This window comes from Ruegeria arenilitoris, assembly GCF_013035425.1.
Lineage (GTDB): Bacteria > Pseudomonadota > Alphaproteobacteria > Rhodobacterales > Rhodobacteraceae > Ruegeria > Ruegeria arenilitoris_A.
In genome coordinates this window covers 286,753-344,423 of the sequence record NZ_WQHX01000001.1, presented here as the reverse complement: position 1 = coordinate 344,423, position 57,671 = coordinate 286,753, and the positions used below count along the sequence as shown (strand labels likewise).

Sequence of the window (57,671 nt, the reverse complement as noted above, 5' to 3'; positions counted from 1 at the left end):
ACAAGAATCTTCAAAAACTGAGCAAGACCTTTCAAGAACGCTGACTTCTGTTGAGATATTTCTCAATTCATCGGGAAAACCCCACAAAGATGAAAAGCAGGAGAAAATGCCATGAAGATGTTCGCAACAACAACGGCAGCGGCGTTGATGGCCTCAACATCTGCCATTGCACAGATTGAAACCCGCAGTGTGACGTTCACTAATGAGGGCCAGACGCTTACCGGAACTCTGTATCTTCCGGAAGGGTATGAAGGTTCATCGTTACCCATGGTCGTTGTCACCGGCGCATGGACATCGGTCGAGGAACAAATGCCTCGTGTGTATGCCAAAGAAATGGTAGAGCGCGGCTTTGCCGCCTTTACCTTTGATTTTCGGGGCTGGGGTAAATCGGGTGATCTTCCTAATAATGTCCGATTTGTCGAAAACCCATCGGCCAAGTCCTCAGATATTCGGGCTGCTTTTGAATTTGTTGCGTCCTTACCGGAAGTAGACGCCACCCGAATAAACGGCCTGGGTATCTGCGCGTCTGCGGGTTACATGGTTGATGCGGTCTCCGGCAATGATTTGGTACAACGCATCGGTCTTGTCGCACCGTGGCTTCAGAACAAAGAAATCGTAGAAGCTGTCTATGGCGGTGCCGCAGGTGTCGCTGGATTGATAGAAGTAAGCCGTGCTGCTGACTCCGCTGGGGGTCAGATTATACCGGCAGCCGGGCCTGAAGGCGCGGAAGGCGTTTTAATGCCTATTGGTGGTTACTACTATGAAGAAGATCGTGGTGCGATCCCTGCCTATGACAATAAGTGGAACAATTCGGGCTGGGAAGATTGGTTGACATATTATCCCGCCGATCACGCAACCGGTTTGACTCAACCTCTTGCAGTCGTTCACTCGGAAGCCGCAGCGATCCCTCAAGGAGTACAGACTTTCCTGCAGTCGTATTTAGGCGACGCGACCCTGGAAATGTTGGAGAACGTCACCCAGTTCGACTTTTATGATAATCCGGAGGACGTCACTCGCGCTGCAGACGTGATGGCCGAACATTTCAATATCACAGACAATAACGACAGATAAGCAAGTAGGATCCGGCGTTGTCGCGCCGGACGCCCTTTCGCAATCATTTTCCTAAGGAAAGAAAAAATGAAACGCATGCTGACCAACGCTGCTATTGCCACGACAATGTCCTTATCCGCCGCGCAAGCAGAACAAGATCCCGCTGGAAAGGTCGACCCTGATACGGCTCAAATTATCACTTTGGTTTCGTCCATTCCACTGGCTGTAGACAGAGCCGCATACGAATTAGCCGAAGCTGCATTCGCACCTTTGGTCACTATCGATTACACCAGTCTGTGGGGCGGTGAACCGGCAAAGATGACGCCGAAGGATCTCATGGCCGCGTGGCGCGGCATTGTTCCTGGATTTGACGCCACATGGCATGAGCTTGGCCAGGTGACTGTCGAAATCTCCGGCACATCTGCGACTGCGACTGCATCAGTTGATGGTCGACACTGGATAGGGAATGAGATTTGGCGACCAATCGGACAATATCACTGGGATGTAGAAGAACTAGAAGGAGAATGGCGGGTAACGCGAATGGTTTTTGAAATGACCGAGGAACTCGGGGACAGAAATCTAGCTGCAAGAGCAATGGAGAAAGCCGCGGCTTCGAACTGATTCAATCTTGAGCTAAAGTGTCTAGTCACGGCTTAATCATCCGTCAGCCATGTTGAACAATAACGGATTCGATCTTCTGTTAGTTTTTTAACTTGCATTAGCCCTTACAGGTCGAGACCAGGCCTACTTCGGGTTTAGTGGGAACATTCGACTAACTTATTAAGATGGCTGTATTGACCCCAAAGCGGATTTTCTGCGGATTGTCCGAATGACCGGTTTAAGGCTACGCAGCCAATAAATCCGAGATACTTTCGTCAAGCATTCTTTGGAAATAGGCGTCGTTGCCTGGGTTGGCGGCACAATGCCCGAAGTCCGATGTCACGGGCCGTAGATCTGCACGCGGGATCAGCTCGGCCTCGATCGCGTTGTCCTCCGGTGGGAAATAAAGGTCCTGGTTACATGGCATCAATATCGTGCGCGCACGGATCGAACCAAGCGCTGCCTTTAAGTCGCCCTTGAATTCTGGTCCGGCGCTGACGTCACCAAACTGCCACGTCGCGAGTTTGCAAAGAAGGTCGTTTGCGTCCCAGTTCGTTGCATGGTCTTCCGCCCAATCGTCCAGCAATTTACCTATGCTTTCGTAGCCGATATCTCGGTAGAGTCCGTTGCGATAAAAAGCTTGGGAAAATGCCCAACCTGCGTAGACGCGCCCAAAAGCCTTTAAACCTTCAGTAGGTTGTTCCGTATAACGCCCCTTGTTCCAAACCGGATCAGCGCAAAGCGCCGCCTTGACGCCTTCGAGAAACACAAAATTATGAGGCGAAGTTTTTGCAGAAGCACAGAAGGGCAAAATCGCGCGCACCATGTCCGGATACTGCACTGCCCAGTGGTAAGCTTGGCATCCCGCCATGGACCACCCTAGGACCAAAGCGATCTGCTTTATGCCCAATTCCTGCGTCAGCAAGATATGCTGAGCACGGATGTTGTCCTGAAACGAGACTGCCGGGAAAGCTGCGCCTTGCTGTGCGGACGAATTGCTGGGCGATGTTGATAGTCCCCCGCCGAACAGATTGATAGAGATAATATAATGTCGCGCTGGGTCTAGTGCGCGCTCTGCACCGAAGAAACCTTCGTTGCGCTTGTGGGAACCGGTGTAGAAGGTCGGCATTACAATCACGTTGTCGCCTTTGGGCGAAAGCTCACCATACGTTTGATAGGCAAGCTGAGCATCACGCAGAGTGCCACTTCCCGTCAGTGGCAGGTCGCCCAAATGGAACGTCTTGTGACCCATTTTAGTAAAGGCGCAGGTATTCCTGCACCTCCCAATCCGTCACGGCCTGATGATATCTCTCCCATTCGTCGTTTTTATACTCGATGTAAGATTTTCGCATGACTGGACCCATAACTCGCTCAGCGATCTTATCTGTCTTGAGTGCCTCAATCGCATTGAACAGCGTGCGTGGCAGACGTCGAATGCCAAGGTCGGCGAGTTCAGATTCCGTTTTGTCATAGAGATCGAAATCGGTAGGGGCCCCTGGATCGATTTTTCCTTTGATCCCCTCGACTGCACAAGACAACGTCATCGCCATTGCCAAGTAAACGTTCATTGTCATGTCAGCGGCGCGGTTCTCAATGCAGTGGCGGCTTTGTGGCAGGCGGAATTGGGCAGAGCGATTGTTATAGCCGTAAGTAATGTTCGTAGGTGCCCAGGTTACGGTGCCACCTTCGAAACCACCAACCCGCGGCACCAGTCCATTATAGGAATTGACAGTTGGACAGGTGATCGCTGTTAGCGCCTCGGCGTGGGCCATTAGCCCCCCGACGGCCCAGCGGCTTTCGTTGGTCCAGTCGCTGCCGTCTTCGGTCTCGAAAATGTTCTGACCCGGGCGGCTTTCGTGTTGCATGGACATATTGATATGTGCACCTGAGCGCCAATCGCCCACGGTGGGCTTCGGCATGAAGGTAACAAACATTCCGTGCTGCTTGGCGATCTCCTTTAATACAATACGCAAGAAGACGAGCCTGTCGGACATCTCGAGCATGTTAGTGTAGTGGAAATCAAGTTCGAATTGGGAGTACGCACCCTCAGCCACGACGTCGTGCAGGTTCCATCCGAGGCCTTCGATGATATCGATCATCTCTTTGAGAAATGGCATTGAATCGATGGAATACTCGACATCATAGCCAAACGCTTGTCGGCGTGGTCGAACGCCGACGGCCGGATCGTCGTCGAAAGCTTTCACCGGTCGCCCCTCTTCGTCATAGGCCATGACGATGAATTCAGGTTCAACACCGGCAAATCCTGAGTACCCTTCTGTCGCGGCTTCTTGCATCGCGCGTTTCAGCGCTTGACGGGGACAGACATTATAGGGCGCGTCTTCCCAGTACAAATCGGCAAATATGATTGCGGTTTCTTTGTCCCATGGGCAGATATACACGGCATCGAGATCGGGCACGACGACCTGGTCACTGTCTGCCGGGCTAAGTTCGGGAACGTAAGAAATCGAATGCACCGCGAATTGCGGCCCCTTGCCGAGGCAGAGTGGTTCGAAATCGCTCATCGGCACAGGCTTGGTCTTCGGAATGCCGTGCAGGTCGATCCATGCGGCCATCACGTATTTGACGCCTGCGTTTTCTAGTTCTTGCTTTACCTCGGCAATGCGCGGTCGATTGCGGTCCACTGCCTCGGCGAAACTTTCAAAATAGATCTTGCCCATATTTTCTTTCCCTTTGCTGAATCAGCCCGGCACGAAGTCATCGGGGTCAATACCCGGGACATGGGTGAGGCCCGCCAGTTGTTTCCAGTTGTGAGGATAGGCGGCATAGAAAATCACGCAGCGGTCATCAGCCTCGTAGGAGATGTGGTTGTCTTTCGGAACGAAGAGTACATCGCCTCGGTTGCAGATGTACTCCTCGCCACCGCAGACCAGGCGAAAAGTACCTTCGAGGCAGTAGATAATCTCATCGCAGGTCAGATCCCACGGCACTTTGATATTCTTCAGGACATTGATGCCGCCACACATGCTTTTGGAAAACGCGCTTGTGACCATTGGCTTAATGTAGGTGTCACTTTCCTTGTCGCCGATTTGGTTGTAGCGGTCTTCGACCATATCCCATTTCATCAACTGTGGTTTGTCGCCCATCAAGTTACCTCCGCAGCCAGATGTTTTGTAATGCTTTCATTGAGTTCAACCTTGTAACCATCAGGATCTTCACAGAATGCAATGACTCGAGTGCCGTTCTTCATCGGCCCTGGTGGACGAGTGATCTTTACCCCTGCCGCCGCAAGGTCATCGCAAGCCTTGTAGACGTCTGGTGTCTCAATGCAGATGTGGCCCCAGCCGTTGCCCTTTTCGTAAGGCTCGATCTGGTCCCAATTGCAGGTGAGTTCCAAACAGGGAAACTCTGCTTCCGGACCATATCCGATGAAGGTATTGGTGAACTTTCCCTCGAGGTAATCGGTGCGTCGTTGCACCTTCATACCCAGTATGCCGCAGTAGAACTCAAGCGATTTATCGGTATTCATGACCCGCAGCATTGTATGTGCAAGACGAAAGCCGCTAGTGATTCCGGTCAATTGTCACGCTCCTTTTGATTTCGTGACATCGGCCACGATCATTTCTTGAAACGCGCGAACGCTGTCTTCCCAGACCGGCGATAGAACTCCACCGTCAGCAGCAAAATCCGAAGCGCGTCCGCGCCACATGCGCTCAACCATTTCGTGATCTTCTTTGTGAACATCCCACCAGAGGTTTTTCAGGCTATCTACTTCATCCTCCGACAGGTTTTGCCCCTCGGTTGTATACAGGTACCGTTTTTGCATCATCTGATTGGGTCCAATGGGGATGTTCAGATAGACGCCCATTTGGTCAGGGAAGTAACGACCAAGAATGAAGTTGGGATAAAGTGTTAGGTAGCGCGAACTGACGCCAAGCGATCCTGAAGTGCCCGATTCCTCTGCCAAGTCTACCGCGCTGCCAAGGCAATTGCCGTCTACGATAGTGTAGTGATCTTTCAACGGCTGATCGGTGGTCGAGGAATGGACGAACTGCACATGGTAGGGCTCAATAAAGTTCTCCATGATCAGTTTCCAATTGGTGTCGATCACTCCGAAATCGAGGGTGCCAATATGCGTGAGTTTACAGAAATCAATTCCTTCCAGCCGTGCTATCAGGGACGCAGCGTAATCTTCAAAGTCTGGTGCATCGCCGCTGAGATTCACGAAAACCCAATCCTGCCAAACCCGCGTTCGTACTGGAACGAGACCATTTTGCGATTTGTCGAAACCATTGGTTTCGTGGGTGTCTGTGCCACCGAAATGGGGTGACGCTTTTAGGCGCCCGTCCAGATCATAGGCCCACGCATGGTATGGGCAGCGGATCAGCTTGCCTACATTCTGCGGCTTTTCGACAAGCATCATGCAACGGTGGCGGCATACGTTATGGAAAGCGGCGATTTCGTTCTGTCGGTTTCGCACCAAAATCAAAGGTTGCTCGGCCAGTACAACAGGTACCACGTCTCCTGGAAACTTGAGCTCGTGTGCGGCCGCGACGCAAACCCAGTTTCTAAATAGGACGGTTTTGCGCTCCTTCTTCCAGAAAGCCTTGCTGCGATAGGCAGAAGGCGGCAACCCATGTGCGGGACGCGAACCGTCCTGAAAATATGCCAGCGTCTTGTTTAGCTTACCCATTTTCAGGCCTCCAGTCCCGTTTGAGCAAGAATTGATTTTTGAAGTTTTTCATCCCCATCATCACCTCAACATGGGAGATATCTGAAGCCGAATGGATTTCGTCCTCCAGAAATCGCTGCAGGGCGTCCGCATCGTCGCTGACGATTTCCAAGATCAGATCAAAACTGCCTGCGACCCAGAGCGCAAATACGACACGCTGGTCGTGCTGAAAGCGATCGGCGACCTGAGCCGGAGCAACCCCGGGCGCAACCTTCAATCCAAGGATCGCGTCGGTCCTATATTCGCGCGCGACCGGGTCAGCGATGGCAACAATGCGCAGCATGTTTGCATCGCGTAGCGCGCTGACACGGTTGCGAATGGTACCTTCAGAGACCCCTAGCGTATGCGCGATTTCAGAAAATGGCGTGCGTCCGTCTTCTTCAAGGATCGCGATGATTTTGCTGTTCAGTGTGTCAGAAGGCGAGCGAATGCCGCCATTTTCTGCCATCAATTCAAACTTGGTCTCACCCACTGACTTCTCCGAATCGCAAGTTTTTTAGGAGTTAACTGCGTATTTCGCATTTCATGCAAGGAAAACTTAAAACTATCTGAGAATTTCGAAGAAAATTAAATCGAAATACGTACTCCCCAACCAAGCCTGCGATCTCGTGGAGTTCAAGCGTAAAGAAGAACACAGGTGACACTTGGGGCGCCTTGAGATGCGACAGGGAATTCCGCCCCGAGGTTTAAAAAATCCGAAAAATGAGACGTTCAAAATATCGAACAACTAGTCCGCTTGGTCCTCATAGTGGTTGTTAGGCTCTCTCTTGGGCAATTTCCGTTGTCACCAGAAGCAGCCATTCAAAAAATGTTGAACGTCCCGTCTGTGGGGCTAACCGCTGCTCGATAAATCTCCAGCGACAGAATTGCAGGTGCGTGATAGCTAATACGCATGACCACTAGATCGATGCAAACACCCTCATCCATTCCTTATACGCTGGCGATTTTTGGCGTTCTTTTTGCATCAATCTGTTTCGGATTGGTTCCATACTTTAGCAGGGGGCTGACCGAACAGGGTGTCGCTCCCTATGCAGTCGCATTTTATCGCTACGTTGTAGCAGCAACGCTGCTTCTGCCCGCACTCATTTCGCAAAAAGAATCTTGGCGAGAGATTGCTTGGGGCCTTTCGGCTGGAGCGGTAATGGGACTTGGTTGGATTGGTTATGTGAAGGCGCTGGAGACATTGCCCGCTTCGACCGTGGGAGTCCTCTATATGACATATCCGGTTTTCACGCTGGCCATTGCATGGGCATTGTTTGCTGATGCGCCCACGCGGCGCTCGCTGCTAGCCTCCAGTTTGATTGTGTTGGCAGCGGTCATAGCTGGTTCGCCTGCGTCTATTCCCATTCAGCATTTACCCACACTGTTGATCGCCCTAGCGGCTCCGTTGGGCTTCGGCTTTGGGATTTGCGTGTTGGTGCATAGATTATCCCGTATCACGCCGCTTGCGCGTATGGCTGCAGTTTCCCTTGGGGCCGTTCTCGGTCTTGCACCGCTGGTTTTGACTGCAGACGCAGCTGAATTACTCCCGCAGGATCGCTCTGACTGGCTTTTGATCGTAGGAATTGGCCTTGTAACGGCACTAGTTCCTCAGCTCATCTACACGGTTTGCGCGCCGGTGATCGGTGCTTCTCAATCTGCAGTGGTTGGTAGTATTGAGTTACCAACCATGTTTGCCGTTGGCTTTCTCGCTTTTGGCGAGGCAATCACAGCCCCGCAGGCCATTGCCTGCGCTATTGTCATGGGCGCGATTGCGATCAATAGAAGTCGCAAAACTCGCAATGTCCCAACCGTGCTAGCGAAAAGTCCGGAACGATAGGTCAGGTCAAATAACACGCATACAGTATTCAGTTGGAGATTAGCGACAAAGGCGAGCGTTCAGAGCATTCCGCCTGATTACGAAAAACAGGACCTTTGTTACCGGTCGCTGCCAGAACCAACACCGCCGGCCAACATGGCCGCTTCGCGCAAGCGCCGAAATTCCTCAGGTGTTACGGTCCCGTCACTGACATTTATCCCGCTGGGAATACGTGTTCTTTTGTACCCCACAGCCCGAACACTACCAGCTGGATTTATTTCCAGGCAGCCAGAGTTGTAGCAGGTCAACCCACTGGTGTTGATTTGGATAACAGTTTGACCGTCTGCGTCAGTGACTAAAGGAGCCTGCGGAGCAGTGCCGCAAGCTGAAACCAACACTGCAACACCAAAATACGCCCATTTCTTCATTGGCTATTCCTTCGGATCATATCGCTTTCTAGCTCCGCAGTGTAGGTTTTTAGTTCAGTGAAATTGTTCCCGCGTTACCAAGTTCTTGGTTTAAATTAATCAGGAAGTGGCTGAGAGAATTTGGTCTTCAAATTACTGTTTGTGATCTTCTGCCTACTATAGGACATCTGGATGCTTGTTTGAACAGCGCATGCAAAAATTCTGTTAGTTGTAAAGTTTGAGAACGTTACGGGCCGAACTCACGCAATGATAAAGAAAGTACGCAGTATTCGGTTCTATCCGATTTAATCGGGTGAGTTGCAGTTAGTGTCGACCTTGCAAACTGGACCCGTCCTTCGATGATTTTCCAAGCCATTGGTTTTGAGTTCGAGTAATCATCAATTCATTGAAGGTCCCACCGCAATCCAAAAATAAGCCTCTCTTCTTTCACGTAGTCGCATTTCTATAATCTAGTGAGGGGACACAATTATTCGATCTCCAGAATTATTGTCGGAGGTAGATTGGATGTCGTCGCCCAGCCTATGCGTTCCACTCTGGTGTTGTTGCCTCCTGTACGTTCTAAAGGAACCAAACGACCATAGCTTTCGTCCAAAGGCGAGGCTTCAAGCACCCGCTCCGGCTGCTCTGGCGCCCAATTCGTATACTCCAACTCGCGCCCCGACCGCCAAAGCCAATTTCCTTGCTTTTGCTGCAAACCAATTGCGGGTCCTTTGTTGTTACGGATCGAGGTCGTGCCCCAAAGTTTCTGGTCGAATCTAACCAATTCGCGAATGAATTCTTCTTCCTCGCGGCTATCAATTTCTATCAGGGATCCTTCTGTTTTCTCTTCCAAAACCCTCAAATCAGATGACCCTATCGTTGTTCCAAGATTTGTTGCGACATACAGCCGACCTTGGAAATAGCCATAAATAATCTCTCGACCCGGAAACACTGACAAAACTCGGTCCAACCGGTGGTCTTGCTCTAGCAGGGCAACTGCTTGGGGGTCCAAAACTCGCGCCAACGGTCCGGATGTAGGAAAAATCGACGCATCATACTCAAGTCGACCGCTTGACCCCCATCCACCGGTTTGCGTCAACGCATAAAGGGTTGCCCGGGTGGGTAGTCCGCTTACCGGAAGCGATCTGCGTTCTTGAAATTTCTCTATTCCATTGCGCGTTTTCGGCCCGTATTTTCCGTCAATACCAACAAAGCCAATTCTTCCATATGTCAGCGCATTTTGTATGCGCGTTACTTGCCCTTCATCTAAATCGATCATTTCCATCGCGGTTTGGCGCATTTCTTGGGTTAAGGCATTACCGCCATTTAAATTGCGATAGCGACCCCAAACCCGGTCCCGCAGGGCATTCAAAAAACTCACATTCTCTTGAAGTTTTGCACTCTTGGCCATGGCGCCATTAGGATAACGATCAAAGTAGAGTGCCCACGCACGAGGGAAGTCCAGGCTTTCGGCGGCAGCAAACAACGTCAACTCGTCAGTTAAGGCATTCGGGCGGCGATTGTCGTTGGTATTACGCGCATCAAGTTGGGAAAGCGCCGCTTGCCGAAGCTTCCCGAGCTCATAAAGCGGATGATCATGTTCGTTGGCAAAACGTTCCAGAAAGATGTTCCAATCCGCCAGTGATTGAGAGCGATCTGCTTTTGCGAAAGCCTCCGCCAAAAGATCAGCGTTTTGTTTCGAGGCAATCGCAGGAACAAGAAAAATGTCTTCGCTTGGCAGAGACCCATAGGTGAACGGTTCCTGGTAACCTTCTGTAAGTTCGAAAACCGTATCTCGAACCTTTCGAAACATTTTACCAAGTTCCAGCCCCGGCTCTTCAATGTGTTGAAGTAAAGCTTCCGCATAAGGGCTATTTCTACCCTCTCCATCTAAAGCCAAGGTTCCGCCCTTAGCGGCGTAACTGACCAGAACTCCACTCGGATCAATGCGCCCCAATCCGCTGCCGATCGAACGCGTGCTGTTTGTTCTGGTCATAGTGCTCAAGAATGGATTGTTACGGCATGCGTCTACCAACACGATCTTGAGGCCCTCAGATGAGGAAAGCGAAGTGACTACGGTGTCCAATCGAATTGCTTCAAAACTAACATCCTTGTCGCTTTGCAGCTCTGCATTCACAGGGATTATGAAGTTTACACCGTCTATTTCTATTCCGTGCCCGGCAAAATAAATCAGCGCAATGTCAGCGTTTTCAGCTCTTTTCGCAAAGTCTCTGAGGGCAACCCGCATTCCTCGGAAATCTAGGTCAAGGCTATAATCAACGTCGAAACCAATCCTAGAGAGAGCAGAAGAGATGTCGCTCGCATCGTTTTGTGCATTGGGTAAATTCGCTACGTGGTTATAATTTCCATTGCCAATGACAAGCGCGACTCGTTCAGGCTCCGATCTTGCGGAATTTGCAATAATGAACCAGAGCGCGATTGTAGCAAATATTAATGTTGTGCGGCGAAACCTGATAAAGGTCATTACAACGTCTAACCAAACACTTTCATGTTATTCGTGGTGCAGTGTAACACAATCAACAAAGAAAAGCGTAACTGGACTATTAGGTGCCTCAGATTCTTAAACTAGCTCACGCGATGTTCAAATAAGCCAGACCCGTGGGATCTCCGGTTTGTTTTCAATACAGACGCTTGCAAGAATTTGTTGAATGACAGCCTCGCGCGCAAAGCGGACCCTCTTGCAGGTCCAAAATGTTTCAGCCGCACTGTCTGGACCAAATAGTTGGTCAAGGCGATCGCGGCTAACCTTCTGAGTTGCGCCATCTTGGTATCAAACAGAATGAAGTTTCTCAGGGAAACCCATACGCTACGTGACGGTCTGCAATAATTGCTGACAACGTAGTGGCGACCTCTTCGCAATAGGCGGCACAGGGTGGGCTGTCCGTGCTAGGAAGCGGCGGGAATGCCGTGGATGCGTGGCTTGACACCGCGATTACTTTAACCCTTTTCGAGCCGACAGAAAATGGTAATGGATCGATGCTTTAACCATCATTTGAGACGAAAAAAAGCTCAATAGACTCAAAGCTTCGGGAAAATTTCGTTCTGCCTGGGAACTGTTGTGCGGGTTGCTTTGCGGATGTTCAAGCGCGATGCAGTTGCTTTGAAAGCTTTGAATGCTCGAAGATGACGGATGTTCCTCATACGGTGTTTGTTTATCCAATACCTATGTGCTGCATAGCTTTTCATGGCATCATACAACCCCCATATCTTGGTAAATATTAGGCTGAAATATTATAGCGGAGACAATCAAATGGCTGATCTCAGAGTGGCCCTGATGACCGGAACTGGCCAGGGCATTGGAAAAGGGTGCGCCATCGAGATGGCAAAAGCGGGCTACAAGGTCTCGCTGATGTCCCCGTCGACGCGATCCAAGGAATTGGCGAAGGAATTGGGCAGGATTGGACACCAAGGTTCGGTCCTCGACACCGCCGATTTACAAGCAATGGTAGACGCCACACTCAAGGAGTACGGGAGGATAGATGCAGTCGTTAGCAATATGGGCCATGGTGGCAGCGTACCAGAAGCCATCAAAACGGTCGGCTATGATCCGGATTTTGATGGACCATTGTTGGAGTTGCCGGATGAGCTATGGCACGAAAGCCTCGACATGTATGTTCTAAACGTCGTCAAGCTGGCACGTATCGTGACCCCGATCATGATTGAGCAAGGCGGTGGTTCATTTGTGAACATCTCGTCCATGAACACAGTTGAGCCGCGCGCGCCCTATCCGATGAGCATGCTTCGAGGCGCTCTGCACAGTTTTGCCAAGCTATTCGGCGATCGATACGCCCGCCACAACATCAATATGAACAACCTGATGCCAGGCTTTTGCGAGAACGTGAATTTGTCGGACCTGGCAAGACGATCTATCCCTGCTCAACGCCCGGCAACGTTCGCCGAGATTGGCCAAGCTTGCGTCTTCCTTGCTTAGGAAGGAGCGCGGTATATTAACGGGCAGAACATCCTGTCAGATGGAGGCATGAATCGTGCGGTTCGGTGACTTAAAAAAGGTAAATGCATGATCGTAAGATCTCTTGAGGATGTCGTTGGTACAGAGCGGGACGTCGCTGGCCCGGGATGGAAAAGCAGACGGCTATTGCTGGCGTCTGACGGCCTGGGATTTTCGATGACTGACACAATTATCGAAAAAGATGCCGTACTTGAACTTGAATACATCCATCACTTGGAAGCTTGTTACTGCATCCAAGGCAGGGGCCAAATTAGGCGGTTTGACGAAGAGAAATGGTACTCGCTGGAGCGCTTCACACTATACGCATTGGATCAAAACGACAGACATTTGGTACAAGCCTTAGACGCAGACCTTAGGCTAATCTGCGTTTTCAATCCGCCCCTCACAGGCAGAGAGGTTCACCGCAAAGACGGTAGTTACGCTCCAGACGAGACCTGATTGATGTGGCGGCCTATTTGCGGAACTCGTTGACATCTAGAGAACGTCCGCCTTGGGCTGAATGCGGTTACACGCCAAAACATCTTGGTTGAGCGCTCTACGGGCTTTCCAACCATTGGCGGTCAGGAAAGGTTGTAGATCTGGAAGAGACACGAAATGCGAAACAATGCAGCCTTCAGCCGGACACGGATTTGGTTTAACCGCGAGCGTCCTCCCCACATTTCGGATCCTACACTTGAAATCTGTTAGTTGCGATTTGAATATACCGTATATTGCGTTACTCTACACTTGAAAAGCAATATATAGGTGACGTCGTAGGAGGTGATGGTGGGATACATTTGTTCTGTGGCCGCAAGTGCGCTAACCGCGATACTGATTTTGTGTCCCAGCTTTAGTTCTGCGGACCAAGTTTCCGAACAGATTGCAGCGCTTCTAGGAAAGGGTTTGGATTCAAGTGACACGCTGCCAGACAGCAAAAGCTTGGATGCCGCGGTTCTTGTGCCGCGTTTCTATGAAGAAAGGGACTTTACCCCTGCGTGGACACGCGACGAATTGGTAGACGAACTCTTTACCGAGCTGGACGGAGCGGTGGACCAGGGCTTCAGACCAGATGACTTTGAACTCGAAGAGCTTCGAGTCGCATTTAAAGCCACCAAAGGTGGCGACGCCTACGATCAAGCTGTATTCGACATTATCGCAACAGATGCTGCTGTTAAACTTGTCCATCATTTGGTGTTCGGAAAAGTCGACCCAAACGCATTGGACGATGATTGGAACTTTTCCAAACCGGTTATCCAAAAAGATCCGGCCGTCGTTTTGAGTCAATTCCTTCAAGGGGATGGATTTAGCGCCCTAATCGAACGCATAGACATCGACAACGCGCAGTATGAAATGCTTGTTGAGGCACTAAGCAAATACAAAGCAATAGCAATGCAGGGCGGTTGGGCGATTGTTCCCGATGAAAAAGTTTTGAAGCCAGGAATGGTGGACCCAGCTGTTGCAAAATTGCGCGAAAGACTACGGGCAGAGGGTTACGACGGAGCAAACGAGGTTTCGAAACTTAGCCAAGGTAGCTCAAACCCGGCATGGGTTTACGACGATAACCTGCTGCAACAGGTCAGAACATTTCAAAACCGACACGGGTTGGAAGCAGATGGGGTTATTGGCGGCAAAACATTTACCTCCCTCAACAAACCTGTGGAAGATCGCATTAACAAGCTGCGCCTGAGCCTTGAGAGAGGTCGTTGGCTTATGCGGGAGCTCAACGATGATTTCGTTCTGGTTAATATTGCGGGGGCCCGTACTTACTTAGTCAAGTCTGATGGGACGCTTTGGACCACCAGATCAATCACAGGGTCAGCGTACCGAAAGACACCGGTATTCCGAGATGAAATTGAATACATGGAGTTCAATCCGACCTGGACCGTTCCCGCCTCGATATTTCGGAAAGATAAACTTTCTCGCATTCGCAAGGATCCAGCGTATCTGGCACGCAACAACTATGTGGTTCGAAACAAGGACGGGCAAACAATTCCAGTCAACGCAGTAAACTGGGCGGCGAAAAACCCCAGCGTCACACTTGTCCAACAACCGGGCCCAAACAATGCGTTGGGTTTGGTAAAGTTCATGTTTCCCAACAAATACGCGGTGTACTTACATGATACGAACGACCGTAGTCTGTTTGACCGAAACGAAAGGAACCTCAGTTCCGGCTGCGTTCGCTTGGAGTATCCCTTCGAATTCGCTAGCCTTCTGATGGAGGGAGAACCCGGCTGGAACCGAAAAAAGATGCAATCCATTTTGGATAGTGGAAAGACGACGCGCGTTAACCTCCCAAAACCAATGCCAGTTCTTTTGACATATTGGACCGCTTGGGTCGAAGACGGGGTTGTTCATTTTCGCGAGGACCCATACGAACGCGATGCTCGCATATTGGCCGCATTGGATCGATGAAAACGACTTGTTTGGGGCGAGGCAGGTTTTTGTGTGCGTTAAGTTAGCTTGATTCAATGGCGATCTGCACGAGGATTGGCCGACTTAAGCAGCAACAGGGAAAATCAATTGGTTTGGAAGATGTGCAAAGATGGACATCAGTTGTGCAGCATTGGGTCTAACGAATTGAAATCTTAGCACACAAATTACTGCGGAAAGGAGTAAGCTCATGCTTGATACTTACAATATCCGCACAGCAGACATGCCGGGCGAGTTGCAGTTCTTGCTCGACAAGTATCCCCGCGACAGCTGGGAATCTCATCCTGGGTTCAAGGAAAAAACTCGTCACTGGCTAGGAGCCCATCAGATGTTCAGGCGCCTTGCCGAGTTGGTGCGGGTCGATGCAGAAAGCTATCTTGAAAAAGACGTGCCACCCGATGAGTACGCAGCGCGCCTGTCATACTATGGCAACGCTCTTGTCGGAAACTTGCATGGACATCATGGCTGGGAAGATAGAAATTACTTCCCCGAGCTTGCTGCTGCTGATCCTCGGTTTGACGCTGGGTTAGAAGTGCTGGAAAAGGACCATGCAGATCTCGATCTCGTTCTTGAAGAGTACACACGGATGGCCAATCGTGCAATAAAGCTTATCCATCTGGACGAGGCTCAGGCTCGTTCAGAGGTTGGAGCATTGCATCGCACTTCTGAGGTCATCGAAGCCTTTCTTCAGCGTCACTTGAGCGATGAGGAAGAACTTGCTGTTCCAATCATCTTACATCACCGCCTAAGAGGGTAAGGCAATTCAAATTACCGACCATCCCAAACAGGAAGATCGGTCAGTCGTAAAGATACGCCGTTCACGAGTTGACTTCGTGAGCGGCGTTTTACGGATTCCGATCATGACCACAAGCTTGAGTATGTTGATTATTGTGTTCATTTGCGGCCATTCGCCTTGCAGCGCTCCGAAGCAAATGACCGCTTTGAACCCGAGATAGACGCACAGATTAGCTGAGCTCTTACATTGCGGAAAAAATTGTCTGATACGCACACAGTAAATTTTCCGGCTAACCAATCACGTAAAATAATCAATTTTTGGCGGGGCAATTCCAGTCGGTTCGAATTCCTCTGACAGTTTGGAGATTTTTTGCTAGGCTAGCTTATTGTCACGGCACTCGACTTTACGTGGAGGCGTTGGTCTATTGAAAAATCTGATTATAACAGCAGCAGTTATTTCAAGTGCATTCTGCACGCTTGGTGCGGATGGTGTTGCAGCGCAAACCGCAGAAGAAATTGAGACAGGCAACCGACTTGCGGCTGTGTTACGAGCCGGCAGAAGTGTGGTGTCGAACAGCCAAGAATTAATCAACGATCCTAATGTCACAGACAAAGGGCTTTCCGGTGACGTGTTTTACGAGAAAGTTATCCAGGCCTACTTGAACGCTAATGGCGAACAACCGCTGCATGATGGATTGGACCCATTGGAGCGTAAACTTACCGAGACGCAGCTTAACGCTATGGTCACGGTAATCGACGCAAACCAAGAGCTGATAAATGCCGAGGGAGTGGCTTTCAAAGGATTTATTCCAGCGGTTTTTGCGCGGTTGGTAAATGAACAGTTCGCAGGTGAGATTGGCACGTCTGCTATGGTTAAGGTAACGGCGCCCTCAGAACTTGTCCGCAATCGCATGGCTCGCCCCGACACTTGGGAAAACTCAGTGATCGAAGAAAAGTTCAAGGATTCTTCTTGGGCCGAAGGGCAACCGTTTTTCGAAGAAACTGAAGTTTCTGGGAAGCCCGCGTTCCGTATGCTTATCCCAGAATACTACTCCCAGTCTTGTCTCTCATGCCACGGATCGCCAGCGGGCGAAACGGATGTGACCGGTTTTCCCAAGGAAGGTGGACAACTTGGCGATCTTGCCGGCGCAATTAGTATAACGCTTTTTAAATGAAACAAAAATCTGGTGTGAGCGACGGTTGGGGGTGGGTGTCCAAAAACACTATTCCGGTGCGCATTGGTTCATTGTCTGCGTTATTGTTGGCTGCATTGGTTGTTAGCACCATCGTAATGGTCTACGACCTAGCGCTTAATCAAGCCCGCATACAAGACGCCAACATTGAGTTTCACCGACTGGAAGTAGCTGGCCAGGCAGACCGTCATTTTGGGGAAATGAGGTACTGGTTAACTGACCTTTCTGTCAGTTTGCTGACCCTGTCGGAACGTCGCGCCAATTAAGCAAGCACGAAGCTCAAAAGCAGCCTCGAACAACTTGCCGCTTTTGCGCCAGGTTCCGCGGCAAACGTCCAAGAGCAGGCAAATTCCTATTACGAAACTTCCATGCAGGCGGCCGATGCTTATACCGATGGCAACAGAGTGCTGGGAAATACTTTACTTGCACAAGCCCGAGTGGCTAGTGATGAAGTCGACAAAACGCTGACGCAACTGGTCGAAGACCTATCTGAAAGTGCCGACCGGACCAGAAACGAAGCAACTGTCGCCGCCAAGGCTGCGATGAACCGAGCGATCATGGCGTGTATTGCCATTGTGATTATGGGAGCACTCCTTACCTGGCGTGCTCTAAGGTCGATCGTTGTGCCTCTGAATGCAATCAACGTTGCGATTTCAGGCTTGATCCGGGGTGAAAGAGATGTGGACCTGCCACCTGAAGGCCCTGATGAGCTAGGTCGGATGTCCCAGGCTCTGAGGGCGCTGCGCGACAGTCAGGAAAAGCGACGCGCATTAGAAGAAGAGGCACGTGCGCAGCGCAATACAATCCTGACGGCAATTGAAACAATTCCAGATGGATTTGCGCTGTTTGACAATGAAGACCAGCTCGTGCTCTTCAATGATCGGTTCCGTAGCATTTTCGCACATGTGGACGACATTCTTGTGCCGGGCACTCGGTTCGAAGACATCTTGCGGCTACAACTAAAACGAAAATCGGTTGATACCGACGGTGTACCTGATGAAGAGTGGGTTCACCAGCGGATTGCACGACATCGCCGTCCAGATGGCGATCGCCAGGAAGTATTACTGGGTGGCGCTTGGATTCAGGTGTCGAAACGCCGGACACCCGACCGAGGTACAGTCGCCGTCTATAGCGACATATCCGACCTAAAGTCCAAACAGGAACAACTTGAAGAGGCCAATGCACAGGCTGTCGCTGCCAGCTCAGCAAAAAGCCAGTTTCTAGCTTCCATGAGCCATGAGCTGCGCACACCATTGAACGCAATCATCGGCTACAGCGAAATGTTGTCCGAAGACGCACAAGATATGGGGTTCCAGACAGCGACTGATGATCTGGAGAAGATAATGGCTTCTGGGCGACACCTACTCTCGCTCATCAACGACGTTCTTGATCTATCCAAGATCGAAGCCGGTAAAATGGATATGTACCCGGAACGTTTTGCTCTCCGACCCTTGTTGGACGAAGTCGCTTCTACCGTGGTGCCCTTGGTGAGCAAGAACAGCAATGAACTGGTTCTCTCTATAGATCTTGAAGATAATGACGAGATTGAAACCGACAAAACTAAGCTTCGGCAGAACCTCTTCAACCTGTTGTCCAACGCGGCAAAGTTCACCGAAAGCGGTAAGATTGAGCTTCTTGTCTCCAAAACCCGGAAAAACGACACGGATTTCTTTCGGTTTTCGGTGCGAGACGAAGGTATCGGAATGACTCCAGAGCAAAGCGACAAGCTTTTCCAAGCGTTCGTACAAGCTGATCAGTCTACTACGCGGAATTTCGGAGGCACCGGACTCGGTCTCGCGATTGCACAGGAATTTACGCGTATGATGGGTGGACACATTACAGTTAGCAGCAAAGAGGGTGTTGGATCGACCTTCTCTTTTGAAATCCCGGCGCGCTACGAGACCGTTTCCACCTTGGTTGACGATCACAGCGAAGCCTCATCCGAAACAGCTTTGGGCCGAGTGCTGATCGTGGACGATGAAGAAGACGCAAGGAACGCAGTTGCCCAAATCGTTCGTGAGGAAGGTTATGAAGTTTTGACGGCCCCGAACGCAACAGCGGGCATGGAAGTCGCGCGAATGCAACGGCCTGACGTCATTATACTGGATGTTATCATGCCTGAACGCGACGGTTGGTCCATGTTGAAGGAACTCAAGGCGGACTCGAAGCTTTGCGAGATTCCAGTTGTTCTAGCCACGATTGTCGCGGATCGCGACATGGGCCTTGCCTTTGGCGCTATCGAGCATTTGATTAAACCGATAGATCCAACGCGTCTGATTGCAGCGCTGGAAGCAATCGCCTCGGGGCGCGACAAGGATGTGCTGATTGTTGACGACGATATGTCAACGCGAAACCTGTTTCGCCGTATTTTAACGCGCAATGGTTGGACAGTACGCGAAGCGGCGGACGGTCAGGGCGCGCTTAGCCAATTGAAATCTAAAAGGCCGACTTTGATGGTATTGGACATTATGATGCCCAATGTGGACGGTTTCGATGTACTCAAGACAGTTCGCTCTACTGACGGACTTGCAGATTTACCGGTGATTGTAGCGACGTCTAAGGACCTGACGCGGGATGAACTGGATTGGTTAAAAGCCCATTCCGGGGAAGTCATCCGAAAAGGCGATACGGGTCGAGGTGATCTGCTTGCTGCACTGAAGCGCCAGCTACAAGTTTATTCATGAGTCGGAAAGATTAAGGCGATGGCAAAGATACTTATTGTTGAAGATAACGATATGAACCTCGATATGCTGTCGCGCCGCCTGCAGAGAAAAGGCTATCAAACTGTATCGGCCCGCGATGGCCGGGCCGGCGTTGAACAAGCTCTATCGGACAAACCGGATCTAATATTAATGGACATGAGCCTGCCGGTAATTGACGGGTGGGAGGCGACAAGAAAGATAAAAGCTAACCCGGATACCAAAACTATCCCAGTTGTCGCATTGACTGCGCACGCGATGCAGAGTGATCGCGACAAGGCCATGGATGCAGGTTGCGATGATTTCTATACCAAGCCGATTGAACTTCCTGGTTTGCTGGAAATAATCGAAAAACTGCTGGACAGGTAGCGAGGCATGGTTGCAAAAAACCGAAAGGACAAGTTGGCACTGGCCACAAGCATTTCCCAGAACCTCAAGGGGCCATCGGAGGCGATCGTAGGGTTTCATAACCTGCTGATCGAAGAAGTGCGTAGAACTGGTCCAGAAGCCGCGCTGGAGGATTTGCAAAAGATCGGAATCGCAGCAAGCAATCTTGTTCAGATGGTCGAGGTTTTGGGGAAAGGTATGCACCAAATTTCTGCCGACAAAGACGCTCAGGCGAAATTACGGCATGATTTCCGCTCGCCGATCAATGCGATAATTGGCTATTCGGAAATGGTGCTGGATGATTTCGAGGTAGATCTCGAACCTTCCGCTTGTAGAGACATAAACGCTATCCTGAACGAAGCGCGTAGGCTGGCACTCCAGATCGACGTGACCATTAATGGGTCAGACATTCAGAATAACGCAGAGGGGAGCAACAAGGACGAGGAAATTGCAGCCAGTCTTGAACGCAGTCTTACGGCCCCGGAAGTCGGTCGCGAAATCCTGACTGGGCACATCTTGGTGATTGATGACGAGGCGGCCAATCGCGAAATTCTGACCCGGTTGTTGGAACGTCGAGGACACAGTGTGCGGTCGGTCGGGTCTGCTAGGGAAACTTACAAGTCCCTGAAGCGCGAAGGATTCGACCTTGTTTTGTTGGATATTCTTATGCCTGAGGTGAATGGCATCGACGTCCTCGAAAGAATGAAAGAGGATCCGTCTTGGCGGGAAATACCCGTGGTTATGGTTTCAGGTCTCAACGAGACTGACGCTATCGCCAAATGCATCAGTGTCGGCGCAGAGGACTATTTGCCAAAACCTATCGACCCAGTTTTGCTGCACGCGCGCGTGGACGCATGCTTGGAACGTAGTCGCTGGCGCGCTAAAGAATTAGCGTTTACTAATGAGATCAAATACGAACGTGACAGGGCAGACAAGTTGCTACACTCGATGCTGCCCGCGCCCGTTATTAAACGACTAAACGATGGCGAAACAAACATCGCAGATCGCTTCGTCGGAGCAACCATAATATTCGCAGATATTGTAGAATTTACGCCGCTGGTGGCCCGCATGGACGCCGGCGATTTAATTCTGGAATTGTCTAGATTGTTTACTGCTTTTGATGATCTCGCCACCATGCACGGTATCGAAAAGATTAAGACAATTGGGGATGCCTACATGGCGGCGTCGGGTATTCCTTTGCATCGTAAGGACCACGCGCACGCGGCCATAAGCTTTGCACGTGACATTCTCAGGACAATGTCTGACAGCACAATAAGCAGCGCGGGGCTGCAAATCCGCATAGGCGTCCATTCCGGGCCAGTTATTGCCGGTCTTATTGGGCGAAAGCGTTCAATTTATGATGTTTGGGGCGAAACCGTGAACCTTGCGAGCCGTCTCGAGGCCACAGGAAGGTCGGGGCACATCCACATCTCAGCACAAACCAAAGATGCGCTGGGCGACCATCTGCCAAATGCGGAAGCGCAAACTCATTTTGTCAAAGGAGTGGGAGAAATAACGTCCTACTTTGTAGCCTGAGGCTTGTGCCGTGCATTGTACAATAATCAGATCGCTTGACAACTAAAGGCGCTGATTTTGATCGTGTCGCAAAAGCCAGGTCATGTTGCTAAAAGTGAATGAATGCGTTCCAGAGCCCGGCGGTGTCCGCATTGGGTTCGATGCAGCCATTCCCGAAATATTCGTCTGCGCCCGCTCTGCTGATAATGCAGCTTTAAAAAAACCAGCAAATTTCGAAGTGGCGGTAATTAGCTTGTTCGACGACTTCGATGAGAACTGGTTTTACTGTATTTCGAAAATGTTCAGAATAACTAACATTGTTCAATCTGATTTAATGGGAGGTACAAATGAAACTAGTTCCATTCACAGCAGTTACCTTTATTGCGGCGGCTACCTTCGCCGTACCGGCTTTTGCATCGGATCCTATTCCCGGCGCTGAGGATGGCTTTGCGCCGTACGGCGATCCCGTCGAAGGTTGGAATGTTTTCATCGATGCAGAGCGTCAGGCTTGCTTGATTGAGCGTACAGATGACTTTGGCAACGCGGTCCAGATCGGCCTTACCAAGAATAAAAAGCACGCCTACATTGGAGTATTCACTTTGGCGGATGTTGACATCAAAAACAAACAAAAGGTCGAAATTGACGTCAACGGGTTTGTGTTCGACGGCAAAGCCCGTGGGATGAAAAGCAAAGACCTGCGTGGCGACTACAAAGGCGCCTACTTTGTTATCAAAGACGACAACATGGTGAATGCCATTATGCAGGAAGGGACACTGACGGCCTTCCCAAAGAAAACCAACCAACCGGTCAAAGTAGACCTGACTGGCGTTAGTGCGGCGGTCGAAGCTGCGCGCACGTGTACCGACGGTATTTCCAGTTAAATCTGAGCGCTTCAATTTGCACTAGCACTTGGTGCTAGTGCAAATATCTCGTGTGAGACGGAGATTGATTCCGACGGAACGCTATCAAACGCCGGTGGCGAGGCAGTGGATCGCAGAGAGTTCTGCGGGCGGTACGAAACCAAGTATTACTCAATAATGGTCAAAACCACAGCTATTCGAGGGAATTCATCGGATGACAGTTTAAGCTGCGCAATGTGGAAGCTTCAAATATACTTATGATCCCCGTTATTCATGCGTGAAGTCTGCTATTTTTACAAGTGAATTTATCGTTAGCATAGCAACGTAACCATTTGTCAAAAATAAATTTTTTCACATTTTTGATGACCCAATAACTGTCTGGAAAAATTGAACTGGTAACTTTGTTCGTAAAGAAGCTCGTCCCATAACTCGAAACAAAAAAGTATGTTGGATTGAACAAACCTGATCGCAAATGAGACTAGGTCGTGGATGATTAAACGGTAGGCCGCGATCCGGTTGCAGAGCAGCGGCAAATGTATTCTTCGTGTCCGCTTGAACAAATGATGCGACATTTAAATGGGTGCCCGCTCGTCTGGCAAGTAAGGCGACGAGGATAAAATCTTTATATTTGAGATTTTATATATTTCTAGACAGATCAAATCTTGTCCAATACCAATTTCCTCGCACGGGCTATGCTAGAACTTTACCAATCCAAGGTGATCGTGAGACCGTACACAAGCTATGAGCAAACAATAAAATGAAGTGCTCGTAAGGGAGGAAAACATGAAAAGACTATTTGGGGTGACTTTTTTTGTCGCCACGCTTGCTGCTGGTGGTACAGCGTTTGCGTTCGAATGCAAGCGCAGTGAAGCTACGATGGAAAAACCGGGCGGTTTCCCAGAGCGCGCTCTGACCATGGTTGTACCATACGGCCCCGCAGGTGGTTCAGGCCAGGTTGCCGCGGCTATGGCCGAGGCAGTAACAGAACTGACTGGTGTCCCTATCAATCGCGACCACAAACCAGGGGGATCGGGCACTGTTGGCATGACCGCCTATATGGCGTCGCCTGCAGACGGATACAATGTTTTGGAGCATATCGACGACGCGTCGTCAGCCCATGCCCTCGACTCGTCTGTGCCGAACCCCGCAGTGGACCTAATCCCATTGGTAACCAGCCAGGTTACGTTCTCGCAGGTTTATATCCGCGCAGACGAAACGCGCTTTACCGATTGGCCCTCCTTTGTTGAGTGGGTTAAGGCGCAGGACGGTAAGGCCACGATCGCCAACGTTTCCAAAGAAGGTTCCATGGAACGAGTGACGATGAAATTCATCACTGATGCCACTGGAATGTCGATCCAACAGATTTCTTTCGACAAAGGTGCGCCGCGCTACGGGGCTTTGCTTGGTGGTCAGGTTGACGCACTTTTTGAGCAACCAGGCGACGTGCGCAACTTTCTGGATGCAGGTCAGTTCAAGCCGATACTGACAATCTTTGATGAGCGTCCAGAGGTCTTTGCAGACGTACCCACACATCGCGAGATGGGGATGGATTTTGATCCTTTGCTGCGCTTCCGTGGCTTCTATGTCCACGCGGATGCTCCTGCAGAGAACGTGGAATGGCTTCAGTGGGCGTTCCAACGCGCTTATTGCGAGGACAGCTATCAGGCCTTCAACGAGAGCAAATTCATGACTGTGATCGATAGCTATCGCGATACAGAAGGCTCTGAACAGTTGATCACGCGCTCAATTGATCAATATCGCGACGTCTACAAGGCCATGGGCCTGGATGTGAAGTAAGTCGCATATAATACTAATGGCGTGGTGCCTATGGGTGCCGCGCCTTTTCACGCGAATTAGGGGTAGGAACATTGGGACGTTTGACGCGCACCCACGTGATAGAGGCGGTAATTTTTCTGCTGGTTGTCGTGATTTTTTATGCCTTTTCCTTCGAATTCAATCAGCCGATTGAGATTTATCGTTTTGGAGCTACCGCTTGGCCACGCGTAGTAATCGGGCTTTTGCTGATCGCGACGTTGGGCAATATCTGGTTTCAGTACAAGAACGGCTCGGCCGCGCAAGGTACGATCGGTCAAAGTGACGACGAGGCTGACTTCAGCGAACCGGGCACAATCCTTCGCATGTTTGCCGTTCTATTGACTCCCTTCCTCTTTGCCTGGCTTTTGAAGCCGGTGGGCATATATTTCAGCGCACCTTTCTTTATTGCGGCCATTATCTGGCTTTTCGGAGAGCGTAGATGGAAAGCCATCTTGGTAATGACTTTTGTTATCTATGTCCTTTTCATTGGACTGTTTCTGGTGATCCTTAACGCGCCCTTACCGCAAGGCAACACTTCGCCCTTCTATGATTTCAGTGCATGGGTCCTCACAATGAACGCCAAGCTACAGGGGCTGTGACCAGACAATGATCGAGAACTTTCTGGCCGGAACCTCAGCGCTTTTTGGTGACCCGTTTACCATTGGTATCTTCGTCTTCGGTGTCATCGGAGGTATGCTTTTTGGCGCCATCCCGGGCGTCAGCATGCTTACCTTGGCGGCTATCCTTCTACCTTTCACGGCGGGGCTTGAGCCAGCTCAAGGGGTGATGCTTTTTGCCGTTATCTACTGCACCGGGACCTATGGCGGCGCTATCACTGCAATACTTTTCAACATTCCCGGTGCACCGGAGAATGCGCCGACCGCCTTTGACGGCTATCCCATGACCCAAAAAGGACAATCTGGGAAAGCGGTTGGTGCCGCTGTGCTTTGTTCTGCCATCGGTGGGGTTGCTTCAGCCTTGGTTATGATGGCGGCTACGGAGCCGCTTGCGAACTGGGCGATCCGCAATATCGGCCCGCCAGAGATCTTCGCGCTGGTCTTTTTCGGTCTGGCTGTCGCTTCTTCGGTTGGTGCGCGCACCATTTGGAAGGGTTGGATGTCGGTCCTAATCGGACTTTTGATAGCCACAATCGGACAAGATCCAGTGGGTGGCATCAATCGCTATAATTTTGGTCTGACAGATTTGGCTGCCGGCATTGCCTTCGTGCCTGCAATATTGGGGTTTTTCGCTGTCTCCGAGATTTTTGTGCAGGCGGAAAAGAAGGCAAGCGGCAAGTACAAGGCGCCAAAGGTCAGCATGTCTTTTCCGTCGTTTCTTGAGCTTTGGATGCACAAGATTGCAGTATTACGATCAATTGTTGTTGGCTTTTTCTGCGGAATCTTGCCTGGCATCGGTGCAACTTTGGCGGCCTTCATGAGCTATGGCGAAGCTGTGCGATGGTCGAAAAACCAAGAAGAGTTCGGCAAAGGAAAGCTAGAAGGCGTTATTTCGGCGGAAACGGCGAACAACGCAGCAACGGGCGCAGCAATGATCCCGCTTCTGGCGTTGGGTCTTCCGGGCGGAGCGCTTACTGCGATGATGGTCGCGGTTTTCCAGATGCACGACCTTCAGCCAGGACCTTTAGTGTTCATGATGTCGCCGGACCTAATCTGGATCGTTTTCGCAGCCATGTTCTATGCCAATCTTTCGATCTTGATAATTGGGCTGGTCGAGACAAAGACGATTCTCAACCTTTTGAAAATTCCATTTCAGTTCCTGGCTCCGTTGATATTGATCCTGGCAACTGTCGGCGCCTACATCAGCCGTGGACTGGTTTTGGACGTAATGGTGATGTTTCTTGCTGGTATCATTGGATATTTGCTTCGCCGGTCAGGGTTTTCTATCCCCGGAATCGTATTGGGGCTGATCCTTGGCAAGATCGGCGAACAGAACTTTGCGCAAGGTTTGCAGATGGTGCATTACGATTTGGGCACTTATTTCTCGCGTCCGATCTGCGCTGTCTTGATCTTCGCTGGAGTTTTAACGTTGGCCACCAGTATCTACCGTGCTTTTACAACGACACAAAAGTCAGTGTAAGTCGCTTGTAAGCCCTAGGAGGACGCAGGCATGAGCGAAAGCCTTGTTGAAACCATCGTAAAGCGGTCACGCAATGCTCAGGCGCGATATGAGGCAAATGGCTCTCAGGAACGTTATGATCGAGCCGCGCAAGCCGCTGCATGGGCAATCATGGAACCGACGCGGAATCGAGAGCTTGCCGAACTGGCGGTAAAAACCACGGGCCTTGGCAATGTGCCGGACAAGATCACCAAAAACCACCGTAAGACCCTTGGGCTCATGCGAGACATCCAAGGGGCGGTTACTTATGGAGTCATGTCGGATGATCCTTCGACGGGGATTACCAAAATAGCCCGGGCCAAGGGTGTTGTCGGTGCGATCGTACCTTCAACCAACCCTGCAGCCACACCTGCCAATAACATTATTAACGCGTTGAAATGCGGCAATTCGATTGTCGTAGCGCCGTCACCCAAAGGTGTCGCCTGCGCGGAACGGTTGATCCAATATGTCCACGCTGAATTCAACAAAATCGGTGAAGACCCGGATCTTGTGCAAATGATCCCTGCGCCTGGATCCAAGGAAAAAACCCAAACTTTAATGGAACTTTGCGACATGATTGTCGCGACAGGCAGCCAGAACAACGTGCATCGCGCCCAGACGGCCGGAACCCCGGCAGTTGCAGTAGGCGCAGGCAATGTCACCGTAATAGTTGATGAGACGGCAGACCTCGCTGATGCTGCCGAGAAAATCCGCGCGTCCAAATGCTTTGACAACGCTACATCCTGTTCATCCGAGAATGCCGTCGTCGTCGTGGACGCGGTCTATGACGAATTTATCTCCGCTATGGCTAGGGCAGGCGGAACACTTGTGGATGACGAAAAAGGAATCGTCGAAAAACTATGGCCCGGTGGGCATCTGAACAGGTCTGTAATCGCGCAAGATGCGGACAAGATGATCGCTGCGTTGAATTTGGATGTTCCCGAGGGGACAGAATACATCGTCGTTCCAACATCCGGCATCGGCCCCGATCATCCTTTGTCTGGAGAAAAGCTAAGCCGAGTACTGGCGCTTTACCGCGCGCCAGATTTCGAAACCGCTGTCGAGGTCACGCGCACCATTCAGATGTATCAGGGCGCGGGCCATTCAGTCGGCCTTCACTCGGCAGAGGACAGTCGAGCTGCGATACTGGCCAATGCAATTCCCACAAGCCGCGTTATTGTCAATCAGGCGCACACTTTTGCGACGGGCGGATCATTCACCAACGGCATGCCGTTTTCGCTCAGCATGGGGTGTGGGACATGGGGCGGGAACTCGGTGAATGAAAACGTCAACTATCGCCACTTTCTGCAATCAACGAAAATCATTCGCGAAATTCCGGCGCACGAGCCAAGTCTGGAGGAGATTTTCGAAGAGTATTGGAATGCAGCAGGACAATGAAGTTCGACAGGAATACCCCGCCAGCCGGATCCGTACGCGACTGGCTTGATGCGCGCGCCGAGGCAGGCGGCACTGCTTTCATATTTCCCGAAACTGACGAAGTTTTGCACTGGCCCGCGTTAAGGGAGCATGCGGCAAAGGTCGCGGGTGATCTGACCGCGCAGGGTATAGCCAAGGGTGAGAGCGTTGCTGTGATGCACCCAAATGGGTTGGAAGGTGTAAAGGCGCTATATGCGGCTCTCTATGGTGGGTTTCGCGCGACCATGCTCAATCTCGCGGCGGGTCCCGACGCGTTGGGTTATGCGATGGAACATTCCGAAGCCCGGGTGGCTTTCGTGCATGATAGCCAGATTGAAATGTACAGAAAGGTGCGTCCTGACAATTTGCATCGTTATACGCCTAGCGATGCCAGTGAAGCGTTGCATGAAGTTGAGGCATCCGATGATGCACTTTTGATGTACACCTCTGGCACTACGGGTCGTCCTAAGGGAGTCGTACATACACAATCCAGCTTGTTGGCAGGGGGATGGACCGTGAGCGTGGCCCATGAGTTAACCTCTCAGGATCGCGGTATGGGCGTCCTGCCATTTTATCACATCAATGGGTTGTGCGTGTCGGTTATCGGCAGTCTGGTTTCCGGAGGATCGCTCGCCATGGTGTCGCGGTTTTCGGCCAGCAAATTTTGGAACCAGGCCGAGACTGGTGGTATCACTTGGTTCTCAGTTGTTCCCACGATCATCAGCCATCTGCTACATGGCCAAGCCGAACCTAGTCCGGCGCTCAAGAGGCGGCTCCGTTTTGCCCGCTCGGCCTCCTCCGCGCTTGCTGTTGAAACCCAGCGCGGATTTCAGAACCGTTTCGGCCTTGCAATCGTGGAGTCTTTGGGTCTGACCGAAACCGCTGCGCAATGCCTTGTTAATCCGCTGGATCCCCATCTTCACAAAATCGGTTCTGCAGGTAAGGCTATCAGTAATGAGGCACGGATAGCCGATGATGTCGGCACCGAATGTGCGCGCGGCGCCGAAGGCGAAATCCAAATCCGCGGCCCCAATGTTATGAAGGAATATCTCAAGAACCCCGAAGCCACCAAAGCCGCGTTTCACGGGGATTGGCTTCGCACAGGTGACTTAGGACGCATGGACGCCGATGGGTATGTGTTTGTTACAGGGCGTTTGAAAGAGCTGATCATCAAAGGGGGCGAAAACATTGCACCGCGTGAAATAGACGAGGCGTTGTATGAGCACCCTGATGTGGTCGAAGCCGCTGCGTTCGCGCGACCGTGTGCCCAGTATGGCGAACGCGTCGAAGCAGCGGTGCGTCTAAGCGAGGCTTCCACTGCCACGGGTGAAGAACTGCGATTACTTTGCGAAGAACGAGTCGGTAAGTTCAAGGCACCTGAACAAGTGCATATTCTGGATGAACTGCCCAAGGGCCCATCCGGCAAAATTCAGCGGCTTTATCTGAACGATTTGCTTTACGGACCTTAACTAAGACCGTTTGCGATTAGCCTTAGTCCCATTAACAAAAAGGCCGTGAGAACCGCCTTGCGAAACAGTTCTTGGCTGACCCGGTCGCGTAACATCTCACCAATTCGAAAGCCAACTAGGACTACACAGAGGGCGAGTGCTGATTTCAGCAACATCGGAAAAGTGAGGATACCGGCAACCACTTGTCCGGCACCCAGTGGCAGCACGCCAGCCAAAAATAAAAAGCCAGTCGTACCGATGAACCGTTCTTTGGATACGTCACGCGCCACCAGATACATCGCTACAGTCGGTGACCAGATCGAGCTTATACCGCCCAGTGTTCCTGACAGCACGCCAAAGCCCAGGTGCCAGCCGCGCCCTGGGCCGATCCTTAATTTTATCCCAAGCAACAGGTTTAGCGAGAAAAGGACCATGGCAACGCCAATAGCGACCGTCAGAAGGCTGGTGGGGTAATCCGAAATAAACATTGAAGTCACAAAGATACAAACCATGATCGCCAAAGCGAAAAGCCAGTATTCTCTTGCAATGTCCCATTTGTTAGGCGCGCGCGCGAACTGCAGGGAGTTTGTTGCGAGAATAGACAACCAAAGCAGCGGAATCGCCTCGGTTGGGGGCATGACAAGTGTCAGAAAGGCCATTGACGCAGCAGGCAGCCCAATACCCAAGAAACCTTTCACGATTGCCGCGAATAGAAAAATTGCGATCAGTTGCGCGGATTGCACCAGATCGAAATTCTGGATGAGATCGGCAATGGCTGCCATCATCGGGTTAAAGCCTGATCCAGAACAACAGCAAGACTGTTTGCATTACGGTGTGTCACATCTCTGATCTGGCAGCGGCAGGAAAATCCGTCAGCGACAATTAGCGATTTTTCCGAGGACGCGCGGATCGCCGGAGCGAGTGACAACTCAGCCATTTGACGGGATACCTCTTCTGTTTCCGTCTGATACCCAAAAGGCCCGGCCATGCCGCAACACGAACTGTCAATCATCTGTGCTTGTGCGCCTTCAATAGCGTTTAATACGTCTACAGTTTCTTGTGCAACACCGAATGCTTTTTGATGACAATGCCCATGCACAAATATCTGCAAGCCCGGCAATTCAAGTCCTACCGGCGGGTTCTGTTTTACATACTCGGCAAAGGTCAAAATCTGCGCACCCATTTCTTCGGTCCAGTTCGGAATAAGGTTCACCGCCTCATCGCGAAACGTCAGGGTGCACGATGGTTCCAGCCCCACAATGGTTTTTCCCTTTTCCAACGCGGCGCGAAAAACTTCCGTCGTGCGGTTCAATTCAGCTATCGCTTTGTCGGTCAGACCTGCTGAAAGGTAGGTGCGCCCGCAACATAGCCTTCGTCCTGGGGCAGACAGAACACCGACGCTGCGCCCCGAACGCTCGATTACGCGTTGCGCGGCGTGCAAGGTCTCAGGATCGAAGTGGCAATTGAATGTATCCGAGAACAGCAGGACGTCACCGTCCGATTTTCCTTTGAAGGGAGCGTGAAACTTGGGCAGTTGGCTGGTTCTGCTAAAGCCTGCAAAACTTGCAAACCTACTGAAATTGTTTGCAATTGGTCTTGTCTTTGCCGCAAACGGAGCCAAACGCGGCAAATAGGCGATGATACGGTCGCGTAACCTGAGCCCGTGTTGGGCAATGCGCGCTGCTTGCACCTCGGTTTTCATTTTGGCCATGTCAACCGACATCGGACATTCAGATTTGCAGGCTTTGCAACCTACACACAATTGCATGGAGTCCGCCATCTGATCTGATGCAAAAGCGTCAGGCCCAAGTTGCCCCGTCAACGCCAAACGCAATACGTTTGCGCGGCCTCGCGTAAGGTCTTTTTCAAGTCCTGTAACCCGAAATGACGGGCACATGACCCCGCCCGTGCTTTTGCGGCAGGCCCCATTGTTGTTACACATTTCGGCAGCACCGCTCAGCCCACCAGGCCAATCTGACCAGTCAAATACCGTGGTCGGGCTTTGTTGTGCGTAGCCTTCGGGCCAACGCATCAAGCTGCGGTCATCCATCTTGGGCGCTCGAACAATCTTGCCAGGGTTCAGCATCCCGTCTGGGTCAAATCTATCCTTGATTTGCTCAAATATGCGCACCATACGCGGCCCGTACATTCGCTCGTGAAATTCAGACCTTACAATGCCGTCTCCGTGCTCACCCGAGTGCGATCCCTTATAAGCGGCCACAAGATCAAACGCTTCTTCGGCAATAGCGCGCAACTGGCGAAGGCCCAAGTCTTGCCGCAGGTTCAGGACAGGCCGAACATGCAAAAGCCCGACCGAAGCATGGGCGTACCAAGTCCCATCTGTACCGTGTTTGTGGAACACATCCGTCAGCCGACTTGTGAAATCTGCCAGATGGTCCAGCGGGACAGCGCAATCTTCTACGAAGGACACCGGTTTTCCCTCGCTCCGCATAGACATCATGATGTTCAATCCCTGCGTGCGCACACCCCAGATGCGCGCCTGAAATGCCGGATCCTCTGCCTCTATGACTCCGCCTTCATGTTTACCCGGATCGTCCCACCGATAGCCCAGTTCAGCCATCAGATCGCCCAATGCCGTTAGGCGGCGGCGGTTTTCCTCCGGTGTTTCGGCAAACTCGACAAGTAGGATAGCTTGGGGTTCTCCGCGAACGAAACTGTCGACGATGGGACGGAATTGCGCGATATCCCGGCCCAGTCGGATCATATTGTGATCGACTAACTCGACGGCCACGGGACCAAGTTTGACAATGTGTTGGGCCGCATCCATTGCCGCATGAAATGTCGGGAAATGGCACACGCCCAGCGTTTTGGTCCTCAAGATTGGAGATAGCCTCAGATCAAGTGATTTGGTGATCGCAAGCGTGCCTTCCGAGCCAACCAAGAGCTGCGCCATATCCGGATTGTCACCCAAAAGCGCATCGATATTGTAACCGCCCACACGTCTGAGGACTGACGGAAAACGTTCTTTAATTTCAGCCTGTTCGCGCGCAGCCAGTGCCAGCATTTCGGTGTCGAGAGGTTGGTCAGGTCGCGCGTTTTCAAATCGACGTAGATCGCCGTTAGCAAGCATTGCCTCCAAGCTCAGGACATTATCTTGCATCTTTCCGAAACGGATAGAACGGGAGCCACAGGAGTTGTTTGCCGCCATACCGCCAAGGGTGGCGCGAGAAGCGGTGGATACGTCGACCGGATACCACCAACCGTCCGCCTTTAATCGACGGTTCAGATCGTCGAGGACCAGCCCGGGCTGTACCTTTATCCGGCCGGCCTCTGGGTCATAACTCAGAACTTTTTTGAGATGTCGACTGAAATCGATCACAAGCGCGTCATTCACAGTTTGCCCTGATTGCGATGTCCCGCCACCGCGCGGCAACATGGCAATGCCTTCTGACTTTGCAAAGTCCAGTGCCGCTTCGACATCCCCCCATGTCTTTGGCACGAGTATTGCGCGCGGCATGATCTGGTAGATCGACGCATCTGTGGCATAGCGCCCGCGATCAAAACGAGAGGTCAGAACCTGACCTTCAACTCTACTTTTCAATCTGTTGTAATCTGGCATTCAAACTTGACCTTCACCGACCTCACCCTCACCCTTGTAGAAAGCAAGCGCAACTTTTAAAGGCACAGCACATGCGAGCAGGACGTCATTTTCTTCAAATTCCTGGGCCAACTAATACCCCAGACCGTGTTCTGCGAGCGATGCATCGGGCTGTCATAGATCACCGCGGTCCTGAATTCGCAGAGCTTGGTCTTAGTCTGCTTGACGACCTGAAAACCGTATTCAAAACGCGCAACCGAGTAGTGATTTATCCCGCCTCGGGGACAGGCGCCTGGGAAGCCGCGCTGGTCAATGTTCTGGCGCCCGGCGATAAGGTTTTGATGTATGAAACCGGCCAATTTGCAACTTTATGGAAGAACATGGCCGCAAAGCTGGGATTTGATCCAGTGTTCATGCAAGGAGATTGGCGGACGGGTGCAAATGCTGATGCAATTGGTGCTCAACTTGTTGCAGATAGCCGACACCAGATCAAAGCTGTGTGCGTGGTTCATAATGATACGGCTACTGGTATTACGTCAGACATCGTGGCGGTGCGGGCTGCGATTGACGCGGCAAGTCATCCAGCTTTGCTGATGGTTGATACGATTTCCTCACTCGGCTCTATTGATTTTCAAACGGATGCCTGGGGCGTTGATGTTGTAGTGGCGGGTTCGCAGAAAGGATTAATGTTACCCCCAGGACTGTCTTTCAATGCCATTTCAGACAAGGCTTGGGCCGCGTGCAAAGCAGGCGGTGACCGCAGGTCGTATTGGGACTGGAGGGATATGGCCGGACCCAATGAGAAGGGCTTTTTCCCTTATACGCCAGCAACGACCCTCCTGTACGGCTTACGCGAGGCGCTGGATATGTTGGCAGAGGAGGGATTGGAAACCGTTTTTTCCCGTCATGCTCGACACGCCAAGTCAACTCGACTGGCGGTAGAAACATGGGGGCTGGAGATACTTGCCGTCAACGCAGAAGAACGTTCAAACAGTCTGACGGCCGTTCTCATGCCGAACAACAAAGGCGCTGACAAACTGCGAGCGGAAATACTGGACAGTTTCGACATGTCTTTGGGCACAGGTCTAAACAAAATAGCAGACCGCGTATTTCGAATCGGGCATCTTGGGGATTTCAACGATCTAATGCTTATGGGTACTTTGTGTGGTGTCGAGATGGGTTTGATGCGCGCCGGAGTGGCGCACAAGAAGGGCGGCGCTCAGGCCGCGATGGAGTATCTTGCCGAGCATATTTCTTGAACTTTCGGCTGGGCACGCCGCGGCGATCCTCGCAACCTATGTGTTTGCCGCTACGGCGAAAGGCATTACTGGGCTCGGGTTTTCGACAACTTGCCTACCTATTCTTGCACTTGTCGTCGGATTGAAAGACGCACTTCCGTTGGTCATTATCCCATCGGTATGCTCCAACCTTGTAGTGATGAGACAAGCGGGTCATTTTCGGGAAACTGTTCGGCGATTTTGGCCGATGCTGATTGCGCTTTTCCCAGGTCTGGGCGCGGGACTATGGGCTTTGTCATGGATTGAAGGGGTACAAGCAGGAGCGATCTTGGGGATTGTCCTTCTGTTGTGGTGTGCCTTCACGTTTGCCAAACCCGATCTGCGTCTTCCTGCCGGGTTTGAGCGTCCGTTGGCGCCTTTATCTGGTTGTCTGACGGGTCTTATCAACGGCGTAACAGGCTCGCAGGTAATGCCAGTTGTTCCATTTCTGATGATGCTGCACCTTGAACGGAATTTGTTTATTCAAGCGCTCAACTGTTCGTTCACATTGTCCAGTTTTGTTATGGCAATAGGCCTTGGGCAATTGGGCCTGTTTTCGCAGGATGACTTTTTGATCTCGGTCCTCGGGTTGGGTTTTGTGTTCATTGGGTTAACTATCGGTGGCAAGATACGTCATCGCCTGTCTGAAACTTTGTTTCGTAGTGCAATCATTGCGATGTTGTCAGTGATGGGAGTGAGCTTGGTTTTGCCAGCTTTGCCGTAAAACTAGATCAAGTGATTATTCGTCAATCGCCGCGCCTCGAATTGAGTTGCTGTTCGATTGTACCCGAATACTCTGACTAGAATCCAATGACAGGCACATCGCGCCTTGCCTTGCGGATCGAACTTGATGGAGGATGTCATCAAGCGAAAATAAGCTAGCGTGCCGCATTCCGCGCGATTGAGGCGAGGAGAACAAGTTATGACCAAAACATTTAAGGCTGCTCTGGCATCATGGTTGGTTACGGTAGCGCCAGCCTATACGCAAGATGCCCCACGTTTGGTCTTGCAGCTAACCGTTGATGCTCTGCGCGGAGATCTTCCTACTCGGTACGTTGGAAATCTTGGTGAAGGTGGTCTTAAGTATCTGCTTGAAAATGGCCTGCACTATGTCGATGCCCACCACTGTCACGCAAATACCGAGACAGTAGTAGGCCACGCTACGTTAGCCACTGGCGCTACGCCGGCCGTACATGGAATGGTCGGTAATATCTGGTTCGACAGAACCTTGGATCGCGTTGTCTACAACGTCGAGGACCAAACGGCACCGCTGTTGGGAGAAGGTGCTGGTGTCAATGACGAAATCGAGATCGACCCGACACAGGCGGCGGCAGGTACAGATGGGCGGTCGCCCCGTGCGTTGCTTGTGACCACGTTTTCAGATGAGTTGAGCGCATCGACTGCTGGCGCGGCCAAAGTCTTTGGCGTTTCGATCAAGGATCGAGGGGCAATCACAATGGCGGGGCAAAGTGGCAAAGCCTTTTGGTTCTCAAAATCCGCTAATCGTTTTGTTACCAGTTCTTACTATTACGACGCATATCCAGATTGGGTGTTAGCCTGGAATGATGCGACCCCGAGTGCATCATTTGAAGGAGCCTCCTGGGAGTTGATGCACCCGAAGGAGACATACCTCTTTGCTGAACGCGATGACCAACCTTGGGAAACCGACGTCGCTGGGTTCGGAAACACTTTTCCCCATCGTTATTCCTCGTCACAAAACGCATTTGACCCGCTGGAAAACCCATACTTCACGACTTTTCTCACTCTCAGCCCTGCTGGTGACGATCTGACGGCACAATTTGCAAAACGGTTGATCGAGGCTGAGGCGCTCGGGCAGGATGCGGTGACGGATTATTTGGCAATCAGCTTCTCGTCGGTCGACTACGTCAACCATGTCTTTGGTCCATCCAGCCTCGAGGCGGAAGACACGATTTACCGCCTTGACCAGACTCTTTCGAACCTCTTCTCCTTCATTGATGAACGCATAGGGTTGGAGCATGTTCTGATCGTTCTTTCGGCGGATCACGGCACGACTGATGCTCCGGGCTATTTAGATAGTGTTGGCATCCAAACAGGTCTTGTGGTGCCAGACAGCTGGGACCCAACCGAGCAGATTGCAAGGCTAAAAGAACGCTTTGGTATTACAGGTCAACTGCTGGCAGGGTATAATCATCCCTATCTGAATATCGCACCCGAGGTTCTGGCGCAGAGCGACATTGATCTGCCTGCGTTGGAAGCGGCTATCGCGGAAGAGCTGCTGTCTTTTCCCGATGTAGCCTTCGCCATCCCCAGCACGGCGATTGAAGCCAACCTTTTGCCCGACACTGAGATAATGCGCCTGATACGAAACAACTATCACCCGGCGCGCTCTGGCAACATTTATGTCGTCTTCAAACCGGGTTGGTTCATCGCCGATTTTGACGGTCTCTCGGTCACCTCAACACACGGGTCACCTTGGCGCGGCGACACACACGTGCCAATCCTATTTGCAGGCCGTGATATAGCGCAGCAACAAATTGCACGCCGAGTCTGTACGACTGCCATTGCATCCACATTGTCGGCCCTAGTTGGCACAGCGCGTCCTAACGGTGCAAGCGGTGAGGTGCTTCAGGAAGTCTTGGAATAGAGTACGACGCTGACATATTGTGACAGCGAACCATGTTTAACACACTGTTGGTATTAGCGTTGGTTTTAGATCACCGAATGTACAATTGCGCCGTGCCTCAGCCAATTTCGTTGGATCGACATCGCTTTGCGTCAACGCCAGTGGGACACATTTGGCACAAGTTGTGATTACGGCCTTGTGTTTAGCCGCCGATTGCCAGTGGTCCCTGTCATGAAGCCCGATGGAATTGACACAGTCGACAGTACAAGCCACGCTTCGACAAAGTGGGAGGAAGAAATGACCGAAGTACTTTCTAACGAGCAAGTCGCCTCATATCGTGAAAACGGATACCTCTTACTAGAAAATCACCTGCCGGAAAGCATCCTGATCGAAATACGCAATGAAATCCGTCGCTTCGAGGAGGAAGCCAAGGGAATGACAGAGTCTAACGACAGACTAGATCTGGAGGACTCACATACACCCGAAGATCCGCGGCTAAGGCGAATAAAACTGCCTCATAAAATCAGCGAAATAATGCGCGACCTGATGTATTCGGACCTTATTCTCGCGCCTGCACGAGATCTGATCGGCCCGAACCTGCGGTTGCATACAACGAAACTCAACATGAAGTCTGCAGGCTATGGCGCAGCGGTAGAGTGGCACCAAGACTATGCGTTTTATCCCCATACTAACGACGACATTCTCGCGATCGGTGTGATCATTGACGATATGGAAAGTCAGAATGGCCCCCTAATGGTCTATCCAGGCAGCCACAAGGGACCTGTTTATGACCACCACGTCGAAGGTGTTTTTGCGGGCGCTTTTGTACCGGAAGACGTAGGCCTAAATCCTGCAGACGCTGTCGAGCTTAAAGGACCAGCCGGATCGATTTCCATCCACCACGGCCGGATTGTTCACGGCTCATCGCTGAACACCTCCGAAAGTGCACGGCGCATTCTGTTCTATGAGATGATGGCCGCGGACGCGTTTCCGATTATGGGTTCGATGACGAGATGGGACGGGATCGAGGACTACAACACTCGCATGTTGTGCGGTGAACCTACAATTGCGCCTCGCTTAAAAGATATTCCAATCCGTATTCCCCAACCTCAACCTGACGTGCCAATTTCAATCTACGAAATACAAAAGGGTATGAGGTCACGTTCATTCCGTACCATTGGAAAAAAAGCGTAGGGCCAAGTCTTCGAGCAATTATTACATAACAAGCCTTTAGGTCTACGCGTCGATTAGAATTGGGCGCGCAACCCAAGGTGACATGGGCCCTGAGACTATATGCTCAAGGCCCAACGAGTTCCGATAAAGCTATTTATTAGGGAGTAAGGTCCATTGCTGCCACGACCTTTTCATAGGGTAGTCCTGCTGTATCGTTTAATCGACGAACCTGATCAGCAGTTTCGCCATCAAACAGGCACATGCAGCGGCCATCGTCCGGGGCAAATGTGGATCGGACATAGCTGATAGTGTCCCCGTCATCGGTCATCTTCTTGGCCGTTGCGATTGCCGCTTTCTGAGCGGCCGCCAAGTCGTCCATGCTGATACCCTTAAGGTTTCTTTCGACCATAAAAACAGACATCGTGTTCCCTTTCTGAAGATTGAAAAGCAATACCGCTATTGGATCACGATGCCTTTGGTGAGGGAACTATCGATGCTTTATCGGTTAATAACTCCAGGTTTGGATAAAATAGTGTATCCTGGGACTGACTGAATTAAGTGATCAGTAATCAGAGAGGCCCCAAAAATGGAGATGTCTCAAATCAGATATGTTTTGTCGGCTGCAAAGCATCTGAATTTCACTAAGGCTGCTGCAGAGTGCAATGTGAGCCAACCAGCCCTTACTAAGGGAGTAAAATCGCTTGAGACCGAGCTAGGTGCGCAGGTGTTTCATCGCGAAGGTCGAAAAATTCTTGTGAGCGATTTTGGAAAAACAATGCTTCCGCACCTGCAACATATCGTCGATGAAGCAGCCGCGACGCAAGCGCTAGCGCAGAATTTTCGACTTCTTGAAAAGGTACCGCTGCGTTTGGGTGTTCTTTCAACAATCGGGCACGTTCGCCTAGCCAGGTTTCTGGCGCAGTTTGAGAAAAGCCATAGCGGATTGGAATTGTCGGTCAATGAAGCAAGCACTTCAGATCTAAGAGAAAAATTGGAAGAGGGCGAAATTGATGTCGCCTTCATGACACTTACTGACGAGTTGGAGGAAGAATTCAGGAGTCATCCACTATACGCAGAACGATATGTCGTTGTGTTTCCGCCTGAACATCGTCTTGGGCAACTGAATTCAGTAACCCTGCAAGAACTGTCACGCGAACACTACGTTGACCGATTGGCCTGTGAATTGCGCGAAATGGTAATGTCAGTTTGCCAATCAAAGGGTGTGGAGTTGTACGCACGCTTTCGCTCAGAACGGGAAGACTGGGTACAGGCGATGGTGGCGGCAGGGATAGGTTTCGCATTCATGCCCGAGTATTCGGTGACTTTACCCGGGTTGTTGCAGCGTCCGCTTATAGAGCCAGAGGTTTCGCGAACAATCGCAGCCTTCACTGTTCCCGGTAGAAGGCACTCGCCCGCGCTCGATGCTCTTATGAGGGCATCGCAAACTTTTTCATGGCCCGGATGATTATTGTCGATTTGGGCGGGAGGCCGCAGCACTTTACGAGGTGGCTCTTCAAGGACAATCAAATGTTGTCCAGTAGAACTATTTTGTCGTTTTACCTGATTAGAAGGACACCCGGTATTCTGTCGGAACATTCAGATCCAAAGGTCCAATTTCCAGATAATTAAATACGTTAATCGTCCAAAATCAATTCATTGCCAGGTAGCTGGGCAGATGAAAAACAAGCTTCGACCAAAGCCATCGTCTCATAGGCATCGTCGGTTGATGTGTATAGCTTTTCGTCTTCGCCTGAATCAAACCTTTGCAGATTGCGCATTGGTCCCATGAAGCTCTCGACGAACCAGTTGCCTATGAGTGGTATCTGCTGCCAATCCGATCCGTTTTGGCAAAACCAGAGCTCGTCCGGCTCACCATTCGGGTAATCATAAAGCACGCCCAGCTTCGCCATCATCGCACCTTTGGTTCCTTCAAATCTGGTCCATGCGGATTGGAACTTTCTGCCGCCCTGGTGATTGTGGTTAATCGAAATGACGCCCCGAAGGCGGTCGCCATAATCCAATATCACGGAAGATCTCGTCTGGGCGAGTTGCGGGGCTCGCGGATCGGGCATAGTCCGTGCGAATACCCCATTTGGATTGCCTGCAATTGCACGAATAGTGTCTAGGTAGTGGATAGAATGTACGGCAAACTCGACCCGCTCCATCGGGATCAGAAACGGGAAAATATGCCAAGGCGTGTAAATGTTTAGGTGAACCTCAATCTCCAGCAACTCGCCCAAACGACCGTTTTCGACTGCATCTTTGACGGCCAGCATCATAGGTGAATACCTGAGTTGAAAATTTATTGCAGATTTCAGGCGCTTTTGCCGACAAAGGTCTCTGATTTCTCGGGCATGCGCCAGATCGCTACCCATAGGTTTTTGGATCAATACAGCGGCAAGATCCGGCAACACCGGAAGAATATCAGTAATTGCATGAGGCGGAACCGCAACGTCATAAACGACATCTGTTCCGCATTGTGCAACGACTTCGGCAACGCTTGAATAGGTCCCTGGTATATTGAAATCGTCGGCAAGTGACTTTGAGCGCGCAGGCACCAGATCAGTAACGCCCCGAACCGGGATATCGGCCAATTTGTAGGCGGGAAGGTGCGCGTCGCGAACGATCCCACCTGCGCCGACAATAACCACAGGTTTTGGGTTGATCGGTGCAGGCCAGTTTTGCTTGAGATCCAATTCCATAGCGCGTCACCCTTTTGAGTTAACTCTATTCGGTGTAGCAATTTAGGACATTAAGCAAAAATTGACTAATGTGGTTTTGGCTGGCGGGAGGACACGATGAATTTCATCGATACACATCAGCATGTTATCTATCGCGATGACTTCGGCTACGCTTGGACGAAAGATATCCCCGAGCTATCAGCTGGCAACTTTACTTTCGAGGACTACGACGCACTGACAGATGGAGCCGGTGTTGTGGGAACAATCTTCATGGAAACCGGCGTGGATGATGCAGATCATCAAGCTGAGGCACGATTTGTTGGCCAACGCGTCGGTACAAACAACCTTCTCGGACAAATCGCGTCCTGCCGACCCGAGGAAGAGGCTGGATTTGATGACTGGTTGGAGGAGGGACGGAATCTAGGCGTTGTGGGCTATCGCCGCATCCTTCACGTGGTGTCGGATGAGGTATCGCAATCCGAAACGTTTCGCAAAAACCTCCGCAAGATCGGCAGGGATGGCCTACCGTTCGATATGTGTTTTTTGGCGCGCCAATTGCCGATTGCGCAGGCGCTCGCGCGTGCCTGCGATGATCAAATTCTGGTTCTGGACCATTGCGGTGTTCCCGATATTGCCGCCAGTGCATTCGAAAGCTGGGCTGAAGGAATAAGCAAAATTGCTGAGATGGATCATGTGGTCGTCAAGCTTTCTGGGATCACGGCTTATTGCGCACCGAGAGATTACGGGGTCGACGTTCTGCGCCCATGGGTCGATCACATTCTTGGTGCCTTTGGTCCAAGCCGCATTGTCTGGGGCAGCGATTGGCCTGTTGTTAACACAGGTTCCGGCCTACCTGTTTGGATCGAGACGACACGTCAGTTGCTGGCACATCTTTCGCCAGATGAAACGTCTGCGATCACCGAAAAAAATGCGCTCCGGGTATATGGATTGGAGTAAACAAGAAGGAATGACCAAATGAGTCTGGGCGGGAAGTATGCGGCGCGTCTGAACGCTTTCAAAAAGAATGGCGGTTCATGCGGTTGCGAAATTGTGCAGATGATTCAAGCTGCAGGAAAGGTGGGTGGGCTGAATGCAGCTGATCTAAATTTTCCGGATCACTTCAAGGACATGAATGGGCCAGAGATTTCTGAACTTCTGAACGACAGCGGGATGGCGCTGAACGGTCTCGCAATGCGTTATTACACTGACCCAGCTTTCGCGCTTGGTGCCTTTACGAACCCGGACCCGAATGTACGGCAGGCAGCCATTGATTTAACCAAAAAAGGGATCGATACAGTCGCGCTGATGGGCGGTCAGCTTATGACGCTTTGGATGGGTCAGGACGGCTTTGACTATGCGATGCAGTGCGACTATCGCGCGATGTGGGATAGTACAATCGCTGCGCTACAAGAGGTCGCAGATCATAATCCCGAAATTGATATCGCGTTGGAATACAAGCCCAACGAACCCCGCGCCTATGCACTAATGCCCGACGTCGGCACAACGTTGTTGGGTGTTTTAGAGGCGGATCGCCCCAATATTGGCGTAACGCTTGATTTCGCGCATGTTCTTTACGCCGATGAAATGCCAGCACATTCGGCCAATTTAATCGGGCGGCACGCGCAACTTATGGGTGTGCACCTGAATGACGGAAATGCCAAACGCGACGATGGTTTAATGGTCGGAACAGTTCATCCCGTGGCAACGGTCGAGCTTTTCTGTGAGTTAGACAGAATGGGTTATGACGGCGTGATCTATTTCGACACGTTCCCAGATCATTCTGGCCTGGATCCGATTGAAGAGGCCCGCACCAATATCGCAATAACCGAACGCCTTAGAGCTGTGGCCAAGGAACTGGCTGGAAACAATGAACTAACGGCAGCAATTTCACGTCAGGACGCGACGCAAAGCCAACGGATCGTTGCCAATGCTCTTTATGGAAATTCAGCGTGATGAACGACGTTTTCATTGTGGGCGCTTTGCATCTGGATGTGGTCGTTGACGCGCCTCGGCTGCCCGCCTTGGACGAGACGCTGATGGGCAAGCGTGTTTCCTACCGTTTCGGGGGCAAAGGCGGAAATCAGGCTTTGGCCGCCGCAAGGGTTGGGGCAAAGGTCGCTATCGCGGGTCGCGTCGGACTGGATGAATTCGGAGCTAAGATTCTTGAAGCGCTCCGAAATTCGCGCGTGGACCATTCTCAGGTTCTGCAGGTGCCCGGTGCAACTGGTATGAGTGTTGCGATAGTTGAAGAAGGCGGCGAATACGGCGCGGTAGTTGTCTCGGGCGTCAACCAGACCATCGATCCATTGGATATCGATCCCGGCGCATCCAACGTCATATTGCTGCAAAACGAAATCCCCGAGACCATCAATTTGGCCGTGGCTAAAAGCAAACGGCCCGACACGAAACTTGTACTGAACGCAGCGCCTGCCCGGCAATGTTCTACTGAACTTTTGGATTCCGTCGATCTTTTGGTGGTAAACCGGGTCGAGGCGGCACAGATGACAGGAAAACCAGAGACCACTCCCGAAGACGCCGCCGCAGCGCTTGCATCGCTTGGACCGAAAGCTGTTGTCGTAACGGTCGGCCGAGAAGGTGCAGTGATTTTTGAGAGAGGTTCCGTAAAGAAGATTGTACCGCCAATCCAAGCTAACGGTTCCGCGCACGGGGCAGGTGACGCATTTGTCGGAGTATTGGTTAGCGAACTTGCAAAACGCTGGAATTTGATTTCTGCCGCAACTTTTGCGTCCGCCGCAGCAGCTCATTTTGTTCATACTCCGCCAAACGCTCGTGAATCCATTAATCGAAGCGCGCTCGATAACTGGATCGCAGGGCTATAGATCGTCGTTGGAGGAATGATTTACCCGAGTATGGGGGCCTCTTCGGCGATCAGACCTTGCGATTTCAATTCGCGCCACAAATCGGAAGGAATATCCGCTTTGGCCGCTTGCAGGTTGGACTCCATTTCACCCACGGTTTGCCCACCGGGAATAACTGAAAGAACTGCCGGGTGGCAGAGAGGAAACTGAAATGCCGCGTCGATCATACGGACATTGTGCGTTGAGCATATCGCCTCAATCCTGGCCACGCGATTAAGAACTTCCTGAGGCGCCGGATCGTAGTTGTAGAAAGCCCCGGGGCGCGGGCCGGTTGCGAGTATGCCTGAATTATAAGGGCCGCCAATTACAATTCCGACGCCGCGGCGTTCGCACATAGGCAGGAAAGATTTCAACGCTTCCTGTTCCAAAAGGGTATACCGACCGGCCAGCAAAATGATGTCTGGGTCACCATGCTCGACTATCCATTGGGCGGGCTGCCATTCGTTCACCCCCAACCCAAAGGCGCTGATCGTGCCTTGTTCCCTCAGTTCAACCAGGGCCTTGTGGCCGCCCTCAAGAAACTCATGCAATTTGGCATCCAATACAGCCTGGGACCCATGGTTGAAGACGTCCAAATCGTGTCCGTAGAGGATGTCGATGCGATCAACGCCAAGCCGTTCCAAAGAAAACTCGATAGAACGCATCACGCCATCGTACGTGTAGTCATATATTTCGCGACGCGCTGGCACCTCGAACCATTTTCCAAAGCCGTCCCGTTTTTCTGGATGGGTCACTTCCAGCAAACGCCCGACTTTGGTGGATAAAACAAAGTCATCTCGGGACTTGCTACGGAGTAGTGTGTTCAGCCGGGTTTCAGACAAACCAAATCCGTAAAGTGGCGCGGTGTCATAGTACCGAATACCCTCATTCCAACTAAGGTTCAGAATCGCTTGCGCGGCTTCATCACTTATAGCGCGATAGAGGTTTCCAAGTGGGGCAGCGCCAAACCCAAGTTCGGTAAATGTCAACCCACCTGTTCCATGCCTGTCCCAATGACGTTTTCGTAATTCCATATCCAAAACCTCCTGGCGCCTAGGTTAAAATGAAACCACTTGGGGGCAAGCCTTTTCCAGAGTAAGCTGGCGGGAACGAAAAGTTGGAGGGTGGATTGTCCAAATTTCTCAACGCTTTCGGAGTCGCGAAACCGGTAATTGGTATGGTGCACCTTGGTGCTTTGCCGGGCGCGCCCTTGTTCGATGCAGAACGCGGTCTGGATGGGCTGGTAGACGACGCACGCGCAGATTTGACTGCACTTCAGGTAGCTGGGTTCGATGCTGTTATGTTCGGCAACGAAAACGATCGACCATATGAATTTGAAGTAGACCGTGCCTCAACAGCTGCAATGGCGTATGTCATCGGTCAATTGAAGAATGAAATCTCTGTTCCCTTTGGCGTTAACGTACTTTGGGACCCGATCAGTTCCATTGCTTTAGCTGCCGGGACGGGCGCGGCGTTTGTACGTGAGATTTTTACCGGCACCTATGCCTCGGATATGGGGCCGTGGACCCCCGATGCAGGCGCGGCTATGCGCTATCGAAACGCATTAGGACGTAAAGATCTGGCGATGCTGTACAACGTGTCTGCCGAATTTGCCGATAGTCTGGACCGCCGTTCCTTGGCTGATCGGGCTAGAAGCGCTGTTTTCAGTTCTGTCCCAGACGCAGTTTTGGTGTCCGGTCAAATCACTGGCGAAGCGGCCGCAATGACCGATCTTGAGGCCGTGAAAGCTGTCCTGCCGGACACCCCGGTGCTCGCCAACACCGGGGTCAAACACAATACAGTCTCAGATGTCATGGCCATTGCAGATGGGTGTGTGGTGGGTTCAGCGCTGAAGATCGACGGCAACACGTGGAATGCCATCGACCCTCAAAGGGCGAGTGACTTTATGGTGCGCGCAAGGGCGGCGCGTGGGTCATGATTGATCGACTACGCAAAGATCTTATCAACTTGATGAGAATTCCTGGGCTTAGTGGCCACGAGGATCGCGTTCGTCATGCCATCGCTGATCTTTTGATGGCCGAGGGAGTCGAAAGCCGATCCGATCGCATGGGCAATCTGATTACCACATTCGAAGGTGAAGCGAATGGCCCGTCTGTGATGCTGTTTACGCATATGGATCAACTCGGGTTCATAGTGCGGAAAATCGAAGACAATGGTTTGATCCGCGTCGAACGTTTGGGCGGCGTTCCAGAACGCGCCTTGGCCAGCCAAGCTGTGACCCTTTGTGTAGGGACGGGTAAGGATGTCGATGGCGTACTGTATAACAAAAGCCATCATGCGACGGCGCCGGATGAAAAGTACCAAGTTTTAAAAGCCGGTGACGTGTTGATCGATACGGGCCATGGTAGCCGGGATGAAGTCGAAGCCGCCGGTGTACGCATTGGCACACCCGGCGTATATCGCCCTAATGTCTTGCCTTTGGCGGAAAATAGGATCGCCGGAACAAGTGTTGACGACCGTGCTGGATGTGCGGTTCTGCTGGAAGTTGCTCGACGCCTGAAGTCCCGCGAGAACGGTCCGACGGTTCATTTGGTTTTTTCGGTTCAGGAAGAATTCAACTTGCGCGGTGCAGTGGTGGCCGCACAGAGCTTGAAGCCGGACATGGCCATCCAGGTCGATCTGATGTTGGCAACGGACACGCCAGAGATGGCGGATCGTGGCGACATGCTGCTTGGCGGTGGACCAGGAATTTCGCTCTACTCGTTCCACGGGCGCGGTACGTTGAATGGCGTAATTCCACATCCTTCGCTTGTGCGTTTGATGGAGGAAACCGCTGAAAATGAGTCTATTCCGTTGCAGCGCAGCGCCCAGGTTGGGGTGCTAACTGACTTAAGCTATGTGCAGCTGGTAGGGGAGGGGGTCGCGTCAATCGATGTCGGTTTTCCAATGCGCTATTCCCATTCCAGCCTTGAGGTTTGTGATTTGAATGACCTTGAAGCCTTATCGCGACTTCTGATCGCAGCGCTTCAAAGCATTGATGCGGGCTTTCCTTTGACCCGCGATGGTCAAGCCTGATGGCATACACTCTTGGCATAGATATCGGCACTTTCGAATCCAAAGGAGTTTTGGTTGACGGCGAAGGAAAAATTGTCGCCACCGCTGCACGACCGCACGAAATGCTGGTCCCTCAGCCCGGTTGGGCAGAGCATCGCGCCGACGAGGATTGGTGGGGTGACTTTGTTTTTATCACGCGTGAGCTTTTGGGGACGTCCAACGTTTCCTCTAACGACATCAAAGCCATAGCAACCAGCGCAATTGGGCCTTGCATGTTGCCTGTAGATCCAGATGGTCAGCCATTAATGAACGGTGTGCTCTATGGCGTCGATACCCGGTCCGAGCGTGAAATCGCGGAACTAACCAATCAAATAGGCGAAAACCGCATAATGAAGGTGTGCGGCAACGCTTTGACCAGCCAATCCGTTGGGCCAAAAATTCTATGGCTGCAGAGGAACAGACCTGAGATTTGGGCGCAAACGGCGCGTATCCTTACGTCGACCAGTTATTTGACGTTCAAGCTTACAGGCGAATACGTAATTGATCACTATACTGCCGCAAACTTCAGCCCAATCTACGATGTGAACCAGCTGAACTGGACGGACGAACTAACAGCAGAAATTGCTGGGCCGAACATGTTGCCGCGACTGATGTGGTCTACCGAGATCGCTGGCCATGTGACGCCAGAAGCCGCTGTAGAAACAGGTTTGGCGGTTGGGACGCCGGTGACCTGCGGCACGATCGATGCAGCGGCAGAGGCAGTTAGCGTGGGAACTCAGGCCGCTGGTGACATGATGATGATGTATGGTTCGACCATTTTCATCATTCAGGTCACGGATTCTCCGGTTCGCGATCCGCGTTTATGGTACGCACCTTGGCTGTTTCCGGGTAGCCATGCCTCGATGGCTGGTCTGGCAACCAGTGGAACACTTACCCATTGGTTTCGCGATCACTTCGCTAAGGAGTTAACCCGCGAGAATGCCTTTCCGATTTTGGCAAAGGAAGCCGCCGCTTCCGCGCTGGGATCAAACGGGCTTTTGTTCCTGCCGTATTTTTCAGGCGAACGTACGCCAATCCATGATCCAAAGGCTAAAGGAACATTCTTTGGTCTGGACCTGACGCATACCCGCGGCGATCTTTACCGGGCGGTCCTGGAAGGCATCGCCAATGGTACGGCCCATGTTGTTGAAACTTATCGAGATGTTGGTCATCCACCTGTACGTGTATTGGCTGTCGGAGGCGGGACAAAAAACGAGATCTGGTTGCAAGCCACCTCTGACATAGCGCAAGTTCCTCAAGTCGTTTGCGAAAAAACTATTGGTGCCTCGTTCGGTGACGCTTTTTTGGCTGCTTGCGCTGTGGGAATGGCACGATCAAAGGATATTGATCGTTGGAACCCAATTGATCGGCTGGTTCAGCCACAAAAGCATGCAGTTTATGAAAGACAGTATCTGCTGTTCAAAGATCTCTACCAATCAACGCGCCACATCGCGTCAGCGCTTGGGAGAGCATGACGGAGGCGTTCGATAGAGCGATCTCAGAACTTGCGAGTGTTGCTCGTGAGATCGACCACGACGCAATTGAAACCGCGTGTCGCATGATCTGCGAGGCCCGCAGAGTCGTACTGTACGGTTGCGGGCGCGAGGGGTTGCAGATGAAAGGATTCGCAATGCGTCTGTTCCACCTGGGATTTGACGTTTCAGTGCAGGGCAGTATGACGACACCCCCGGTCGGCGTAGGCGACTTATTCTTGGTCTCTGACGGACCCGGCCGGCTAGCGACCGTCAACGCTCTGACAGATATCGCCCGTTCCGCCGGAACCAAGGTGGTGTTGTTCACCGCAGAACCAGATACCAAGATTGCCTCCAAGTCAGATTGCACCGTTGCAATTCGTGCTCAAACCATGGCCAGCGACCAAGGCTCGGATAAATCACTTTTGCCTATGGGTTCGGTTTATGAAGGGGCACTGTTTTTGCTCTTCGAAATCATGGTGCTGCGTCTTTGCGACCTTACCCAAGCGGATTCGACCGACATTCGGGCCCGACATACCAATCTGGAGTGAGCGGATGCGATTTGAACTAATGCTTCCACACCAAATCCGAGATGCCATTGAACGCAACCTTCCAGTCTTGTTGCCTTTGGGTGTTCTTGAATATCACGGTGAACACATGGCTGTGGGCATGGACATGCTTGCTGTAACCCGGATTTTGGATCGGTTAGAGCAAGAATTGGACATTGTGATCTTGCCGCAATTTGCCTACGGCGCGGCCAGCTACGCGGTTGAACGGCCCGAAGGAGCCGGATCAGTACACGTTGGCGCCGACAAAATTTTGTCGATTGCCGAAGAGATTTTTTTCAGCCTTTTGCGTGTTGGTTTTCGCAACATTCACGGGTTCATTCATCACCAGACCGAGAACTTTACCGCTGGAATGCCAACCGATCTGGCGTTCAAACTAGCAGGGCGGCAGGCAATTTTCAGATTCTTGGAAACTCAGTATGGTGAGGGTTGGTGGGGTAGCGACAGAATGCGCGATTACTACACTCAGCACGACGAAGGCATCGACCCTTTCAATTGGATTTGCGTTCATCCTTTGATGGATGAGGAAATTACCCAAAAATATCCTTTTGACCACGCCGGGATGGGGGAAACGTCACTAATGATGGCGCTTGCTCCTGAAGTCGTCGACCGCGACCGGTTTGGTGATAATTCAGGTTGGTACACTGAAAGCGCAAAAGATGCATCGGCTGAACTTGGCGAAATGGGCGTCGGTCTCATATTGGATCGTTTGAAGGAGTTGCTCGTTCGCGACGCTACTTGACCGCCCCTGCCGCCATGCCTTTGATTATGAAACGTTCCAGCGCGATGCCGATCACGATCAAAGGAAGGATCGCAGCAAAACTCAAGGCAGCCATGGACCACCAGGAAATACCTTGCGATCCAGTTTGACTGGCCACCATGACCGGCAAGGTTTTTGCATGACTGGAAGTTAACAGCGCGGCAAAGAAGTATTCGTTCCAGGTTAGAACCAAAGACAAAATAAACGATGCGACCATACCCGGCGCGGCAATGGGCAGAATGATTGTCAGAAACGCCCCCCAAATCGAAAGCCCGTCAACTAGGGCCGCTTCTTCCAGTTCTGTCGGGATTGACCCGAACTGGTCGCGCATGATCCAAATCACAATCGGGAGCACGGTCAACGTGTATAAAAGTATCAGCCCGATACGCGTATCAAGCATCGCCAGGGACTTGTACAAAACCAGAAAGGGCAGCGCCAAGACCACTGGTGGTAATATCAACTGGCTAAGAAAAAAGAATGAAATGTCAGAGTTGCGCATAAAGCCAAAGCGATAGTTGAACCGGCTGAGCCCATAGGCTGCCATGCTGCCAAGCGCGACGGCTAAGGTTGAAGCTGACAAAGCCACAACCGTTGAATTCCAGAACCTCTTCAAAAATTCCTCGCGCACCGTGCTTTCGTTCCCGATCGTGTCCGGGGAAAGCCCCAGTGACCGCCAACCAAGCCATTTGGGTGTAAAGTCCCACCACGGTACCACATTGCCCTTCATCACATCCGGCGCGGTTTTGAAACTGGTTGTGATGGTCCAGAAAATTGGGAAGATCGCAATAATGGCCCACAGGATAAGGATGCCGTAGATAATGAGGCGGCCCGAAATGCGTCGCGCTCGGTAGGCGCGGTCGGTATCACTGTCATGAAAAATCTGGCTGCTCATCGTCAATACCTTGGGCGCATCCAGCGTTCAGCCGCTTTCATCAGGATGGTCATCGCGATGACGATCAGGATCAAATAGAAAATTGCCAGCAACGTGCCGTAGCCCACATTGGAGCGGTCGCGATATTCTCGAAAAATGAAAGATGTTACGCTGTCTGTCGCTCCGCCCGGGCCACCAGAAGTGACGTTGATGATGATATCAGCAAGCTTTAGTTTGAAAATAATCCGGATCAGAATAGCCGTGATGCTGACCGGCAGCATCAACGGGAACGTGACCTCCCAGAACCGCCGCCAGGCGCTGGCGCCGTCGACCTCAGCCGCTTCATTCAATTCACGCGGGATCGCCTGAAGACCGGCCAGTATCATGATCATCATGAACGGTATATAGGTCCAGGCGTCCATTAGCATGATCATCAGACGTGCCACCTCGGGCGACGAAAAGAATGAAGGGTTATCAACACCCAGTTCCCGAAGCATCCGGGAAATTGGGCCAAAACGATTTTCGAGCATCGACTTGCCGATCATCCAACTGACGGCCACAGGTGACAGCATCAACGGCAAAAGAAACGCGACCCTGAAGAATTTTCGTGCGCGAATTTCCGCGTTTAGCAAGATGGCCAAGCCAAAAGCAATCCCGTATTCCACGATGATCGCCAGCGTGTAATAGACCATATTTTTCAGAGCGTTCCAGTAAAACGGGTCGCTCCACATTTGGCGGGCGTTATCCCAGCCATTAAATTGACGTCCATCCGGGCTGGAAAGGTTCCAATCCGAAAACGCGATCACCAAGCCGAATAGCAGTGGAAAAACGACCATGGAGACGACAAAAAGCGTGGCAGGCAAAACAAAGAGTGATCGCTTTCCATGTTCCCCGCGCGCGATGACCTGTCCTGCACACAGACAAATGCCCCAAAGGACATAGGCATAGAGTGTCGGACGCCAGTTTTGAAAACCGATGTCTATCCAGCCATTCTGATCCGCTGTTTGAAGGAAGGCGACAAGGAACATCAGGCCAGCAGAACCCCAGACAATAGTCTTGCCAAACCGCCTGCGCCGGTCGGAAATTTCGTCTGCCGTTACGACATGTAAAAGATCGCCTTCAGAGCTCATTTCCGATTTGTTCTGCCTTGCTTTGTCGTGTACGGGCCGACAATTGATTTGCCGGCCCGAAGATTTTTACATACCAAGTGACGCTTTGTAGAGCGCAATCTGGCTTTCTCGGCCGATCTGATCAGTGATCTTTTCCCAGGCTGCCGCGATCGCGTCAGCGGTCTCCTGAGCCGATCCGTACTGGCCAGCGTACCCCTTCGCAAGTTCGTCCTCAGCAACAGAATAGTATTGGAAAATGCCAGGGATGCGGGGTTCGATTGCCGCGTTCGGGTGGTTGTAACTGTCGGCGTTGGACCCGAGATAATCCTCGACGAACGCGCGATCATAACCTGCGGCCTCCCATTCATCGAACTGGAAATGAGAGTTCCGATAGGGCTGGAAACCCGACGGATAGGCCGACATCCAAAGCGAAATGTCTTTACCGCCCAAGTGCGCTGCGGCGCTCCAGGCTGCTTTGCGCTTCTTCTCGTCGCCCGATACGCGTTTGGTCACGTATACTCCCCAACCAAGGTAAGCCATGTTGGGTGCTTCGTTGTAGTTATCTTCCCATTCTCCGGTCTGACTATTGTAAACGCGGTCCGAGCCAGGATTGATACCAAATCCTACAACGTCGCCAACTACGGACGTGTCTGATGTTCTGGCGTTAGAGCCAATGTCACCCCACCACATCAACATCGAACCGGAACCAGCAAGGAATTGTTGGAAACCTGTCGTGCCGGGGTCGGCGTTGATTTGGTCTGCCGGGTAAGCGCCAGCTTCGATCAGATCCAGCACATCCTGAATTGCCTGAACCCATGCAGGGTTGTTTACCCGAGGTTTCATCGTGTCAGGATCAAATAGCCACGCCGGATCGCCGGGATGTTTAGCGTAAGCTGCGGCGCGGTTTTCAAGGAAATAGAACCCAAAGCCGCCCCAACCTTTGAGCGGATCAAGATATCCGTGTGCGGGAAGGCCAGTTAGCGGATCCTCTTTTCCGATCAGGTCCTTTGAAACGGCATTGACCTGCTGCCAGGTGCGCGGCACTTCGGCTCCGCCGATGGCGCCTTCACCGAAATAATCGGTTCTATAGGCAAAGGTGTGGCAGTCGCCGTCAATTGTGATGCGATATTTTTTTCCGTCCCATGTACCAACCGGTGGCTTTAAGTAACCCACAAGATCGTCTTCCTCGATCTGCTCACCGACCCAGTCCGGCATTTCATCCAAAAGACCCTTGCCGGCTGTGTCACCTTCAAATGGTGCGCCCATTTCGATGATGTCGAAATCGACTGTACCAGTCGCAATCGCTTGCTGAAGACGCGGGTTATAGTCGGCCTGCGCAAGGTCAACCCAGTTGATCTTGGCACCCGTATAAGCCTCCCACGGTTTCAGGAATCCTCGGAAAAGGAAGTTGTGAAGGTTTTGGTTGTTGAGCCCCATAAAGGTAAGTTCAACACCTTCAAACTCGCCCTCGGCTACGCGTTCCTTTGTGGGCCCAAGCGTCATTTCACCGACCTTCTGCCAATCGGCATCCGTGGGCGAACCCTGGCCAACACCAGGAATTTTCAAGATTTCGGCTCTTAGGTCAGCATGACCATCGGCAAGCGCCGCAACTGGCACTGTGCCCCCTACAGCGGCCAGAGCGCTAACGCTTGCGGCCCCTTTAAGCATTCTGCGGCGGCTCATCTGAGCGCGCACAATTGCGTTGTAATGTTCGACTTTCACGTGTTCCTCCCTTTCAATGCGAGGGTGGCCCCCCAGATTTCTCGACGATCCTCCTAAGTTCAAATGCCTAAGCTGATGACACTTGCAAATTGATTTTTCTAACAGCCTGGCAGATCGAAAAACAATCTCAGCCAATCTGCAAGCTGTCAAGTTTACCAATTGGTTAAAAGTAGACACCCCGGAAACGAGCGGTTAATCGTTTAGGGATTGCCGCATGGATAGGGTGAAATGGCAGACGTCAAAGTACGCGGATTGAGAAAGTCGTTTGGATCAACAGAAGTCCTGCACGGGCTGGATTTGGACATCAAAGATGGGCAGTTCGTGGTGCTGGTTGGACCATCCGGTTGCGGAAAGTCCACACTGCTGAGAATGATTGCCGGACTGGAGAGTATCAGTGAAGGCGAAATCGCGATCAATGACCGTTTAGTCAACAACTTGCCACCGGCCGAGCGCGACATCGCAATGGTGTTTCAGAATTACGCGCTTTACCCGCACAAAACTGTCGCGGCGAACATGGCATTTCCGCTTCGGATGCGAAAAATGGAAAGCTCTGTGATCGAGGACCGGGTATCACGCGCGGCTGAAGTATTAGGGCTGACAGAGTATCTTGGGCGATACCCTAGGGCGCTTTCGGGCGGCCAAAGGCAACGTGTAGCTATGGGCCGAGCCATTGTGCGCGATCCGCAAGTTTTCTTGTTCGACGAGCCGTTATCGAACCTTGACGCGAAGCTCAGAATTCAAATGCGGGCGGAAATTCGTGAGCTACATCAACGCCTTGCCACAACTACTATTTATGTTACCCATGACCAGATCGAAGCCATGACGATGGCCGACCAGATCGTCGTTATGAATTCAGGAAATATCGAACAAATTGGCGCGCCTTTGGAACTTTATGACCGCCCGGCAAATACTTTTGTTGCGGGATTCATCGGTGCGCCATCGATGAACTTTTTAGAAGCCGTCGTGTCAAAAAATGGATCAGCCGCAGTTGCGAACGTTCTAGGAGCAGGCCTGCCGATACAAGAGCCGGACGGGTTGGTTGATGGGCAAAAAATCACATTGGGTATTAGGCCCGAGGACACAACCCTTTCCGGTGACGGCGTACAGGGCGAAATCATGGTGGTTGAACCGACCGGGTCCGAAACACATTTGGTTATCCGGTCTGATGGACGCGACTATGTTTCCATCGTGCGCGAACGACAGGCGTTTTCACCGGGACAGAGTGTTTCAATTTCCGCCGACCCATCGAAAATTCACTTATTCGAAAGCGACACGGGGCAGCGCATCAACTGAAAGACCCAAGGAGGATAGACAAGTGCTCAAAGGGATTGACCCAAGGCTAAACGCCGATGTTTTGTACGTCTTACGCGCCATGGGGCATGGGGATATGCTGATCGTTGCAGACACCAATTTCCCCTCCGAGTCTATAAGCCGCGCAACTGTTTACGGTGAGCTGTTGCGTATGGAAAACCTCACTGCCGCCGAGTCAATTGAGGCGGTTCTCTCGGTCTATCCACTTGACACATTCGTTGATGATTTTGCCGGTCGTATGGAGGTGGTCGGTGAGCCCAACACCGTGCCGCCGGTTCAACAGGAAGTTCAGGAAAAAATCGACGCAGCGGAAGGGGCCCACCGCCCAATGGTGGGCATTGAACGCTTTGATTTTTATGATCTTGCCCGCGAAAGTTATGCAGTGATCCAAACGGGCGAACGTCGATTCTATGGATGTTTCATGCTGCGTAAAGGCGTAATTCCGCCAGAAAGTTGAGGTGAATAATGGCGGGAATAATTGCAATCCTGGGCGTTTTTGTTGCCGACACCGCTTATCGCGCAGAGCGCGCCCCTCGCATGGGCGAAACGATCCTGGGAAACAAGTTTGCACTTGGCCCCGGTGGAAAAGGTTCGAACCAAGCGGTCGCAGCGGCCCGCGCGGGCGGCGAAGTTCATTTTATTTCGCGGCTGGGTCAGGATGATTTTGCTGATATGGCCCTGAAAACATGGGCAGAGGCTGGCGTTACAGCCGCGGTTACCCAAGACCCAGACAGTTTCACTGGCGCAGCATACATCTTTATTGAAGAAGCCTCGGGCGACAACGCGATTATCATATGTCCCGGAGCAGCTGGCGATATCTCGGTCACAGACATAGAAGCCCGACGTGATCTTATCGAAAGTGCCGCGGTATTCGTTACTCAGCTGGAACAGCCCATGGCAGCGGCGGAACGTGGTTTGAGCATTGCACGAGCGGCTGGGGTCAAGACTATTCTGAATCCTGCGCCTGCCGCTGAGATCCCCGCCACTATGCTGGCGCTTTGCGATTTTGTGACACCCAATGAGTCCGAAGCAGAAGGTATCACCGGCGTCGCTGTACACTCCATCTCGGATGCCGAGAATGCTGCGGACGTAATGCTATCCAAAGGTGTCGGCGCGGCTTTGGTCACACTTGGAGAACAAGGTGTTCTTTTCAAAGACCGCGAAAACTGCACCCATATACCAGCGATGGTCGCAGGTCCCGTTTTGGAAACTACCGGTGCAGGCGATGCCTTCAACGGAGGATTTGCTGCGGCATTGGCCGAAGGAAAGGACCCGGTCAGCGCAGCGCGCTTTGGATGCGCCGTCGCGGGGATATCGGTTACCCGTGCCGGGACTGCCCCATCCATGCCGACGCGGGATGAAGTGGATGCGCTGTTGGCTGCAAATCCAATAATCTAATTGGATGTCGATGATGACGACGAGTGCTGGTCGTTCAAAGGTTCCCCGATCCGTCGTCGTATTGGATGTCGGCGCAACCAACGTCGACGTTGTCCAATTTAGCTCTGAATTTCAGATAATAGATAAATGCAGTACAACTTCCTTACGCATTCCCGCGCCACCTTACCTTAGTTTAGACGCGGAAAGTGTTATTAATTTTGCGCTGCAATCTATCCAAACGTTTGACCAGAATGTGCCGGTTGACGCGATTGTGCCATGCACCCACGGTTCCGCTGTTGCCCTTTTGGATGGCAAGGGGGAATTGGCCTTACCTGTGATGAGCTACCTTTCCCCAGTCCCCGATCATGTTGCAGTTGCCTACAAAGAATTCGAGCCACCGTTTTCGGAAGTCTTTGCTCCAACAAATCCTGGCGCACTCACGGTGGCACGCCAGCTTTTTTGGCAGGAACATGAGTTTCCGGCAGATTTCGCACGCGTGCGTACGATTATGCCTTACCCACAATACATTGCTTTTCGCCTGTGCGGCGAGCGAAGCAGCGACATTAGTTCGCTCGGTGCTCAAACACATCTTTGGGCACCTCGTGACCGCAGTTTCAGTAGTCTTGCTAGAAATCGCGGCTGGTCCACGCTGATTGAACCATTGCGATCGGCAGGCGACGCACTTGGGCCACTGCGTGGTATCGATCTAAAAGGCGAAGGGATCGTGTTTTGCGGTATTCACGACAGCAGCGCCAGTTTTCTGCAAGTTGCGCAGCTGGAACCTGCGGTGCTGCTTTCCACTGGGACGTGGATCATTGGCTTTGACACTGAGGCGGAATTGACTTCCCTTGACCCGCTTCGCGACCAGGTTGCTAACGTCCGTCCCGACGGACGACCCATCGCCAGCGCACGGTTTATGGGGGGCGAGGAATTTTCAATGATCGCCAAAGTTTCCGGCGATGCGCAGCCGAGCTTAGCAGCGGTCCAAGACCTGATAGACGGCGGCACTATGGCTTTACCCTCATTCACGGACAGTGGTGGCCCAATTCCGGGGACGGGAGGGCGTGGAGTAATCATTGGCCCTCAACCTGAAACCGAAGAGGGCTTGGTCAGCTTGGCCACACTATACGTCGCGCTTATGACGACCCAGCTTCTCGAGGGCCTCGGATCGACGAAACTTGTCCTGGTCGATGGAGTGTTCGCGGAAAGCAAAACATTCATGGCATTACTCGCTCGCCTTTTGCCAGATCGGGAAGTTTTCTCAATCCAAAGGACCGCTGGCAGCGCACACGGAGCAGCCAGTCTTGTGTTACAGGATCGCGCACCCAGGTTGAAGCTGAAGGAAATCGCTGCGGCGACACTTAGGGGGCTGGATGACTACCGGGAAGTCTGGGTTGAGAAAGCAAAGAAAAGTCAAAAAAACGGGGTTCGCCAATGACCGAGCACAACATACGGCAAGAAATCATCGACGCTTGCTTGCAAATGAATTCCAGCGGACTGAATCAGGGCACGTCAGGGAATATTTCGGTGCGCGTGGGCCACTCAATGCTGATTACTCCTACTTCTGTCCCATACGAACGAACAACGCCCGACATGATCGCTAAAATCGATCTTTCCAAAGAGATGACAGGCGCATGGGAGGGTAACGCGCCGCCATCCTCAGAATGGCGGTTTCATTGGAAGATACTGAAAAACCGTCCTGAATTCAGCGCCATAGTGCACGCCCATCCACCCTATTGCACCACCCTTGCGATCCTGCGCAAACGCATTCCCGCGTGTCACTACATGGTGGCTGCGTTTGGGGGCGATGACGTGAAATGCTCTGGATACAGCGCCTATGGCACCGAGGAACTTGCTGTGATGGCCATGTCTGCAATGGAAGGGCGGAGTGCTTGTCTATTGGCCAACCACGGCATGATTGCGGCTGGGGCCGATTTGGAAAAAGCGATGTGGCGGGCCGTCGAACTTGAAACACTTGCACGGCAGTATTGGCAAGCGCTTCAGGCCGGCGACCCGATTATTTTAGACCAGAAAGAAATTGAAGAGACGCTCCGCCGGTTTCAAGGCTATGGAGTAGGTTAAGCTTGCGACGAGCTTTCAAAATCAGCAACTGACAGGCTCCTCAATTATCTCAACGGGGATATTTCG

General features: G+C 51.8%; 52 protein-coding genes. 36 read left to right on the top strand and 16 right to left on the bottom strand.

Going from position 1 to position 57,671, the window contains the following annotated elements:
- Nucleotides 1-111: 111 nt before the first annotated feature.
- Nucleotides 112-1,071, top strand: a complete 960-nt coding sequence (locus GOV45_RS01620) for an alpha/beta hydrolase (RefSeq protein ID WP_170473326.1) — start codon at nt 112-114, stop codon at nt 1,069-1,071.
- Between the two features lie 66 nt (nt 1,072-1,137).
- Nucleotides 1,138-1,671: a nuclear transport factor 2 family protein gene (locus GOV45_RS01615; RefSeq protein WP_170473325.1), complete on the top strand. Its 534-nt coding sequence runs from the start codon at nt 1,138-1,140 to the stop codon at nt 1,669-1,671.
- A gap of 223 nt (nt 1,672-1,894) precedes the next feature.
- Here the strand turns inward: GOV45_RS01615 and GOV45_RS01610 are convergent, their stop codons facing one another.
- Genes GOV45_RS01610 through GOV45_RS01585 form a run of 6 tightly spaced genes read right to left on the bottom strand, consistent with a single transcriptional unit; the run spans nt 1,895 to nt 6,812 of the window.
- Nucleotides 1,895-2,902 (bottom strand): alpha/beta fold hydrolase, encoded by a 1,008-nt coding sequence (locus tag GOV45_RS01610; RefSeq protein WP_170473322.1) that lies wholly within the window; start codon nt 2,900-2,902, stop codon nt 1,895-1,897.
- Between the two features lies 1 nt (nt 2,903).
- The gene (locus tag GOV45_RS01605; protein ID WP_170473320.1) at nt 2,904-4,328 is read right to left on the bottom strand and encodes a glutamine synthetase family protein; all 1,425 of its coding nucleotides are present in this window, start codon (nt 4,326-4,328) and stop codon (nt 2,904-2,906) included.
- Between the two features lie 21 nt (nt 4,329-4,349).
- Complete coding sequence (locus GOV45_RS01600) at nt 4,350-4,754, bottom strand: cupin domain-containing protein (protein ID WP_170473318.1); 405 nt, start codon at nt 4,752-4,754, stop codon at nt 4,350-4,352.
- Complete coding sequence (gene gloA, locus GOV45_RS01595) at nt 4,754-5,188, bottom strand: lactoylglutathione lyase (protein ID WP_254447880.1); 435 nt, start codon at nt 5,186-5,188, stop codon at nt 4,754-4,756. The genes GOV45_RS01600 and gloA overlap by 1 nt, the downstream gene beginning before the upstream one ends.
- A gap of 3 nt (nt 5,189-5,191) precedes the next feature.
- Nucleotides 5,192-6,301, bottom strand: a complete 1,110-nt coding sequence (locus GOV45_RS01590; protein WP_170473315.1) for an aromatic ring-hydroxylating oxygenase subunit alpha — start codon at nt 6,299-6,301, stop codon at nt 5,192-5,194.
- Complete coding sequence (locus tag GOV45_RS01585; RefSeq protein ID WP_367648118.1) at nt 6,294-6,812, bottom strand: Lrp/AsnC family transcriptional regulator; 519 nt, start codon at nt 6,810-6,812, stop codon at nt 6,294-6,296. Before GOV45_RS01585 ends, GOV45_RS01590 begins: the two co-directional genes overlap by 8 nt.
- Before the next feature lie 420 nt (nt 6,813-7,232).
- On the opposite strand from GOV45_RS01585, the gene GOV45_RS01580 reads away from it, so the two are divergent.
- The gene (locus tag GOV45_RS01580) at nt 7,233-8,159 is read left to right on the top strand and encodes a DMT family transporter (protein WP_170473312.1); all 927 of its coding nucleotides are present in this window, start codon (nt 7,233-7,235) and stop codon (nt 8,157-8,159) included.
- A 98-nt stretch (nt 8,160-8,257) separates the two neighbouring features.
- On the opposite strand, the gene GOV45_RS01575 is transcribed toward GOV45_RS01580, so the two are convergent.
- Both GOV45_RS01575 and GOV45_RS01570 read right to left on the bottom strand, forming a co-directional pair.
- Nucleotides 8,258-8,566, bottom strand: coding sequence for a hypothetical protein (locus GOV45_RS01575; protein ID WP_170473310.1), 309 nt, complete (start codon nt 8,564-8,566; stop codon nt 8,258-8,260).
- Between the two features lie 466 nt (nt 8,567-9,032).
- On the bottom strand, nt 9,033-11,030 hold the full coding sequence (locus GOV45_RS01570) for a caspase family protein (RefSeq protein WP_170473307.1): 1,998 nt from the start codon (nt 11,028-11,030) through the stop codon (nt 9,033-9,035).
- A 786-nt stretch (nt 11,031-11,816) separates the two neighbouring features.
- On the opposite strand from GOV45_RS01570, the gene GOV45_RS01565 reads away from it, so the two are divergent.
- The 15 genes from GOV45_RS01565 to GOV45_RS01495 all read left to right on the top strand — a co-directional run bounded on the left by GOV45_RS01565 (nt 11,817) and on the right by GOV45_RS01495 (nt 29,149).
- Nucleotides 11,817-12,497 (top strand): SDR family NAD(P)-dependent oxidoreductase, encoded by a 681-nt coding sequence (locus GOV45_RS01565; protein WP_254447879.1) that lies wholly within the window; start codon nt 11,817-11,819, stop codon nt 12,495-12,497.
- An 87-nt stretch (nt 12,498-12,584) separates the two neighbouring features.
- Nucleotides 12,585-12,974, top strand: a complete 390-nt coding sequence (locus GOV45_RS01560; RefSeq protein WP_170473304.1) for an ectoine synthase — start codon at nt 12,585-12,587, stop codon at nt 12,972-12,974.
- 324 nt (nt 12,975-13,298) lie between these two features.
- Nucleotides 13,299-14,927, top strand: coding sequence for a L,D-transpeptidase family protein (locus GOV45_RS01555; protein ID WP_254447878.1), 1,629 nt, complete (start codon nt 13,299-13,301; stop codon nt 14,925-14,927).
- Nucleotides 14,928-15,135: 208 nt separating this feature from the next.
- Nucleotides 15,136-15,702 carry a hemerythrin domain-containing protein gene (locus GOV45_RS01550; RefSeq protein WP_170473301.1) on the top strand — a complete coding sequence of 189 codons (567 nt, stop codon included), beginning with the start codon at nt 15,136-15,138 and terminating at the stop codon, nt 15,700-15,702.
- Between the two features lie 403 nt (nt 15,703-16,105).
- On the top strand, nt 16,106-16,855 hold the full coding sequence (locus tag GOV45_RS01545) for a Tll0287-like domain-containing protein (RefSeq protein WP_170473298.1): 750 nt from the start codon (nt 16,106-16,108) through the stop codon (nt 16,853-16,855).
- Nucleotides 16,852-17,139, top strand: a complete 288-nt coding sequence (locus GOV45_RS01540; protein WP_170473295.1) for a hypothetical protein — start codon at nt 16,852-16,854, stop codon at nt 17,137-17,139. Before GOV45_RS01545 ends, GOV45_RS01540 begins: the two co-directional genes overlap by 4 nt.
- A 102-nt stretch (nt 17,140-17,241) precedes the next feature.
- Complete coding sequence (locus tag GOV45_RS01535; RefSeq protein ID WP_170473292.1) at nt 17,242-19,557, top strand: response regulator; 2,316 nt, start codon at nt 17,242-17,244, stop codon at nt 19,555-19,557.
- An 18-nt stretch (nt 19,558-19,575) separates the two neighbouring features.
- On the top strand, nt 19,576-19,941 hold the full coding sequence (locus tag GOV45_RS01530) for a response regulator (protein ID WP_170473289.1): 366 nt from the start codon (nt 19,576-19,578) through the stop codon (nt 19,939-19,941).
- A gap of 6 nt (nt 19,942-19,947) precedes the next feature.
- Complete coding sequence (locus GOV45_RS01525) at nt 19,948-21,495, top strand: adenylate/guanylate cyclase domain-containing protein (RefSeq protein WP_170473286.1); 1,548 nt, start codon at nt 19,948-19,950, stop codon at nt 21,493-21,495.
- A gap of 326 nt (nt 21,496-21,821) precedes the next feature.
- Nucleotides 21,822-22,355, top strand: coding sequence for a hypothetical protein (locus GOV45_RS01520; RefSeq protein WP_170473283.1), 534 nt, complete (start codon nt 21,822-21,824; stop codon nt 22,353-22,355).
- 762 nt (nt 22,356-23,117) lie between these two features.
- Nucleotides 23,118-24,131: a tripartite tricarboxylate transporter substrate binding protein gene (locus GOV45_RS01515; protein ID WP_170473280.1), complete on the top strand. Its 1,014-nt coding sequence runs from the start codon at nt 23,118-23,120 to the stop codon at nt 24,129-24,131.
- Between the two features lie 71 nt (nt 24,132-24,202).
- Nucleotides 24,203-24,748 carry a tripartite tricarboxylate transporter TctB family protein gene (locus GOV45_RS01510; protein ID WP_170473277.1) on the top strand — a complete coding sequence of 182 codons (546 nt, stop codon included), beginning with the start codon at nt 24,203-24,205 and terminating at the stop codon, nt 24,746-24,748.
- 7 nt (nt 24,749-24,755) lie between these two features.
- Nucleotides 24,756-26,246 (top strand): tripartite tricarboxylate transporter permease, encoded by a 1,491-nt coding sequence (locus GOV45_RS01505; protein ID WP_170473274.1) that lies wholly within the window; start codon nt 24,756-24,758, stop codon nt 26,244-26,246.
- A gap of 30 nt (nt 26,247-26,276) precedes the next feature.
- Nucleotides 26,277-27,662, top strand: a complete 1,386-nt coding sequence (gene sauS, locus GOV45_RS01500) for an acylating sulfoacetaldehyde dehydrogenase (protein ID WP_170473272.1) — start codon at nt 26,277-26,279, stop codon at nt 27,660-27,662.
- Nucleotides 27,659-29,149 (top strand): class I adenylate-forming enzyme family protein, encoded by a 1,491-nt coding sequence (locus GOV45_RS01495; protein WP_170473270.1) that lies wholly within the window; start codon nt 27,659-27,661, stop codon nt 29,147-29,149. Before sauS ends, GOV45_RS01495 begins: the two co-directional genes overlap by 4 nt.
- On the opposite strand, the gene GOV45_RS01490 is transcribed toward GOV45_RS01495, so the two are convergent.
- Together GOV45_RS01490 and GOV45_RS01485 are read right to left on the bottom strand one after the other, a co-directional pair.
- On the bottom strand, nt 29,146-29,910 hold the full coding sequence (locus GOV45_RS01490) for a sulfite exporter TauE/SafE family protein (RefSeq protein ID WP_217362369.1): 765 nt from the start codon (nt 29,908-29,910) through the stop codon (nt 29,146-29,148). The genes GOV45_RS01495 and GOV45_RS01490 overlap by 4 nt on opposite strands.
- Nucleotides 29,910-32,708 carry an FAD-binding and (Fe-S)-binding domain-containing protein gene (locus tag GOV45_RS01485; RefSeq protein WP_170473263.1) on the bottom strand — a complete coding sequence of 933 codons (2,799 nt, stop codon included), beginning with the start codon at nt 32,706-32,708 and terminating at the stop codon, nt 29,910-29,912. The genes GOV45_RS01490 and GOV45_RS01485 overlap by 1 nt, the downstream gene beginning before the upstream one ends.
- 71 nt (nt 32,709-32,779) lie before the next feature.
- Between GOV45_RS01485 and GOV45_RS01480 the strand changes: the two genes are divergently transcribed.
- From GOV45_RS01480 to GOV45_RS01465, 4 genes are all read left to right on the top strand, one after another.
- Nucleotides 32,780-33,946, top strand: a complete 1,167-nt coding sequence (locus GOV45_RS01480) for a pyridoxal-phosphate-dependent aminotransferase family protein (protein WP_170473260.1) — start codon at nt 32,780-32,782, stop codon at nt 33,944-33,946.
- The gene (locus tag GOV45_RS01475) at nt 33,927-34,688 is read left to right on the top strand and encodes a sulfite exporter TauE/SafE family protein (protein ID WP_174823562.1); all 762 of its coding nucleotides are present in this window, start codon (nt 33,927-33,929) and stop codon (nt 34,686-34,688) included. Before GOV45_RS01480 ends, GOV45_RS01475 begins: the two co-directional genes overlap by 20 nt.
- A gap of 198 nt (nt 34,689-34,886) precedes the next feature.
- On the top strand, nt 34,887-36,590 hold the full coding sequence (locus GOV45_RS01470; RefSeq protein ID WP_170473257.1) for an alkaline phosphatase family protein: 1,704 nt from the start codon (nt 34,887-34,889) through the stop codon (nt 36,588-36,590).
- Nucleotides 36,591-36,866: 276 nt separating this feature from the next.
- The gene (locus GOV45_RS01465; RefSeq protein WP_170473254.1) at nt 36,867-37,763 is read left to right on the top strand and encodes a phytanoyl-CoA dioxygenase family protein; all 897 of its coding nucleotides are present in this window, start codon (nt 36,867-36,869) and stop codon (nt 37,761-37,763) included.
- Between the two features lie 136 nt (nt 37,764-37,899).
- On the opposite strand, the gene GOV45_RS01460 is transcribed toward GOV45_RS01465, so the two are convergent.
- Nucleotides 37,900-38,163, bottom strand: coding sequence for a DUF4242 domain-containing protein (locus tag GOV45_RS01460; protein ID WP_170473251.1), 264 nt, complete (start codon nt 38,161-38,163; stop codon nt 37,900-37,902).
- A 165-nt stretch (nt 38,164-38,328) separates the two neighbouring features.
- Between GOV45_RS01460 and GOV45_RS01455 the strand changes: the two genes are divergently transcribed.
- A complete protein-coding gene (locus GOV45_RS01455; RefSeq protein ID WP_170473249.1) occupies nt 38,329-39,207 on the top strand; it encodes a LysR family transcriptional regulator in 879 nt (292 codons plus the stop codon).
- 169 nt (nt 39,208-39,376) lie between these two features.
- On the opposite strand, the gene GOV45_RS01450 is transcribed toward GOV45_RS01455, so the two are convergent.
- Nucleotides 39,377-40,444 carry a Gfo/Idh/MocA family protein gene (locus tag GOV45_RS01450; RefSeq protein WP_170473246.1) on the bottom strand — a complete coding sequence of 356 codons (1,068 nt, stop codon included), beginning with the start codon at nt 40,442-40,444 and terminating at the stop codon, nt 39,377-39,379.
- Nucleotides 40,445-40,540: 96 nt separating this feature from the next.
- Between GOV45_RS01450 and GOV45_RS01445 the strand changes: the two genes are divergently transcribed.
- The 3 genes from GOV45_RS01445 to GOV45_RS01435 are packed head-to-tail and all read left to right on the top strand — an operon-like array spanning nt 40,541 to nt 43,263.
- A complete protein-coding gene (locus tag GOV45_RS01445; RefSeq protein ID WP_170473243.1) occupies nt 40,541-41,380 on the top strand; it encodes an amidohydrolase family protein in 840 nt (279 codons plus the stop codon).
- Between the two features lie 18 nt (nt 41,381-41,398).
- Complete coding sequence (locus GOV45_RS01440; protein WP_170473240.1) at nt 41,399-42,376, top strand: TIM barrel protein; 978 nt, start codon at nt 41,399-41,401, stop codon at nt 42,374-42,376.
- Nucleotides 42,376-43,263: a PfkB family carbohydrate kinase gene (locus GOV45_RS01435; protein WP_170473238.1), complete on the top strand. Its 888-nt coding sequence runs from the start codon at nt 42,376-42,378 to the stop codon at nt 43,261-43,263. The genes GOV45_RS01440 and GOV45_RS01435 overlap by 1 nt, the downstream gene beginning before the upstream one ends.
- A 20-nt stretch (nt 43,264-43,283) precedes the next feature.
- Here the strand turns inward: GOV45_RS01435 and GOV45_RS01430 are convergent, their stop codons facing one another.
- Nucleotides 43,284-44,315 carry an aldo/keto reductase gene (locus GOV45_RS01430; protein ID WP_170473235.1) on the bottom strand — a complete coding sequence of 344 codons (1,032 nt, stop codon included), beginning with the start codon at nt 44,313-44,315 and terminating at the stop codon, nt 43,284-43,286.
- Between the two features lie 95 nt (nt 44,316-44,410).
- Between GOV45_RS01430 and GOV45_RS01425 the strand changes: the two genes are divergently transcribed.
- The 5 genes from GOV45_RS01425 to GOV45_RS01405 are packed head-to-tail and all read left to right on the top strand — an operon-like array spanning nt 44,411 to nt 49,115.
- Nucleotides 44,411-45,220 (top strand): BtpA/SgcQ family protein, encoded by an 810-nt coding sequence (locus tag GOV45_RS01425; RefSeq protein WP_170473232.1) that lies wholly within the window; start codon nt 44,411-44,413, stop codon nt 45,218-45,220.
- On the top strand, nt 45,217-46,317 hold the full coding sequence (locus tag GOV45_RS01420) for a M42 family metallopeptidase (protein WP_170473229.1): 1,101 nt from the start codon (nt 45,217-45,219) through the stop codon (nt 46,315-46,317). Before GOV45_RS01425 ends, GOV45_RS01420 begins: the two co-directional genes overlap by 4 nt.
- Nucleotides 46,317-47,810 (top strand): FGGY-family carbohydrate kinase, encoded by a 1,494-nt coding sequence (locus GOV45_RS01415; RefSeq protein ID WP_170473226.1) that lies wholly within the window; start codon nt 46,317-46,319, stop codon nt 47,808-47,810. The genes GOV45_RS01420 and GOV45_RS01415 overlap by 1 nt, the downstream gene beginning before the upstream one ends.
- Nucleotides 47,807-48,358 carry an SIS domain-containing protein gene (locus GOV45_RS01410; protein WP_170473223.1) on the top strand — a complete coding sequence of 184 codons (552 nt, stop codon included), beginning with the start codon at nt 47,807-47,809 and terminating at the stop codon, nt 48,356-48,358. Before GOV45_RS01415 ends, GOV45_RS01410 begins: the two co-directional genes overlap by 4 nt.
- A 4-nt stretch (nt 48,359-48,362) precedes the next feature.
- On the top strand, nt 48,363-49,115 hold the full coding sequence (locus tag GOV45_RS01405; RefSeq protein WP_170473221.1) for a creatininase family protein: 753 nt from the start codon (nt 48,363-48,365) through the stop codon (nt 49,113-49,115).
- Here the strand turns inward: GOV45_RS01405 and GOV45_RS01400 are convergent.
- From GOV45_RS01400 to GOV45_RS01390, 3 genes are all read right to left on the bottom strand, one after another.
- Nucleotides 49,108-50,025 (bottom strand): carbohydrate ABC transporter permease, encoded by a 918-nt coding sequence (locus GOV45_RS01400; protein ID WP_170473218.1) that lies wholly within the window; start codon nt 50,023-50,025, stop codon nt 49,108-49,110. The genes GOV45_RS01405 and GOV45_RS01400 overlap by 8 nt on opposite strands.
- 2 nt (nt 50,026-50,027) lie before the next feature.
- A complete protein-coding gene (locus GOV45_RS01395) occupies nt 50,028-51,134 on the bottom strand; it encodes a carbohydrate ABC transporter permease (RefSeq protein ID WP_170473215.1) in 1,107 nt (368 codons plus the stop codon).
- A gap of 66 nt (nt 51,135-51,200) precedes the next feature.
- A complete protein-coding gene (locus tag GOV45_RS01390; protein ID WP_170473212.1) occupies nt 51,201-52,835 on the bottom strand; it encodes an extracellular solute-binding protein in 1,635 nt (544 codons plus the stop codon).
- 228 nt (nt 52,836-53,063) lie between these two features.
- Here GOV45_RS01390 and GOV45_RS01385 point away from each other — a divergent pair, with 228 nt between their 5' ends.
- From GOV45_RS01385 to GOV45_RS01365, 5 genes are read left to right on the top strand one after another with little or no spacing between them, the layout of a single operon-like run.
- On the top strand, nt 53,064-54,128 hold the full coding sequence (locus GOV45_RS01385) for an ABC transporter ATP-binding protein (protein ID WP_170473209.1): 1,065 nt from the start codon (nt 53,064-53,066) through the stop codon (nt 54,126-54,128).
- Nucleotides 54,129-54,150: 22 nt separating this feature from the next.
- A complete protein-coding gene (locus GOV45_RS01380; protein WP_170473206.1) occupies nt 54,151-54,603 on the top strand; it encodes an RbsD/FucU family protein in 453 nt (150 codons plus the stop codon).
- An 8-nt stretch (nt 54,604-54,611) separates the two neighbouring features.
- A complete protein-coding gene (gene rbsK, locus GOV45_RS01375; RefSeq protein ID WP_170473204.1) occupies nt 54,612-55,544 on the top strand; it encodes a ribokinase in 933 nt (310 codons plus the stop codon).
- 10 nt (nt 55,545-55,554) lie between these two features.
- Nucleotides 55,555-56,961 carry an FGGY-family carbohydrate kinase gene (locus GOV45_RS01370; RefSeq protein WP_170473201.1) on the top strand — a complete coding sequence of 469 codons (1,407 nt, stop codon included), beginning with the start codon at nt 55,555-55,557 and terminating at the stop codon, nt 56,959-56,961.
- Complete coding sequence (locus GOV45_RS01365; protein ID WP_170473198.1) at nt 56,958-57,605, top strand: class II aldolase/adducin family protein; 648 nt, start codon at nt 56,958-56,960, stop codon at nt 57,603-57,605. Before GOV45_RS01370 ends, GOV45_RS01365 begins: the two co-directional genes overlap by 4 nt.
- Nucleotides 57,606-57,671 lie beyond the last annotated feature (66 nt).

Bases quoted from the DNA above. Each gene is read 5' to 3' on its own strand.
- GOV45_RS01620 (WP_170473326.1), top strand. From the start codon at position 112: ATGAAGATGTTCGCAACAACAACGGCAGCGGCGTTGATGGCCTCAACA.
- GOV45_RS01615 (WP_170473325.1), top strand. From the start codon at position 1,138: ATGAAACGCATGCTGACCAACGCTGCTATTGCCACGACAATGTCCTTA.
- GOV45_RS01610 (WP_170473322.1), bottom strand. From the start codon at position 2,902: ATGGGTCACAAGACGTTCCATTTGGGCGACCTGCCACTGACGGGAAGT.
- GOV45_RS01605 (WP_170473320.1), bottom strand. From the start codon at position 4,328: ATGGGCAAGATCTATTTTGAAAGTTTCGCCGAGGCAGTGGACCGCAAT.
- GOV45_RS01600 (WP_170473318.1), bottom strand. From the start codon at position 4,754: ATGGGCGACAAACCACAGTTGATGAAATGGGATATGGTCGAAGACCGC.
- GOV45_RS01590 (WP_170473315.1), bottom strand. From the start codon at position 6,301: ATGGGTAAGCTAAACAAGACGCTGGCATATTTTCAGGACGGTTCGCGT.
- GOV45_RS01580 (WP_170473312.1), top strand. From the start codon at position 7,233: ATGACCACTAGATCGATGCAAACACCCTCATCCATTCCTTATACGCTG.
- GOV45_RS01575 (WP_170473310.1), bottom strand. From the start codon at position 8,566: ATGAAGAAATGGGCGTATTTTGGTGTTGCAGTGTTGGTTTCAGCTTGC.
- GOV45_RS01570 (WP_170473307.1), bottom strand. From the start codon at position 11,030: ATGACCTTTATCAGGTTTCGCCGCACAACATTAATATTTGCTACAATC.
- GOV45_RS01565 (WP_254447879.1), top strand. From the start codon at position 11,817: ATGGCTGATCTCAGAGTGGCCCTGATGACCGGAACTGGCCAGGGCATT.
- GOV45_RS01560 (WP_170473304.1), top strand. From the start codon at position 12,585: ATGATCGTAAGATCTCTTGAGGATGTCGTTGGTACAGAGCGGGACGTC.
- GOV45_RS01555 (WP_254447878.1), top strand. From the start codon at position 13,299: ATGGTGGGATACATTTGTTCTGTGGCCGCAAGTGCGCTAACCGCGATA.
- GOV45_RS01550 (WP_170473301.1), top strand. From the start codon at position 15,136: ATGCTTGATACTTACAATATCCGCACAGCAGACATGCCGGGCGAGTTG.
- GOV45_RS01540 (WP_170473295.1), top strand. From the start codon at position 16,852: ATGAAACAAAAATCTGGTGTGAGCGACGGTTGGGGGTGGGTGTCCAAA.
- GOV45_RS01535 (WP_170473292.1), top strand. From the start codon at position 17,242: ATGCAGGCGGCCGATGCTTATACCGATGGCAACAGAGTGCTGGGAAAT.
- GOV45_RS01530 (WP_170473289.1), top strand. From the start codon at position 19,576: ATGGCAAAGATACTTATTGTTGAAGATAACGATATGAACCTCGATATG.
- GOV45_RS01525 (WP_170473286.1), top strand. From the start codon at position 19,948: ATGGTTGCAAAAAACCGAAAGGACAAGTTGGCACTGGCCACAAGCATT.
- GOV45_RS01520 (WP_170473283.1), top strand. From the start codon at position 21,822: ATGAAACTAGTTCCATTCACAGCAGTTACCTTTATTGCGGCGGCTACC.
- GOV45_RS01515 (WP_170473280.1), top strand. From the start codon at position 23,118: ATGAAAAGACTATTTGGGGTGACTTTTTTTGTCGCCACGCTTGCTGCT.
- GOV45_RS01505 (WP_170473274.1), top strand. From the start codon at position 24,756: ATGATCGAGAACTTTCTGGCCGGAACCTCAGCGCTTTTTGGTGACCCG.
- sauS (WP_170473272.1), top strand. From the start codon at position 26,277: ATGAGCGAAAGCCTTGTTGAAACCATCGTAAAGCGGTCACGCAATGCT.
- GOV45_RS01495 (WP_170473270.1), top strand. From the start codon at position 27,659: ATGAAGTTCGACAGGAATACCCCGCCAGCCGGATCCGTACGCGACTGG.
- GOV45_RS01490 (WP_217362369.1), bottom strand. From the start codon at position 29,910: ATGGCAGCCATTGCCGATCTCATCCAGAATTTCGATCTGGTGCAATCC.
- GOV45_RS01485 (WP_170473263.1), bottom strand. From the start codon at position 32,708: ATGCCAGATTACAACAGATTGAAAAGTAGAGTTGAAGGTCAGGTTCTG.
- GOV45_RS01480 (WP_170473260.1), top strand. From the start codon at position 32,780: ATGCGAGCAGGACGTCATTTTCTTCAAATTCCTGGGCCAACTAATACC.
- GOV45_RS01470 (WP_170473257.1), top strand. From the start codon at position 34,887: ATGACCAAAACATTTAAGGCTGCTCTGGCATCATGGTTGGTTACGGTA.
- GOV45_RS01465 (WP_170473254.1), top strand. From the start codon at position 36,867: ATGACCGAAGTACTTTCTAACGAGCAAGTCGCCTCATATCGTGAAAAC.
- GOV45_RS01460 (WP_170473251.1), bottom strand. From the start codon at position 38,163: ATGTCTGTTTTTATGGTCGAAAGAAACCTTAAGGGTATCAGCATGGAC.
- GOV45_RS01455 (WP_170473249.1), top strand. From the start codon at position 38,329: ATGGAGATGTCTCAAATCAGATATGTTTTGTCGGCTGCAAAGCATCTG.
- GOV45_RS01450 (WP_170473246.1), bottom strand. From the start codon at position 40,444: ATGGAATTGGATCTCAAGCAAAACTGGCCTGCACCGATCAACCCAAAA.
- GOV45_RS01445 (WP_170473243.1), top strand. From the start codon at position 40,541: ATGAATTTCATCGATACACATCAGCATGTTATCTATCGCGATGACTTC.
- GOV45_RS01440 (WP_170473240.1), top strand. From the start codon at position 41,399: ATGAGTCTGGGCGGGAAGTATGCGGCGCGTCTGAACGCTTTCAAAAAG.
- GOV45_RS01435 (WP_170473238.1), top strand. From the start codon at position 42,376: ATGAACGACGTTTTCATTGTGGGCGCTTTGCATCTGGATGTGGTCGTT.
- GOV45_RS01430 (WP_170473235.1), bottom strand. From the start codon at position 44,315: ATGGAATTACGAAAACGTCATTGGGACAGGCATGGAACAGGTGGGTTG.
- GOV45_RS01420 (WP_170473229.1), top strand. From the start codon at position 45,217: ATGATTGATCGACTACGCAAAGATCTTATCAACTTGATGAGAATTCCT.
- GOV45_RS01415 (WP_170473226.1), top strand. From the start codon at position 46,317: ATGGCATACACTCTTGGCATAGATATCGGCACTTTCGAATCCAAAGGA.
- GOV45_RS01410 (WP_170473223.1), top strand. From the start codon at position 47,807: ATGACGGAGGCGTTCGATAGAGCGATCTCAGAACTTGCGAGTGTTGCT.
- GOV45_RS01405 (WP_170473221.1), top strand. From the start codon at position 48,363: ATGCGATTTGAACTAATGCTTCCACACCAAATCCGAGATGCCATTGAA.
- GOV45_RS01400 (WP_170473218.1), bottom strand. From the start codon at position 50,025: ATGAGCAGCCAGATTTTTCATGACAGTGATACCGACCGCGCCTACCGA.
- GOV45_RS01395 (WP_170473215.1), bottom strand. From the start codon at position 51,134: ATGAGCTCTGAAGGCGATCTTTTACATGTCGTAACGGCAGACGAAATT.
- GOV45_RS01385 (WP_170473209.1), top strand. From the start codon at position 53,064: ATGGCAGACGTCAAAGTACGCGGATTGAGAAAGTCGTTTGGATCAACA.
- rbsK (WP_170473204.1), top strand. From the start codon at position 54,612: ATGGCGGGAATAATTGCAATCCTGGGCGTTTTTGTTGCCGACACCGCT.
- GOV45_RS01370 (WP_170473201.1), top strand. From the start codon at position 55,555: ATGATGACGACGAGTGCTGGTCGTTCAAAGGTTCCCCGATCCGTCGTC.
- GOV45_RS01365 (WP_170473198.1), top strand. From the start codon at position 56,958: ATGACCGAGCACAACATACGGCAAGAAATCATCGACGCTTGCTTGCAA.